Origin of the sequence: Gluconacetobacter tumulicola (assembly GCF_014174215.1) — a bacterium.
GTDB lineage: Bacteria > Pseudomonadota > Alphaproteobacteria > Acetobacterales > Acetobacteraceae > Gluconacetobacter > Gluconacetobacter tumulicola.
Map to the genome: position 1 here is coordinate 1 of NZ_JABEQL010000020.1, position 57,671 is coordinate 57,671.

Below are 57,671 nucleotides of genomic sequence, written 5' to 3' on the forward strand. Positions count from 1 at the left end.
ATACTGCGTCTTAAGACGCGGGAAAGTCGGTCGCCGCCAGGTCTTCCAGTCTACCCTACACCCACGCGGGGTGGAGCAGCCCGGTAGCTCGTCAGGCTCATAACCTGAAGGTCATAGGTTCAAATCCTATCCCCGCAACCATGGTTCAAGTCCTTGATAGGACACAACAAAACCCGCCCCACAAGGCGGGTTTTTTGTTGCCCGAAAGCCCACGCAGGAAACACGCACGCGTCTCTCGCCGGATGCTTACGCTGCAAATAGTCTTTCTCCCGGATCGCTCAGGTCACGGCGTCTCGCCGCAAACCGGGCGTCACGAGTTTTTTGCCAGCAGGTCCTTCAGCGTCGAGACGTCCATCACGTTCTCCGCCAGGAGCCGCTTCAGCTTCGCGTTCTCTTCTTCAAGAGCCTTGAGCCGCCGCGCTTCCGACACCTCCATCCCGCCGTATTTCGATCGCCACGTGTAGAATGTCGCATCGCTGATCCCGTGCTTGCGGCACAGATCGGCAGCCGTCGCGCCCGCCTGATGGTCCTTCAGGATCCCGATGATCTGGTCCTGCGTAAATCGCGCTTTCTTCATCGTCTGTCTCCAGTGGACAGACCTTACTTCAAATCGAGGGCATTCCAGGGGGCAAGGTCAGGGGCAAGGTCACGCCCCGCCAACAGACGGGACGCCCTCTATTTTCTGGTTCTAGCCGCCGATAGGCGGAGCAATGGCGATCATTCGGCCTTGTCGGCGGCGAACTGAAGCCCGGCGGTCCCGCCTGTCTTAATGAACAGGTCCATGAAGGCTGGCACGGTCTCGGCGCGCTTCCAGTCGCGCTGCAGCTCGCAGAACAGCTGGACCGTGCTGATTAGCTTGGCGCCGGCCTGCTCGACGCGGCGTAGCGCCGCCTCATGCGCTGCGACCGAGGTGCCGCCGACTGCATCGACGGGCACATAGACCTCATAGCCTTCGGCAAGCGCGTCGAGCGCCGGGAAGGTCAGGCACGCCTCGGTCCACAGCGCGGTCATGATGAGCTTCTTTCGGCCGGCGTCTTCCACCGCCTTCTTGAACTCGATATCCTCCCACGAGTTGATCGTGGTGCGGTCATAGGTCGGATAGCCGTCGAGCGCCTTGCGGACCTGGGGCACGGGCGGCTTGTTGAGGCCGGTCTCGACGTTCACGGTCGAATGGATCACCGGCAGCCCGTAGGCGACCGCCGCCTTGGCGCAGCCGACGATGTTGTTGACCAGGAGCTGGCGGTCCATCGAGGCGATGGAGTTCACCTGGACCGGCTGATAGTCGATGATGATGAAAGCTGCGTTCTGTGGGGTAAGCAGATGATCGGCCTTGGGATCGCGGATCGGTTCGCTGGACATGGTGGCATTCCTTCCTTGGTATTTAAGCGCCCGCTTAGGTTGCGCACGGGGGCTTGCCCGGCGGTGAGGGACGGAAGCGAGCGGCGCCGTCCCGTTCTCAGTGCATGATGGATCCGCCGCACGACGGCGGCGGGTCCATCCGCTCAGGCAGCGATCCGGCGAACCGGCCGCTGTTGTAGTCGTCGACTGCTGCGCGGATTTCCGCCTCGCTGTTCATCACGAAAGGGCCATGGCCGACGATCGGCTCGCCGGTCAAGACCAACAGCTTGGCATCGCCGTCGGCATGAACGCTCGCGCTGCTGCCTTCACGGCCGAGCAGAATCATCTCAGCCTCGCCCGCGCCCTGTGCGCTGTTCACCGTGACATGGCCGGTCAGTACGACCTGCATGGCGGTATGGCCTTTGGGCAGGTCGAGCGAGACATTGGCGTCGCGGTTGAGCGCCACGTCCCAGACGTTGATCGGCGTGAAGGTCCGTGCCGGCCCCGTCACCCCGCCGAAATGGCCGGCGACGATCCGCGCTTTGCCGTCGCTGTCGGGCAGATCGACCACAGGTATGTCGGCATCAAGGATGCCCTGATAACCACCCGGCGCCATCTTGTCCTTGGCCGGCAGGTTTACCCAGAGCTGGATCATGCGGAACGGCCCGCCCGTTTTGGCAAAGGCCGGCGAATGATACTCCTCGTGGATGATCCCGCCCGCTGCCGTCATCCATTGCACGTCGCCGGGGCCGATGACGCCGCCGTTGCCGGCGGAATCGCGATGCTCGACCTCGCCGTCATAGACGATGGTGACGGTCTCGAAGCCGCGATGCGGGTGCTGGCCGACGCCGCGCCGTTCGCTGGTCGGCTCGAAATAATGCGGACCTGCATAGTCGAGCAACAAGAACGGGCTGATGTGTGCACCCAGTGAATTGTAGGAGAAGAGCGAGCGGACGGGGAAGCCGTCGCCCACCCAATGGCCGCGATTGTTGCCGTAGCGGCCGAGGATCTGCTTGGTCATGGTTGATCTCCGATGCGAGGGCATTCTCTGGCTTTCTTGCTGTTGCAGTGGAGATAGCTCCGCGACGCCGAGGCCGGAAGATTGTGAATCCTGCCGCTGCGTCCTATACATAGGACGATGCAAGACCTCAACGACCTCTATTACTTCGTCCAGACGGTCGATCATGGCGGCTTCGCGGCGGCTGGCCGTGCTCTCGGCGTCCAAAAATCCAAGCTCAGCCGCCGTATCCTGCTGCTGGAGGAGCGCTTGGGCGTCCGCTTGCTCAACCGCTCCTCGCGCCACTTCTCCGTCACCGAGATCGGCCGCGAGTTCTACGATCGCTGTCTCGCCATGCTGATCGAGGCGGAAGCCGCCGAGCAAGTGATCGCGCAGGTCCGCGCCGAGCCGCGCGGCGTCATCAAGATGAGCTGCCCGGTAGCGCTCGCCAACTTCCAGTTCGGTGCGCTGATCGCGCGGTTCATGCTGGAGAACCCTGCTGTCGATATCCATCTTGAAAGCACCAACCGGCGCGTCGACGTAATCGCCGAGGGTTTCGACATCGCGATACGGGTGCGCTTCCCGCCGCTGGAGTCCACCGATCTGGTGATGCGCCGACTTGACGAGAGCACGCAGTGTTTGGTCGCCAGTCGAGCGCTCGTCGCTACCGCACTGTCATCGCCCGGCGATCTTGCTGGGCTGCCCAGCCTCGATTTCGGGCCGCCGCATCGCGACCATCAATGGCGGCTCGATCATGCCGATGGCCAGGAGGCCGTGATTTCACACCGGCCGCGTCTCGTCACAGACGACATGGCGGCACTGCGCGAAGCGGCGATCTCTGGCGTCGGCATCGTCCAGCTTCCAACGCGAATGATCTGGGACGACATCCTGACCCGTAGGCTCATTCATGTGCTGCCCGACTGGCGTCCGCGTGCCGGCATCGTCCACGCGGTATTTCCATCGAGGCGTGGCTTGCTGCCGTCCATTCGAGCCTTGCTCGATTTCCTGGCAGCCGAGTGCGCGGCGCAGCGTCAGGAGATGGGCGACATTCCTGCATTGGATTAAGGAGGCGGCCAGCCGAGTCCTTAAGCTGCCGCACGGAATAGCAATTTGAGATGGTTGCGTGTACCCGCAACCACTTACAGTTTCTGAAACCCCGCTAAGTCCCTGACTTGGAGGGGTTTTGCTATGCGTAAACTGAGGTCATCTTCTGGGGAACTGTTTAGAGCGGAATTCGATCTGGATGAATCTTCAGGGGTACCCAAGCGGGCGTATTTGTGATTCATCATGATGGCCGGATGGGAGGCCGGCGGTCGCCTCAAGAGCCACACGCGATTTGAACTCACCCGAATACCGTTTTCTCGTAACCTGGCCCATCAGTCCCTGTCCCTCTCCAGGTCCGCGATAGCTTATCACTCTGTCCGATTTTCCTGGGCCACCTCTGGAGGTGGTGGCAGACAGGCTGTGGCCTCACAGGTGCTTGCTCGCGGCTATGGGGGCTGCGGCTGCGACATGCTCCTGCCCGCCGATGTCCCATCCGCCGCCCAGCGCGCGATAGGCGCCGACCGCCGAGCGCGCCGCCGAGGCACGGGTCGCGTCCAGCGCGTTGCGGGCAACCAGCAACTGGCGGTCGGCATCCAGCACGTCGGTCAGCGTGATCGACCCCGCCTTGAAGGCGACTTCCGACAGGGTGCGCGCCCGTTCCAGAGAGGCGACCTCTTCATTCAGCCGCTGGACGCGGATTTGCGTCTCCGCGAGCGCCGAGAGCGCGTTTTCCACATCCTCGGCGGCCCGCAGCACTGTCTGGCGGTATTGTGCCAGCGCCTCGGCGCTCGCTCCCCGCGCCTGGGTGACCTCGGCGGCGACCTTGCCGAAATCGAACAGGCGCCAGCGCAGCGCGCCGGAGCCGGCAGGCTGGAAGGCCTTGGCCGACAGGAAATGATTGGCCCGCAGGCTGTCGAAGCCGAGTGCGCCGGATAGCGAGATTTTCGGATAGTAATCGGCGATCGCCTCGCCGATCCGTTCGTTGGACGCGGCGAGGCGCCGTTCCGCCGCGATCACGTCCGGACGTCGGCGCAACATGTCGGCCGGCCGGTCGGCATCCCCGATCGCCGGGACCGACGGGATGGCACCGGGTACCGAGAGTTCGCGCGCGTAGGTGCCCGGCTGCGCGCCCATGAGTACGTCGAGCCGGTTCATCTGTGCTTCCAGCGCGATCCGCAGATCCGGCAGCGTCGCTTGCGCGTCGTGCAGCAATGCTTCGGCCTGCGCGACCTCGCGGTCCGTGCCCTGTCCCGCCGAGCGGCGGAATGCTGTGAGCCTGACCAGATGATCGTCGGTCTCGATCTGGTTCTGCGTGACGTCTATCTGGGCCTGCAAGCCCCGGATCTGGAGATAGGCGTCCGCCGCGTCGGCGGCGACGCTGACCCTCACTCCGGCATTGTCGGACTCCGCCGCTTCCTCTTCCGCCCGTGCCGCCGCCGCAGCGCGGCGCAGCCCGCCGAACAGATCGATCTCCCAGCTCGCCGCCGGGCCGACGGTGAATTCGCGCTGATCGCGATGGAAGCCCGGGAAGCCGTTCGCGTAATAGCTGAACGGACCATATTCGCTCAGGCGCTCCGCCGTGACCCCGCTATTCAAATCGAAGGTCGGCAGCAGATTCGCCCCGGCGCCGGCGGCGACTCCCCGCGCCTGGCGCACGCGGGCCAGGGCGGCCGCGAGGTCTAGATTCTGCGCCAGCGCCCGCTGGACGATGGTGACCAGCTCCGGATCGTCGAACCCGGTCCACCAATGGTCGAGAGGCGGTATGGCCCGTCCGTCCTGGGTGCGCTGGACGGCGGCGAGGCTGTGAAATGGCGCGAGCTGCGCCTGCGGGCGGTGATAGTCCGGCCCCACCGCGCAGGCGGACAGGCCCAGCGAGGCCATTGCGACGAGCGTGGCCGTCCTGCCAAGCGATGCGCGTGTCATGCGTTCTCTCCTTGCGCCGGCGCCGTTCGTTGGGTGCGCGCCTGCCCCAGGCGGGCGACAACGGTGTAGAAAACGGGCGTGAAAAGCAGGCCGAACGCCGTGACCCCCATCATCCCGAACAGGACGGCCGTGCCCAGCGAGCGGCGCATTTCCGCCCCCGCACCGGTCGCGATCGCCAGTGGCGCGACGCCGAGGATGAAGGCGAAGGACGTCATCAGGATCGGCCGCAGCCGGGTCCGGGCCGCGTGGATCGCGGCCTGGGCGGCTTCGGCCCCGCCTTCGTGGCTCTGGCGTGCGAATTCGACGATCAGGATCGCGTTCTTGGCGGCCAGACCCACGAGGACGACGAAACCGATCTGCGCGAGGATATCGATTGGCAGCCCCCGCCCGATCAGTCCGGTCACCGAGGCGAGCAGGCACATCGGCACGATCAGCACCACCGCCAGCGGCAGCTTCCAGCTTTCGTACTGCGCCACCAGCACCAGGAACACCAGCAGCGCTGCCGCCCCGAACACCAGGAGGGTCGGTGTGCCGCGTTGCTCCTGCTGGAATGCGATATCGGTCCATTCGAACGTGATGCCGCGCGGCAGAACCTGGGCGGCGAGTTCTTCCATCCGATGCAGCGCCGTGCCGGATGCCACCCCTGGTGCTGCATTGCCTTGCACTTCCGCCGCCGGGTAGAGATTGTAGCGCGGCACGCGGTAGGGAACGGTCATGTCGCGGAAATCGGCTACCGTGCCGATAGGAACCATCTGGCCGGCGCTGTTGCGCGTCTTCAGGCGGCCGATATCGTCCGGCGTCTGGCGGAAGGCGCCGTCAGCCTGTGCGATGACCTCGAACGTGCGACCCAGATAATTGAAATCATTGACGTATTGCGAGCCGAGATAGACCTGGAGCGTGGTGAAGACATCGGTCGGGGTCAGCCCGACCTTCTCCGCCTTCAGCCGGTCGATATCGGCGTAAATCGATGGTGCGCCCGCGTTGAACAGAGTGAAGGCACCCGCGAAAGCGGGGTCCTTGTTCGCGGCGGCGACCAGATCCTTGGCCGCCTTGACCAGCGCCTGCGGCCCCAGCCCGGCCCGGTCCTCGATCATCATCTTGAAGCCGCCGGAATTGCCAAGCCCTTGCACGGGCGGCGGCGGAATGGTCAGCACATAGGCGCCCTTGATCACCGACAGCCGCTTGCGCAGATCGGCGAGCACCGTCTCGGCGGTCACGCCATGCAGGTCATGATTGTAGAGTGAGGGCAGGCCCGAGAAGAGGGTGCCCGTGTTGGGCTGTACCGTGAGGGTTGTGCCGTCGAGCCCGGCGAAGGGTGCGACATGCTCGATTCCCCGCGTATTCAGAATGATATCGGTCGCTTCCTTCATCACTTTTTCGGTGCGGGCGAGGCTCGACCCCGGGGGAAGCTGCACCACGGTGATCAGATAACCCTGGTCCTGCTCGGGGATGAAGCCGGTCGGCGTACGGGAAAATTCCAGACCGGCCAGCGCGATCAGCCCGGCATAGATGGCCAGCATCACGCCGAGCGCGCCCACGAGCCGCGCGGTCAGCCTGCCATAGGAGGAGGAAAGCCGTTCGAAACCATGATTGAAGCGCGCGAACGCCGCCTGAAGGAATTGCCCGGCGCGGCCGGCGGGCGGGACGTGCTCGTCATGCGGCCGGAACAGAACCGCGCACAGCGCCGGGCTAAGGGTGAGCGACACGAAGCAGGAAATCACCGTGGAGGCGGCGATCGTCACGGCGAACTGGCGGAAGAACAGTCCGGTGATGCCCGAGAGGAAGGCGGAAGGGACGAAGACCGCGCATAATGTGAGCGCGATGGACAGCAGCGCGCCGCCGACCTCGTCCATGGTCTCATGCGCCGCCTGGACTGGCGACAATCCCTCCCGCAGGTTGCGCTCGACATTCTCCACAACCACGATCGCGTCGTCCACGACGATCCCGACGGCGAGGACGAGCCCGAACAGGGAGAGGTTGTTGATCGAGATCCCGAGAAGTTCGAGGATCGCGAAGGTGCCCACCAGCGAGACGGGAATGGCGATCACGGGCACGATCGTCGCGCGCCAAGTCTGCAGGAAGAGGAACACGACGCCCACGACGAGGGCGATGGCCACGAAGATCGTGACGATCACCTCGTTGACGGATTTCGAGATGAACACCGTCGGATCGTAGACGATCTTGTAGGCAACGCCCGAGGGGAAGTCGCGCGCCAGCCCCTTCATCGCCGCCGTGACCTCGTGATCCACCGTCAGCGAATTCGCGCCGGGCTGGGCGTAGATCAGCAGGACAGCGGCGTCGTCGCGATCGACATAGGCGGTATTGCCGTAATCGACCGCTCCTACCTCGACATGTCCGATATCGCGCACGCGCGTGACCCGGCCGCGCCCGTCATTCTTGAGGACGATATCGCCGAATTCCTCTGGCGTCGTCAGACGGCCCAGGGTTTCGACATTGATCTGATAGGCTGCATCGCCCGGAACGGGCGGCCGGTTGAGCATGCCGGCGGACACCTGCAGATTCTGCGCGCGCAGGGCGGCGAGGACCTCGCTGGCCGTCATGTCGTAGGCGGCCACCTTGTCCGGATCGAGCCAGATCCGCATCGCATACTGGCGCTCGCCCTGCGGCTGCACGTCGCCGACGCCCTGGAGGCGTGCGAGTACGTCCTTTACGTGAAGGGTGAGATAGTTCGAAAGATAGAGCGAATCGCGCGAATGGTCGGGCGAGAAGACATGCACGGCGAGCAGGATGCTCGGCGTCGTCTTCCGCACATTCACGCCCAGATGCTGCACGTCGTCCGGCAGGCGGGGGAGCGCGTCCTCCACCCTGTTCTGGGTGAGCATCTGCGCGACGTTGAGGTCGGTGCCGATCCGGAAGGTGACCGTGATGGTCAGATTGCCGTCGCCCGTAGCCTGGCTCGACAGATACAGCATGTTCTCCACGCCGTTGATCTGCTGCTCGAGCGGCGTGGCGACCGTTCGCGCGACGGTTTCGGCAGACGCGCCGGGATAGGAGGCCGTCACCTGCACCGTCGGCGGAACGACCTCGGGATATTGTGCGATCGGCAGCACCGCGAGCGCGCCGAGGCCGAGCAGCATAATGAAGCAGCTCAGGACAATGGCAAAGCGTGGCCGGTCGATGAAGAAATGACTGAGGCGCATGGTATCAGTTCCCCGCCTGATCCGGGTGGTCGGGGAAGGTGCCGTCCTTGACGGCGACCTTCGCGCCCGGCGTCGCGTAGACCAAGCCGTCGATGACGACCCGGTCGTCGGGCGACAGGCCAGAGCGGATGATGCGCATCGCGCCGCGCGCGTCCCCCGGAACGACCAGCTTGGGCACCACGACGCCGTCTTTGCTGACGGTCAGCACGATATGATGGGACTGGTCGGGCAGGACCGCCGCGTCAGGCACCAGCAGCGCGAGGCTGGGCGGAGAGGACTCGACGCGCAGCCGCGCGAAAGCACCGGGCACGAGGTCGAGCGCCTGGTTGGGCACCGTTGCCCGCGCGTGGATCACGCCGCTGGACCGATCGATCGCGTTATCGACGAAATCGAGCGTGCCGGCGCGCGTGTATTCCCGCGTACCGTTGAGCGCGATCTGGATGGGTTCCGATAGCGGCCCCGTCGTCGACAGGCGATTGCGGGAAAAATTATCCCAGTCCGACTCGCTCATGTCGAAGTTCAGCCAGATGGGATCGAGCGATACGAGTGTCGTGAGCAGCGTGGTCGGACTGCTGGCGGTCCGGCTGCCGGCGACGAGGTTGCCTACCGACACCAGATGGGTTCCGATCCGCCCGGTCACCGGGGCGGTGATGCGGCAATGGTCGAGGTCGAATTGCGCGTCCCTGATCTCGGCTTGAGCCGCGTCGATCGCGGCCTGAGCGGCCTGGCGTTCGGACAGCCGCTGATCCACGTTCTCGACCGAGCCGGCGTCGCCATGCACCAATGTCTGCGCGCGCTTGAATTCGCGCGTGGCGAGCATCTCCCGCGCCTGGGCGCTCTCAAGCTGCGCCTTGGCGGCGGCAAGACGGATCTCGTAAGGGACCGGATCGATGGTGAAGAGCAGATCGCCCTTGTGAACGATGTCGCCGTCGCGGAAATGCACGCCGGTCAGCACACCACCCACCTGGGCGCGGACCTCGATTGCATCGATCGCGGCGAACTGGCCCAGAAAGCCAAGTCGCTCGGGAATGCTGCGCTGTTCCGGTCGGGCCGCGATCACCTGGGGGGCAGCCTGATCGGCGGGTGCCGCCTGTGCACGATCGGTCAGATAGGCACTTTCGCGCCAGACGCCGCCCGACGTGGCAGCGACCCCAGCCAGAATTGCAAGAACCCGCACCGACGGCCGGCGGAAAGAGCCTTTCCCACCCGTGCTCTTTGCGTCGCTCGACATCGTTCCTCACTTTCGGCACGCGAAATCGCCGCCGTTGCGCTATATAAAAGGTGAGCAGTCTCTATATCCATTTAGATGATGATCGTCATCATAAATTCGGGAGCAGGGTGCCATTTGGGGCCCCTTCACGTTATCAGGCCGCTTTGTCATATTTTCAGGCCTGATTGGGAGGGTAGAGAGGGAGGTCATGAGGAAATCGAAGGCCGAGACGGCCAGGACCAGAAACCGCATCGTCGAGACTGCAAGCGACGCCCTGCGGCGCAACGGGATCAGCGGCACGTCGTTGCATGAGTTGATGTCCGAGGCGGGTATGACCCATGGCGGCTTCTACCGGCACTTCGATTCCAAGGAGCAGCTGATCGCCGAGGCCTGTAGCCGTGGCTGCGACGCCCTGCTCGACACCATACGGGCCGCCGGATCACGCTCGCCCGACGCGTGTCCGGCGGGCACGTCGCCCGGTCTGGCTGCGATCGCCGACACGTTCCTGACGCCCGAATACCGGGACGAGGACGCCGCGTGCTGCCCGTTCGTGTCCTTCGGCAGCGAACTGGCCCGTGCCGACGCGGCGACGCGCCATGCCGCGACAGAAGGGATGCGACGCGCCATCGGATTGCTGGAACAGGAGTTTCATGACGGCGACATGGCCCGCATGCGCGCAATCGCGGTCTTCGCGGCCCTGATCGGGGGCGGGACCCTCGCCCGTATTGTCGACGATCCCGCCTTTTCCGACGAGATCCTCCAGGCCGCCAAGATGTTGATCTGCCGGATTTCGCGTGACGCCACCGAAGGCGGGTGAACACGCCGTTTTGTCGGGAGCATTCACCGTTCGGCAGTGTGTCCTATCTCAGGACGCAATTTTGGGTGGTCGAACCTGCCAGACTGTCTTCGACAGCATGGCGACACCGCAGATCGGCGCGAAGATGACGTAGGAAGCGGCCACGATCATGGACAGGCCCGTCATTCCGGCATGGAAGACATGGACCGCCACGATGCCGCCGCCCGCGGCAAGCAGCGTGCGGATCGTGTAGGCGAGGAAAGGCCAGAATGCATGGCCGGCTCCTTGGGCGGCAAAGGCGAACACGAATCCCGTTGCCATGAAACCGTAAGTCGGCGCGACGATGGCCAGATAGGTGGTGGCAAAATCGGAGACTGCGGCCTGGGTGGTGAACATCCCGGCCCAGAGTGCTGGTGCCAGTGCGATGCCCAGCCCGACGATTTCGGCGAAACCCGCGCCGATATAGGTCCCGACCCAGGCCATTTTTCTGGCACGCGCGGTCTGGCCGGCACCCATGGCAATGCCCACCATCGTCAGCACGGCCGAGGACAGCCCGAACAGGATCGGGATCATCACGTAATCCAGCCGCGAGGCAATGCCATAGCCCGCGATGGCATCGACACCGAAGCGCCCGACCGCGCCGGTGACGAGGATGACGGTCAGGTTGGTCTGCACCGTGTTCAGCGCGGTGGGGATGCCCACCTTCAGGATATCGGCAAAAAGCCGCCATTCCAGCCGGACCCACCGCAATTTCAGACCCGACCGGCCCGAATTCATGTAGCGCAGCAGTACGACCAGCGCGCACGCGTAATAGAGGACGAACGCCAGGCCGGCTCCGGCGACGCCCAGGCGCGGGATCGGCCCAAAACCGAAGATCAGCGCTGGGGAGGCGGGGATCATCACCAGCGCGCCCACCAATGTCACCAGCGCCGGGATCTTCACATTGCCGGATCCGCGCAGGGCGGCCGCGACAAGGTTGACGATCCAGATCGCCACCGCGCCACCGAAGACCGTGTCGGAATAGGCGAGCGCCGCCGTCAGCGACGCGCCGTTTCCACCCAGTGCGGCGTATAATGCGGGGCCGCCCCAGAGCAGTCCGACGGTGAAGGCCGCACCGACGACGGCGGCCAGCACGATGGCATGGAGCACCAGAGCGTCCGCGTCATGCTGGCGACGGGCGCCAATCGCGCGTGCGACGGACGAGGCCACACCGCTGCCCAGCCCGCCGTTCGACATGGTGATCATCAGCATGTACACGGGGAACACCAGCGCCACGCCGGCCAGCGCATCGGTGCCGAGATAACCGACATAATAGGTCTCGGCCACGCCGACTGCCGTCTGGGCCAGCAGGACCGCGATGGTTGGCAGCGCCAGCCGCGTCAGGGTTGCCATAATCGGCCCGTTCAGGATCGCGGCGCGCGCCTGCGCCTTGCGGTCCGCGACGCGGCTTTCGCTGACGGGCGTGATCTCCACCAGGTTGGCGATTGTCTCGCCTGCGGCCTCCGACATGACTTACGCCTTACGCCGCGGGACGAAAGATGGGCGCGCCGGCCGGGGCGCCGATCGTGCCGCCATCGACGACGATCTCGGCGGCCGTGATGTGCTTCGCCTCGTCGGACGCCAGGAACAGCACCGCATTGGCGATATCCACGGCGGCGCCCAGATGGCCCAGTGGAATGGCCAGGGAATAGGCGGCTTCAAGCTGTTCCATCGCCTCCGGCGTCGATGCCCGCGACTCCCAGATCGGCGTACGGGTGGCGCCCGGCACCACGCTGTTCACGCGAATACCGCGCGGCGCGAGTTCGGCGGCCAGCACCCGGTTCATAGCCCCGATTCCGCCCTTGCTGGCGGCGTAGGCGGACGCGCCGGGAATGCCGAGCACCTGATGTACCGACCCGTTCAGGATGATGGAGGCGCCGGCCGCGAGGTGCGGCGACGCCGCCTGCACGGTGAAGAAGACGGCGGTCAGGTTCGTGGCGATGACCCGCTCGAACTGTGCCCGATCGGTGCCGCCAACCGGGGTCGCGCCCGGAATGCCGGCATTGGCGAACACGATATCGAGCGTGCCGAACCGTTCGATCGCGGCCGCGACCGCCCGTTCGGCGGCGTCGTCTTCCGTCAGGTCGGCCCGCACGACCAGCGCATTCGGACCGAGCTTTTCGGCCGCCGCGTCGAGCGTCCGCTGGTTGCGGCCGGTGATGACCACGCGTGCGCCTTCCTCGATGAACCGCTCGGCAGTCGCCAGCCCGATGCCGCTATTGCCACCGGTGATCAGGGCGGTCTTGTTCTGGAGTCTCATGGTCCGTATCTCCAATTGGATTACGATCATAATGCACCATGACGATTGTAATGCAATGGGGGTGGCCCTAAATTTCGCAATGGAGAGCAAGGAAGGCGGCACATGCGGTATGGGAAGGGTCATAGGGAAGAGACGCGGCGGCACATCATCGACGTGGCCGCGCGGCGTTTCCGTGAGGATGGCGTGGCTGCGGCGGGCATCGCGGGGCTGATGGCCGATGCTGGCCTGACCAATGGCGCGTTCTATACCCACTTCACCTCCAAGGAGGATCTGGTCCGGCAGGCCCTGCAGGCAGTGCAGGAGAACACCCAAGGTACTACCGTGCAGGCACTCAAGGACGGTGCGCCGCCGGAGGTGTGGCTGCGGCGTTATCTCAGCCCGCAGCATCGAGACAATCCGGGCGCCGGCTGTGTCGCGGCGGCGCTGTCGGCCGAGATCGCGCGTCATCCCGAGGAGACGCGCGACATTTTTCGCGCGGGCTACGAAAAATTTGTCGGACTGATCGCGGCGACCCTTCCCATCGGAACGCCGGCCGAGCGACGGGCGAAAGCACAGGCTCTCTACGGGTTGATGATCGGTACGCTCCAACTGGCGCGCGCGGTAGGGAAGGGCCCTGAATCCGACGAGATTCTTGATAATGGGGTCAAAGCCGGCCTCGTATTCATCAGCAGCGTACCAGAGCTACGCTGTGTCACCGCTCCCTGAAGGGCGGCGATCCGGGGGAACCGCGCGGCGCCTCACTGGGCGTGCACACTGGCCGAGCCCTCTGGCCAATCCTTGCTGCTCCGGCCTATGCCAACCGGAACGCATGGCGATCAGTCGTGCCAATGTGATCCACGGATGACACTGCAGAAATTCCCGCGATGGAAGTGGGATTTTTGTCGGCGATGACATCCGCCTTGACGTTCCCGAACGTCGTCTCCGGCTTGTGCTTGATGCCGTCGTAGAAGGCCTGGATGATATCCTCCTTGAAATGCGGCGTGCGCGGAAACGCCTGCACGACCGCTTCACGCTCGGCGTCTGAATAGTCGCCGTACGTCAAGCCGAGCACGTCCATCTCGACACCGGCCGTTACCAGGGCAATCACAGGATGCATGTGTTTCGGAATGCCGGGCGTCGTATGCAGGGCGATCGCCGTCCAAAGGGGCAAGCTGGGCTGGATCTCCATGCTATGCTCGATCGGGAGGTATCGTACGGACTGATCATCGGTGATGGTCCTTGATGCAGCGGACTGGAGCGAGAGACAGCGGCAATCGCTCGCAGTCACGGAATGAGTCCCGTCCTCCGGTACGTTCGGATCGTTCGGTCGTAGATGGCGATGTCCTGGCCGCCACGCGCGACGAGCTGAGCCCCCTCGATGGCCGCGAAGATCGCCATTGCGTGCTCCTGCAATTGCAGCGCGCTCACCGCAGGCTTGGCCAGTTCCAGAACCTTGATGATCCAGCGGACATTCGTTTCGGTGAATTTGTCGATTTCGGTGCGTACTTCCGTGGGAAGGTCATCGAATTCCGCGCTCATGATGCCGCAGAGGCACATGCGATTGTCGTCGGCCAGGGCGGAGCGAAAGATCTCCATATATCTGTCCATGCACCACGTCGCGTCGTTGGAGGTGGCCAGCAGATCCGCCAGATAGGCTTCCCCATCCTCGGTATAGCGACGTGCCAGGGCGGCTCCGAGATCGCCCTTGGTGGGGAAGTGATAGTGCATGCTGGCGTTTTTGATCCCCACCGCCTTTGCGATTTCGCGAAAGCTCAGGACGTTGTAGCTTCTTGCTGCTCCGCTTCTGCCGTCATTCACTCGAAGCATTTCACGAGGGATCTGGTCGTTCCTTGAAGGGCCCCGGGAAACAGGTTTGGGATGCCGAGGGATTGACTGAGTGGCAGCATCACTGACCATCATTCGTGCGTCGCGCAAAAGGTGAGCCTGACGAGAGATGTTGCTATCACGCGCCTACTCCCCCATCCACGGCTATCACGGAGCCCGTTATGTAGCTCGCCGCCGGAGAGGCAAGGAATGCGACCACCGCGGCAATCTCCTCGGGTTGTGCATAGCGGCCGAGCGCGGTGACCGACTTCAGCCAATTAGCGAATGGGCCGCTGTCCGGGTTCATCTCGGTTTCGACCGGACCGATCGCAAGCGCGTTGACAGTGATCCGCTTCGGCCCAAGGTCGCGCGCAGCCCCTTTGACGTAACCCGCAATCGCAGCTTTGGTGGACGAATAGTCGGCTAGTCCCGGTGCGCCGACGCGTACTGCCGAGGTGGACGACATCGTGATAATGCGCCCGCCTTCGTCTATGACCTGAGAGGCCGCTCGGATTGCTGCGATGACGCCGGTGACGTTCACAGCATGCATGCGGTCAAGTGCGGCGGTGTCACTGATGTCGATCGCACCCGCTTCGAACACACCCGCGTTTGCAACGAGAATATCGAGCCGACCGAATTCTCGGTAGACGTCGGCGACAAGCGCCGCCACCTGCGCCGAATCTGCCTGATCGGCCTTGAACGCCTTTGCGCGAACGGTCTTCCGCTCCATATCGGACACAACGGACATGGCCCTGTCTTCACTCGCGGAGTAGCTGATCGCCACGTCCGCGCCTAGATCGGCGAGAGCCAGCGCCGAAGCCGTCCCGATGCCGCGCGAACCGCCCGTCACGAGCGCGACCTTGCCGGAAAGTAATTTGGTCATTGTTGATTTCTCCACATTGGGTGCAGTTCGCACCTATTTGATCTCTGTGTTCGCAATCGGCAGGATCGCCGCCACACGCCATCCAGCGGTGCTACGGACAAGCGTCTGGCTGATGAGGAATGTATTGTCCTGCGCGGGCTTGCCGCGAAGGCCGCGGGTGGTGGAGCGACACATTCCAGGGTCCGATCATCTTGCCGTCCGGCTGTTGGGTCTTGAATGCATTGAAGCCGGTAGCGATGCCCGCGCGCATGTCGTCGTAAAGCGTCTTCTGGAGCGGATCGAAATCGGCCGGATCGATGAGAGGAAGCCGCATCGTCATGGCCCCGGGAAGGGCGGCGGGATGAGCTTGCCTTCGAGGCGCCGCGCCAGTTCTGCCACGGCATGGTCGTCGACCTCGTTGCGTTGTGCCGGTGTCAGTTCCGCCGGCGCCAGGTGGGCTACGATCTGATGACCGTAAAAATCGAAATCGACCCAGTCGGGCGCGCTTCTGCCCTCCGGGCATCCCAGAAGCTCCCCGTAGAATGCGCGGGCCTCCGCAATGTCGCGGACGGGAAAGGCGAGATGGAAGGGCGGGATGGTGCCGGTGCCTGTCGCGATGGTGTTCATGTCGATCTATCCTTGGAGGCTTTTGAAACAGTCTCTTATTCACGGCTGACCCGCCACTAACGGTAACGCTGTGCCGTATAGGATGGAAAACGATATATTTCGTTTGTGAGAAATCAAATATTCGATCTGTCGGCCGCGCCTCATGTACCTGCCGCCACGCCGGCCATCCCTGTCTCCTGCGCGGGAACGTGAGGGCGGGAGGCGTTTTGCATCGCCTCCGTCCAGATCGGACACATCATGGAACATGATCGTCCGGTCGACGAACTTTCCTGCCCGCTTCTTTTCCGATCCGCTTCCTGCCCCCATGTGATGGGAAATGGGAGGGCGGAATGTCATCCAGCGTTCCGCCGACGCCACGTGACAGCAGCACATCGCACCCGACGCGCGGCCCCGGAACCGGGACCGGGCATGATCTCGGCCCGGCCGGACAGGGTTCACTTGCCGGCCCGGACTGGCCGCTTGGCGCGCGATGCGTCTGTTTCGGCGCCGCCTGTATCCCTGGAGCGCAAGGTCCGGTTTCTGTCCCGGCCGCAAACCTATGGTGGTGCCGTCAACACGGTCATTGCGCGCGAGACGCATATGTCCTGGGTCTTCCTGGCCGGGGAGCGGGTCTACAAGCTCAAGAAGCCGGTGCGCTTTCCCTATCTGGATTTCTCCACCCTGGAGCGCCGGGCCGATGCCTGCCGTGCCGAAGACCGCCTGAACCGCCGGCTGGCGCCGGATGTCTATCTTGGGGTTGTCCCGCTGGTCGAGGGCGCGGCGGGCCTGGCCATCGGCGGGGCGGGGCGGGTCGTGGACTGGCTGGTCGTCATGCGGCGCCTCGACGATGGCGGGTTTCTGCAGTCGGCCTTGCTGGCGCATGCGGTGCGGCCGTTGCAGCTCGACCGGCTGGCGGCCGTACTGGCGTCGTTCTACGCGCATGCGCACCCGCTTGCGGTCCGCAGGTCCGCGGACACTCTGCGGATGAGGTGGCAGAGGGCGTTGTCCGGCAACCGGCGCGTGTTGCAGGACCCGCGCTTTCATCTGCCGCGCGGCATGGTGGCGCGTGTGGACGCGATCCTGACGCGCTTTGTGGACCGGCGGTTCGGGGTGATCCTGGCGCGTGCGCGTGCCGGCCGCATCGTCGACGCGCACGGGGATTTGCGTCCGGAACATATCTGGATGGACGGGCGCGTGAGCATCATCGATTGCCTGGAATTCGACCCGGCCTTGCGGGCGCTCGATCCGCTGGATGAGATCGCCTTCCTGCAACTGGAATGCGCGCGTCTGGGTGTGGCCTGGGCGGGGGAGAGGATCGGCCGGCGTCTGCGGCCTGTCCTGCACGGGGGGCGTGTCGGCGGGTTGCTGCTGTTCTATCGCAGCTATCGCGCCATGCTGCGGGCCCGGCTGGCGATCATGCATCTGTGCGACGCCCAGCCGCGCACGCCTGAAAAATGGCCGCGCCAGGCGCGCGCCTATCTGCGTCTGGCCCTGGCGGATGCGCTGCGGCTGGAGAGGCTTGAGCATGCCGCCCTGGCCGGCACCGGACCTTAGAAGACCAGGAGGTCCGACAGCGGTGCGTTGCGATGCAGCCGGCGGATGGCTTCGGCAAGCAATGGCGCGGCGGAGAGGATCTGCAGCTTGCGCCGGGCCGGGCCGTCCGGCAGCCGGATGGGCTGGACCGTGTCGGTTGTCAGGATACGGTCGATGGCCGGTTCAGCCAGGATGCTGTCCGCGCCGGCCGTGAACAGGCCATGGGTGACGCAGGCCACGACCTGCCGTGCGCCGGCGCCGCGTGCGGCGCGTGCCGCGCGGGCGAGCGTGCCGCCGGTGCTGACCAGATCGTCGATGACGATACAGGTCGCCCCCGCGACATCGCCCACGAACAGGTCGCCGGAGACCTGCCCGCCGCTGCGGTGCTTCTCGGCGAAGGCCGCCCCGACCGGGTGTCCGGTGGCTGCTTCCAGCGCCCCGCGCAGGCGTTCGGCCCGCTTGCCGCCGCCAAGGTCCGGCGACACGACGCACAGGCGGGCTGGATCGGCCCCCAACTCGGCGGTCAGGCCGCGAAGGGATTCTACCAACAGGGGGACGGCCGTCAGCGCCACCGTCTGCCGGCGGAAGGCGTTTTCGAACGCCGCCTCGTCATGCACGTCCATCGTGACCAGACGGTCGGTTCCGACGGCTTCGAACAGTGTCGCGACATAGCGTGTCGTCACCGGGTCGTTCGGCTTCGTCCGCCGGTCCTTGCGCCCGTAGCACAGATAGGGCGCGATGGCGGTCACGCGTGCGGCCCCGGCGTCCTTGCAGGCGCCGATAAAGAACAGCAGCCGGCACAGCCGGTCATTGGCGCTGCCCGTCGCGCCGCCGTGCAGGCTGTGCAGCAGATAGACATCCGCGCCGCATACCGGGTCCAGCGCGCGGGTCTTGTGTTCGCCATCCTCGAAATCGCGTTCCTCGTGCCGGCCCGGCGTCAGGCCCAGGTGTCGGGCAATGGCCTGCCCAAGCCCGTCGGTGCCGGCCAGGGCGAACAGGCGGATGGCGCCCTCGGCCTGCTGGTCAGCCTGCCAGACGGGTTGTGTCTGTCGTGGGTCCACCGGTCGGGTCCTCCGCGCTGGATTTGGTGCCGGCCCTGATCTGCCGGAACAGGGATTCGACCGTCTCGCGCCGGGCCCGGGCCGTGCCATAGCGTTCGACGCTTGCGGAACCGGCGGCGACGCCCAGGGCCAGTGCCTCGTCGGGGGGCATGCCGCGTGTCAGGCCCAGCACCAGGCCCGCCATGAGACTGTCGCCCGCGCCGACGGCGCCGCGCGCCTGCACCGGCGGGGCGGGCACGTATGCCAGGCCGGCGGCGGATCCCAGCCATGCTCCGTCCGGCCCGAGGCTGACGGCGATCATCCGGGCCGCGCCGGCACGCAGCACCCGCCCGATCTCGGCCGCCAGGGCGTCCTGTCCCTGGACCGGGTGGCCGACCAGGGATTCGAATTCCCCATGGTCGAGTTTCAGCAGGTCCACCCCGTGGCCGACGACCGCGCGCAGGGCACCGCCGGATGTATCGACGGCGAGGCGCCAGCTCCGCCGTGCCCCGATGGCGGCCACCCGCGCATAGAAATCCTCGGGCACCCCGCGCGGCAGGCTGCCGCTTGCGACGACCCAGGCGGCGTCCAGCTCTTCGAGGAGCGCCAGGCTGTTCAGCCATTCCATGGCCTCGATCAGCGGGCCCTCGGACACGAAACGATATTCCAGATGGCTCGCGCGCTCCTGCACGTTCAGGCAGATGCGGGTCCGGCCCACGATCGGCAGGCTCTTCCAAGGCACGCCGGCCTGGTCGAGCAATTCCTCGACCAGGCGCCCGGTCACGCCGCCGGCCATGATGACGGCCAGGGTCTCGCCGCCCAGCTCGTGGACGACGTGGGCGACGTTGATGCCCCCGCCGCCGGGGTCCAGCCGCTCGTTCGTCGTGCGGATCTTCTGTGTCGGATGCACCTCCGCCGCGACGCAGGCGACGTCTATGGCGGGATTGAGCGTCAAGGTCGCAATGGTCTGGGACATGTCGGGTGATCCCGCGCAAGGGGGGAGTGGCGCGCCGTTCAGGCCAGGGCGTCTTCGGCCTGGCGGACGATATCCATGGTGCGCAGCAGGCTGGACGGATTGACGCTGATCGAATCGATGCCGATGGCGACCAGGTAGCGGGCGATCTCGGGGTCGTTCGCCGGGGCCTCGCCGCAGATTCCGATCCTGCGTCCGTTGCGGCGGGCGCCGGTGACGGCCAGGCGCAGCATTTCCAGCATGCCGGGGTCGCGCTCGTCGAAATCGAATGCGACGATGTCGGAATCGCGGTCCACGCCCAGCGTGAGCTGGGTCAGATCGTTCGATCCGATCGAGAATCCGTCGAATTCGGCGGCAAAGGAATCGATCTGGATGACGTTGTTGGGGATTTCGCACATCATGTAGACGGCCAGCCCGTCCTTGCCGCGCGCCAGGCCGTTGCGGCCCATCGCGGCCAGGACCTGCTCGGCTTCCGCCACCCGGCGGCAGAACGGCACCATGACGATCAGGTTGGTCAGCCCCATGGCCCCGCGCACCCGCGACAGGGCAGCGCATTCCAGCGCGAAGCCGTCGGCATAGGCCGGGTGGGCGTAGCGCGACGCCCCGCGAAAGCCGAGCATGGGGTTTGCCTCCCGCGGCTCGAACGTCGTGCCGCCGATCAGGGCCGCATATTCGTTGGTCTTGAAATCCGACAGCCGCACGATCACCGGCCGGGGATGGAAGGCGGCGGCGATCGTGCCGATCCCTTCCGACAGGGTGCGGATGAAATAATCGCCGGGTGAGGAACTGCCCGCCGTGCGTTCGGCGACCCGCTGCCGGTCGTCGGGCGTCAGGCGTTCGGGGTGCGCCAGTGCCATCGGGTGGATGCCGATGGATTCGCTGATGATGAATTCCATGCGTGCCAGGCCCACCCCCGCGCAGGGCATCATCGCCGTGCGGAAGGCCAGTTCGGGATTGCCCAGATTGACCATGATCGGCGTGCGCGGGCGCGGCAGGCTGCCGGCATCGGTGCGGGTGACCGTGAAGGGAATCTCGCCGTCGTAGATCTCTCCGCTCTCGCCCCCCGCGCATGAGACCGTGACGCGCTGGCCCGCGTGCAGGACCCGGGTCGCATCGCCGGTTCCGACGACCGCCGGAACGCCCAGTTCGCGCGCGATGATGGCGGCATGGCAGGTACGGCCGCCATGGTCGGTCACGATGGCGGACGCGGTCTTCATGACCGCCTCCCAGTCGGGATTGGTCGAGGGCGCGACCAGCACGTCGCCGGGCTGGAAGGAGGCGAGTTCGTCACGGGTGGAAATCACGCGGACCGGGCCGCCCCCGATCTTCTCGCCTACGGCCCGGCCGCGCGCCAGCACGGGGCCGCTTCCCGTCAGGGCATAGGTTTCCAGCATGGCGGCGCCCCGGCGCGAGGCCACGGTCTCGGGCCGCGCCTGGACGATATAGAGCCGGCCGTCATCGGCGTCCTTGGCCCATTCGATGTCCATCGGCACCGGGTGGCCGGCCTGTCGGGAATAATGATCCTCGATCAGCAGTGCCTGGCCGGCCAGGGACAGGGCTTCGGTATCGCTGATGCAGAATTGGCGCTGCCGGTCCGGCGGGGTCGGCACGTTTTGGGTGCGCGATCCGCCGGGGGCCGGCTCCAGGCCCATCGTCAGTTGCTTCCGTCCCAGGACATGCCGCAGCACGGTGCGGTGTCCTTCGCGAAAGGTCGGTTTGTGGACATAGAATTCGTCCGGGTCGATGGTGCCCTGGACGATGTTCTCGCCCAGCCCGTAGGCCCCGGTTATCAGGACGATGTCGCGGAAGCCGGATTCGGTATCGAGGGTAAAGATGACGCCGCTGGAGGCGCGGTCGGCATGGACCAGCTTCATGACCCCCACGGACAGGCTGACCTTGAAATGGTCGAAGCCGTTATTGGCGCGATACACGATGGCGCGGTCGGTGAAGAGCGAGGCGAAACAGTGGCGGCAGGCCTCGAAGATCGCCTCGGCCCCGCTGATATTCAGGTAGGATTCGTGCTGGCCCGCGAAGCTGGCCGTGGGAAGATCTTCCGCCGTGGCGGAACTGCGGACCGCGACGGCGACATCCGGACCATATTGCGCTTCGAGGCGACGATAGGCGTCGGCGACGAGCCGGCGTAGCGTTTCCGTGCCGGCGGCGGCGTAGACCAGCTCGCGCGCCTGGGCCGCGTGGCGGGCCAGCAGGGCGATGTCGGTCGGGTCCAGAGGGTCCAGCAGGGCATGCAGGGCCGGCCAGGCGTCCGCCGCGTTCAGCGCGTCGCGATAGGCGCGTGCCGTCAGGACGAACCCGTTGGGCACCAGGATGCCCTGTGTTGCCAGCCCCCGGTACATCTCGCCCAGCGAGGCGTTCTTGCCGCCGACCAGGGGAACATCGCCAAGCCCGATATCTTCGAACCATCGCAGGGAGTCTGAAGGCTCCGCCATCGCGTCGCTCCTGCTTTTCTGGCCGCGAAACAGTCTCTTACGGCAGGGAAGGTGGGGGAATGGTGACGCCCGCGAACGGGTCGATGCAGGTGATGTGGTCCACGACGGAGACGACCCCCTTCACGTTTTCCGCCGCCACGCGGGCGGCGGTGCGCAACCGTTCGTCTGTGACGGTACCGTCAAGGTCCACCACCCCGTTCCTGACATCGACGTTGATGGTGTTGCGGCCGCCCAGATGCAATACCGCCTGGTATTCCTTCAGGATGGACTGCCTGATGCTCTGGTCGTCGGATAGGGCAGGCGCGCCGGACATCAGTGGCAGCAAGGCGCGCAGCACGTCGCCGCGCGAGACCACGCCCACAAGCTGATCGTTCTTCATGACCGGCAGGCGCCTGATGTGGTGCAGCATCAATGTGGCGATGGCATCGCGCAACGGTGTCTCGGGCCCGACGGATACGGGCCGCTGCGACATGATATCGGCAACCTTGCGGCCATGAGTGTGAACATAGTCCTCGGCCTTGTGCCCTGGCGATCGGAACAGGTCGCCGAGCCATGAATGCCCGGCGGTTTCCAGTTCGCTCCGGCGCATGAGGTCGCCTTCGGTGAGGATGCCGACCAGTTGCCCCTTTTCGGTGATGACCGGCAACCCGCTGATCTTGTGCGCCACCATCAGCCGGATGGCGTCCATGATGGATTGCGTTGGCGCGACACAGATTGCCGGCGAGGTCATGACGTCCTTGACCTGCATGACACGCGGTCCCCGCTGCGGAGCGGCCTGTCGGATATCGGCGGGCCACTGCATGAATGTTTTGGGTGCCCCCTGCGGAATGCACCCGATGACCCTAGATGCGCGTGTGCCGGCGCCCCTTCAATCGCACGCCGGGATTCGTGATGACGGGCGGCATATCGCATGCAACCGGACACCATGACGGCGTTTAGGGACCATGTTTCCCCGCGACCGACATGGTCAACGGCCCGGCCGGCCTTCTGGGGAGGGAAGACGGAATGACCATTCAGAAGGAGGGTGTGGTTGCCGAGCTTGCGCCGGGCGCGCTGCTTCTGCCCAACCTGATTGCGGACGGGCTGGGCGCGAATGGCCGCATAAAATTCGCGCTGAGCTGGCTGCAGGCCGTCGAGGCGTCGGACCGGGACGATCGTGGGCCTTTTGCCGGTCTGGCGGCCGAGCGGACGATGGCTGGGCTGGACCGTGACCCGCTTTATGATGCGCCCGCCCTGCTGGAGCGAACCGGCGACGGTGTCCGGGTGCCGGAGATCGGCGGGGTGATGGCGCGCCTGCGGGACGATCTGTCGCGCATGTGTGCGGCGGTGGAGGCGGGCGCGGGTGCGCGCCTGTTCGACCGTGCGGCGGCCGCTGCATTCCGCGGGCGCGAGGAGGCGCTTCGCGCAAGCCTTCATCTGGACGGCGACGTGTTGCCGGCGGGCCTGGTCTCGCGGCTGTCGCGCGTTTCGGGCGAGGATGAGGTGTCGTTCCATCTTCTGGTGATGGAGATGCACAAGGCCATCAACGACATCGCCGCCGGCCTGGCGGAGGCGGATGTTGCCGGCGCCCGCGCCTATCTGCTGGGCCCGGCGGACAGGGAGCGCCTGGTCGCCTTCATGCGTGGGCTGAATCGAACGGCGCCGCTGAAGTTCAACCATCCGGGGCTGGCCACCAACGCGATGCGCGACGGCAGTCATATGACCATCCAGAACGATCTGGGCACGACCGACGCGCATGTGCTGATCGCCCAGATCGAAGAGCGCCGCCTGACCATTATCCATAGTGATATTCACAAGCAGCGTCTGGATTTTTTCCAGAGTCGCCTGCCCAGGTTTTCGTGGACGGTCTCCAACCGGCGCGCGCGGGGCGTGGAGGACGATGTTTTCCTGGTCACGGTGGGAACGTTCGAGGCCCCCGACCTGGCCACGCTCGATACCGCGCTGGAGGAGCTGGGAGCGTCACTGGTCTTTCTCATCGACTGGAACAAGGCACGAAAAAGCCTGGGCCGTTTCGTCACGCGACGGGAGGCGGTCGCCATTCTGGACTGGGCCGCCGATCATGAATATGGCCACCGCGCCTATCTGGAAATCGGCGGTGAGGTGGTGATCGAGGATCTGCTGGAAACCGTGTCGCGGATCAGCGGTGTCTCCTATACCTCCCTGGAGCGTGCGCTCGGCAGGGACGAGGCGACGGCATTCCTGCGGGAGACGTTGCGCATCGCCAGCGAGTCCCTGCGCGATGGCCGGTCGCCCTTCGTGATCCGCGATCTGTTGCAGGCGGAATTGATGATGCGCGTGGGCTCCGTGGCCGACCGCATTCTTGATGAGGCCGTGGACCATGCCGCGCTGATCCTTGACCTGGGCAACCTGGTGCATGCCACGCTGCTGGACATTGTTGCGGACCCCGCTGGAGCTGCCACGCGGGCCAAGGTCTGGGAAGCCCTTGCCGATCGGCAGGTGGGGCGCATATGCGACCTGTCCCGCGACGGCAAGGTGCGCGCCTGGCGCATGGTCGCCTCGGAGGCCGATGATGCGGCCGACACATTCGAGGAGGTGGCGTTTCTTCTGCAATTTCTGCCCCGCGACCTGCCTGTCGGGTTGCGCGAGCGGTTCCTGCTTCTGGTCGAGGGCGCCATCATGGCGGTCAGGGATTATGTCCGTCTGCTGTGCGCGCTGCGCAATGGGCACCGGACCGTCGCGCGGGGGGACATGCGCGCGTTCATGGGGTTGCTCGACCGGCTGCACGAGCATGAGCATGCAACGGACGACATCCAGCGCGACCTGTTCACCCATCTGATGCAGGCGGATGTCGACGCCCGGCTGTTCCATGTCGCGACCGCCGTGGGCGGCGGGCTGGAGGAGGTGGCGGATGCGTTGCTGAATGCGGGTCGCCTCGTCTCCGATCATGCCGTGGGAGAGTGGTTTGCAACCTGACCCCATCCAGATCATCGAAGCGGGCATATTGCCGCCCCCGGCGGAGGCGCTGTCCCTGCTTGGCGGGAAGGCCTTCAATCTTGTGGTTCTGGCCGCGATGGGTCTGCCTGTACCGCCCGGGTTCGTCCTGCCGACTTCGCTCTGCGCCCAATGGATCGCCGATGGGCCGCCGCCGATGGACGAATTCCGGGCGCGGGTCGCCGGCCCGCTGAGCCGTCTGGAGCAGGCGACCGGCCTGGCGTTCGGCGACGCGCGGCGGCCATTGCTGGTTTCGGTCCGCTCGGGTCCCCCCATCTCGATGCCCGGCATGCTCGATACGATCCTGAATGTGGGACTGACGCGCGCGACCCTGCCGGGGATGATGGCGCTGACGGGCGATCCCCGCCTTGTCTGGGATTGTTATGCGCGACTGGTCCGCTCGTACGGGCAGGTCGTGCACGGCCTGGACCCGGCGCCCTTCGAGGATGCATCGGCACGTGCCCTGCTGGCCGGGCAGGCGGGAGGCCAGTCCGATCTCGATACCTTGTCCCTGCGCGGCCTTGCATTGCGGTATCTGGATATTTTTGAGGACCTGTCCGGACGGGCCTTTCCCGACACGCCCATGGAGCAGCTTCTGCTGTCGGTGGATGCGGTGTTCCGGTCATGGGAGTCGGAGCGCGCGAAAACCTACCGGCGGATCAGGTCCCTGACGGACCTGCCAGGGACGGCGGTGACCGTGCAGCGCATGGTCTATGGCAATTCGGGACCGAAATCGGGATCGGGCGTGGGATTCACGCGTGATCCTGCGACGGGCGAGAAGCGGCTTTATCTGGATTTTTCCTTCAACGCCCAGGGCGATGACGTGGTGTCCGGCCGCAGGCGGGTGACCCCCGCCAGCATGCTGTCCCGCATCATGCCGCAGGTCGCACAGGGTCTGGAGCATGTCGCCCGGCAGATGGAAGACAGATTCCACGATATGCAGGATTTCGAATTCACTGTGGAAGACGGGCGGCTTTTCCTGTTGCAGACCCGCGCCGGCAAGCGATCCGCCTGGGCGCGGCTGAAGATCGCCGTCGATATGGTGCGCGAGGGCCTGATCGGCGTCGAGGAGGGGCTGCGGCAACTGGAAGGGCTGGATTACGCCGCCATCACGCGCCGGCGCGTGGTGGGCGCGCATGGCGATGCGATTGCCAAAGGAACGCCGGCCGGGATAGGTGCCGCGACGGGCGCCATTGTCATGAGCGCGGACGTCGCCCGGCAGTTTGCCCGGCAGGGGCGGCCGGCCATCCTGGTTAGCAATGACCTGTTGACCGAGGATATCGAAGGGATCGCCAGTGCCGAGGGGCTGCTTGCGGCGCATGGCGGCCGTACCAGCCATGCGGCGGTCGTGGCGCGCGAGCTCGGCAAGGTCGCCATTGTCGGATGCGCCGACCTGGTGGTTGCGCCCGACCGGAAAAACTGTGTGATCGCGGGAAGGCGTTTCGACAGCGGGGCGGAGATCACGCTCGATGGGGAAAGCGGCTGCATCTATGAGGGACGTATCACAATCGACGAAGAGCGCCCATATGATGAACTGGCGACAGTGGAAAGCTGGATGCTGGCGGGACCCGGCATGATGCCCGGGATCGCGTTCCCGTCAGGTTAAAACGTCCCAATGCTGAAAATGCGGGCCTGGGTCGATCATGTGAATGAATATCGCTGAGCCGGTTGGGAAGATTTTAGGGTTCATGTGCTGGACGCACAATATTTCGGGACGGACATTCCCTGTCGGAAGACGATGATCACCACCCTGGGATGCGCCGCACCCTGCTGTCTACCCGGTGGAATCCAGAGTATGCGCGATGTTTCTGACGACTGTCTTTATCCGCCGGCCTGTGGCGACCACATTACTGAGTGTGGCCTGCATTCTGTGCGGCATCGTCGGCTATATCGCGCTGCCCGTCGCGGACCTGCCGAATATCGATTTTCCCGTCATCCAGGTTCAGGCGCAGCAGCCGGGGGGCTCGCCCGAGCAGATTGCCAGCTCCATCGCCGAACCGCTGGAGCGGCATCTGGGCAGTATTGCCGACCTGACCGAAATGACATCCCAGTCCAGCCAGGGGCAGTTGCGCGTCACGCTGCAATTCGCGCTCTCGCGCGACATCAATGGCGCGGCGCGTGATGTGGAAGCCGCGATCCAGGCGGCACGGGCGGATCTGCCGACCACGCTTCGCCAGAACCCGAGCTATTCGAAGGCCAACCCCAACGGGCCGCCATCGCTGATCCTGGCGCTGACGTCGGATACCTACACGCTGCCCCAGCTCTATGATCAGGCGTCCAATCTCATCCTTCCGCGCCTGGCACAGGTGAAGGGGGTCGGTCAGGTACAGGTCAGCGGCAGTGCCCTGCCTGCCGTGCGCGTCGAGATGGACCCTTTGCCACTGTACAAATTCGGCATCGGGTTCGAGGATATCCGCGCGGCCCTGGCTTCGGCGAATGCCCATACGCCCAAGGGCTTCATCGATCAGGGGGACAGGCGCTTCACGCTGGAGACAAACGATCAGGCCCGGAGCGCGCAGGCCTATCGTGACCTCGTCGTCGCCTGGCGAAACAGCCGGCCGGTACGGCTGACGGATATCGCGCAGGTGGAGGATGGTGTCGAAGATGTGCGCAATGCCGGCTATTTCGACCGCAAGCCCGCCATTGTCGTGCAGGTGTTCATGCAGGCAGGGGCGAATATCGTACAGGCCCTCGATCAGATCAACATGACGCTGCCGCGTCTCCAGGCTTCCCTTCCGCCGGGGATCGACCTGCAGACGGTCATGGACCGTTCGCTGACGATCCGGGCCTCATTGGCCGACACGCGCATGACGCTTGTCCTGTCCGTCCTGCTCGTCGTGCTGACGGTTCTGCTGTTTCTCGGGACATGGCGGACGACATGCGTGCCCGCGCTGGTCATTCCCACGTCCATCATGGGCACGCTGGGGGTGATCAGCATGCTGGGCTATTCGCTCGACAACATGTCCCTGATGGCGCTGACCATCTCGACCGGATTCGTGGTCGATGACGCCATCGTGGTCATGGAGAATATCAGTCGCCATGTCGAGAAGGGTACCACGCCTTTCGAGGCCGCTATCCGGAGGGCTGGTGAAGTCGCCTTTACCGTCCTGTCGATTACCCTTTCGCTGATTGCGGTCTTTCTGCCGATTCTTCTGATGGGGGGGATTGCCGGCCGCCTGTTCCACGAATTCGCCATGACGGTTTCGGTCAGTCTTCTCGTTTCCCTGTCATTGTCCCTCAGTCTCACGCCCATGCTCTGTGCGCGGATCGTGCGGGCCGGTCCGCAGGCTCCGGGGCGGTTCGCGACCCGTCTGGAACAGGTTCATGACAGGGTCTTGCGTGCCTATGCAGGCAGTCTTGAATGGTCCCTGCGTCACAGGCGCATCATGGTGCTGACATTGCCCGCAACGGTCGGGTTGACGATCGTGGTCTATGCGCAGATGCCCAAGAGCCTCTTTCCCGACGAGGATACCGGCATGCTGCTGGGTCGGGTGATGGGGGACCAGGCCATTTCGTTCCAGGCGATGACCCGCAAGATGGACGAGGCGCAGGCTGCGCTTCTGAAGGACCCGGATGTGGCGGCCGTGGCCGGCTTTCTGGGCGGTCGCGGATCTTCGAACCAGGGGAACATCTTCATTCGCCTGACCGACAAGTCCCGGCGCCCCTATCCGCCCTCGACGACCATCGCCCATTTGAACCGGCGGCTGGCGAGTATGACGGGCGCCCGCTTCTTCGCCCTGCAGCGCGGTGCCATCCGCATCGGCGCGCGGCCCAGCAACGCCGCCTATCAATATACGCTGGAGGGCGACAATCCGGCGGAGCTTTATGACTGGACCCAGAGGCTGACGACCGCGCTGACCCATCAGGCGGCCCTTATGGATGTGTCGTCCGACGTGCTGCTGGGCGGACAGGCGGTGAACGTTGCCATCGACCGGGATCTGGCAGCCAGGATGCAGCTGACGCCGCAGCTTGTCTCCAATATGCTGTTCGACGCCTATGGGCAGCGGGCGGCGTCCGTCATCTATAACAGCCTGAACCAATATCGCGTGGTCATGGAGGTCGACCCCCGTTTCTGGCAGGACCCGTCTTCCCTGCGGCAGGCGTGGATCAGCACTTCCGGCGGCAGTCCGCCTGGCGGCACGCAATCCAATACCGTGCGCGTGCGCATAGCCGCGGCGATGAGTGCCGCGAGCGCGCAGGGCGCACAATCCTTCCTCAACCAGATCGCCAACACGCTGGCGGGCGGTCGCTCGGCCTCGACCGGATCAGCCGTATCGACCGGCGCGGAAACGATGGTGCCACTGACCTTCGTCACCCGCACCATTGCGGGTCTGACGCCGCTTGCCATCAACCATCAGGGGCAGGAAGTCGCGACCACCATATCCTTCAACCTGCCGACGGGCGTCCCCCTCGGCCGGGCCATGCAGGTTGTGGAGGCGCAGGTTCTGGCCCTGCATCTGCCCCCTTCGATCCATGGTGCGTTTGTCGGGAATGCCGCGCAGTTGCAGAGCTCCTCCAGCAGCGAGCCGTTGCTGATCGTCGCCGCGCTGGCGGCGGTCTATATGGTGCTGGGCATTCTGTATGAAAGCTACGTCCATCCGCTGACGATCCTGTCGACCCTGCCCTCCGCCGGGGTGGGTGCGCTGGTGGCCCTGTGGGTGTTCGGGGAGGATTTTTCGCTGATGGCCATGATCGGCGTGATCCTACTGATCGGCATTGTCAAAAAGAACGCCATCATGCTGGTGGATTTTGCCCTGGATGCCGAGCGCGAACGTGGCGTCCCGCCCGAGCAGGCGATGCGTGAGGCCTGCCTGCTCCGGTTCCGTCCGATCATGATGACGACATTCGCCGCCGCGCTGGGGGCGCTGCCGCTTATCCTGGGGCATGGCTATGGCGCGGAACTGCGGCGGCCGCTTGGCATCGCGATCATCGGGGGGCTGGCTGTCAGCCAGGCACTCACACTTTATACCACGCCGGTCATCTACCTCTATCTGGGCCGGGTGGCGCTATATTGTTCATCCCTCCGTCGGGCCCGGAGGAAATTGTCCCCGGTAAATATGATGCGATAATCGCCATGGCGTGCCGCCTAGAGGGTGTTATGCATCGTGAGCGAGTATAGCGGCGCTTCTGAGCATGAAGCATGCGAAAGCGACGACATGGAGACTTGCGAGCGTTGAAGCGTAGCGCTCGTAATCCTTGACGAGTCTGCGGCATCGTGTGGCCCATGCGAAAGACCGTTCTACGACCCATCGGCGCGGCAGCAGGACAAAGCCGCGCTTGGCCTCGGGCAATTTGACGACCTCAAGGGCGATACCGTGGGCCCGCGCTGCCTCGGCCGGCTTCTGGCCCGTGTATCCCTGATCGACATAGGCCAGTTCGACACTCTCGTCCGTCACTTCCTGAATGGCAGCGGCGAGGCGTCCGACTTCGGCGCGATCGTCCCGGTTGGCTGGCGTGACGTGCAGGGCCAGCAGATGGCCAAACGTGTCCACGGCCATATGCAGTTTCGAGCCCTTTTTGCGTTTCGCCCCATCATATCCGGCGCGCGGTCCGCTCTCCGGCGTCGAACGCAAGGTTCGGCTGTCGAGGATGGCTGCCGTGGGCTCCGCTTTACGGCCGGAGGCCATGCGCAGCACAGCCCGCAGGTCAGACGCCAGTGCTTCGAAACAGCCTGCTTCCATCCAGCGACGGGATTGCTGATAGACCGCCGACCACGGCGGAAGGTCATTCGGCATGGCGCGCCAGGCAATTCCGTAGCGGATCACGTAGCGCAGACCGTTGAACAGTTCGCGCAAATCATGCCGCCGCTGTTCCGCGTCCTCTCGCATCAGAACCAGATACGGGACAACCAACGACCATTCTTCGTCTGATACGTCAGAGGGATACGGCTTCCGAACTTGCGTCATTCAGCATTACTGAACCAATCACGCACGAAAGTACATAACACCCTCTAGAACGCACCGTACCAGACAACGAGGACCACGCCGGTCAAGACAGCATAAAAAAGAGACGCCAGAGAGGCGGCGAGACGGACGTCCATTGTCGTTTCCGATGGCATAAACCTGTCGGCATCTTCTTCCAAAGCGTTGCAATCGAAAAATTAACAAATGCCAACCAGGGCCGCTCAGGCCATGACTGGTGCTTTCTCCGCGGGTTCTGCTGCTACTATGCCGCGCGTTTCGTCTGGCTGGCGGCCTGACGGACAACAGCAAGGAGGAGAGACAAGCCAGATGATCTTTCTGTTTCGATGGCCCTGACCGCGCGCGCGCGCCTGCTTCTGGTCGAGGACGACCCGGCGACGGCGGCGTATCTGCGGGAAGGCCTGGCGGAGCATGATATCGATGTCTTTGCTGTCGCGAATGGGCCGGACGGATTACGGCGCGCGCTTTCGGAGCGATGGGACATCGTGATTCTCGACCGGATGCTTCCGGGGCTGGGCGGGCTGGAGATCCTGACCCAGATGCGCGAACGCGATATCATGACGCCCGTGTTGTTTCTGACGACGATGGACGGGGTATCCAGTCGCGTCCGTGGTCTTCGCCATGGCGCCGATGATTATATGATCAAGCCGTTTGCGCTGCGGGAGCTTGTCGCGCGGGTGCAGGTATTGCTGCGCAGGTTCACGCCGAGCCAGCACGTGACAATGCTGTGCGTCGCCGATGTCGCGCTTGACCTGCTGAGCCGGGAGGTCACGAGGCGCGGAGAAAAGATCCATCTGCAGCCACAGGAGCTGAAGCTTCTTGAATATTTCATGCGCAATCCCGGAACGATCATTTCGCGCCGGATGTTGCTGAAGGATGTGTGGAACATGGATTTTCCGGTTCGCACGAATATCGTCGAAACGCATCTCTCCCGGTTGCGGGAGAAGCTGGGACGACATGACAGGCCGCTGATCCATACCATCAAGGGAGCCGGCTATGTGATGAAAGAGTCCGATCTTGAGCCCTAGGCGTGGGATCGCCGCGATCAGGCAGATTGCCGGCACATCCTCTTTCCGGATCGTGACCAGCTTCGTCGGTTTCTTCCTGCTCTCCGGCATGCTGATCACCATCCTGACGGGATTTCATAACCAGCATCTGTTCGAGCGCCAGATCCGCCGGGCGATCACCAACGAAGGCGAAGAGACCTTTGCCGCGGCGGGACAGCCCGATGTCAGCCATTTTCTGCCCGTGGTGAAAGCCCTTGTCCGGAACGAACCGGGATTCTTCTATCTTTTGCAGGACAGGGCACAGATTGTTGTCGCGGGCAACATGCTGCATCTGCGGCCGGTCACCGGACCGCGATGGCTGTCCTGGGCGCATCGGCTGCCCCAGGACGCGCATCAGGTCGCGGTCTATGGCGAGGGATATCGACTTTCTGACGGCGGCTATTACTTTGTCGGGATCGATGCGTCGCAGTTGACACGGCTGAGACATGATCTGTGGAACACGGTCGCCTGGAGTTCCCTCGGCTTCATGACCCTGGGCCTGGCCGGCGGCATGCTGCTGAGCAATGCGGTCCTGAAACGGATCGAGAGCATCAGCATGACGGCGCGCAGCATCATGCGCGGCAATATCGCGCGCCGTATACCGCTGCGCGGGACGGGCGACGAATTCGACCATCTGTCGCAGAGCCTCAATGCGATGTTGGGGCAGAATGAAACCCTGATCGTCAGCCTGCGCCAGGTGTCGAATGATATCGCCCATGACATGCGCAGCCCCCTTTCACGCCTGCGGCACAGGCTGGAGAGGGCAAAGGATCGTGAAGAGACGGTCGATGGGCTGAAAGACCAGATCGATCTTTCGATAGATGAACTCGACAGGGCGCTGGAGATTTTCGGCTCGCTCCTCGACCTGGCCCAGATCGAGGCCCGGACACAGAGTGACGAGTTCAGCGCGGTGGATCTTGTCGTCCTGATCAGCGAAATGGTGGAGATCTATCTGCCGATCATTGAAGACCATCGGCAGACTCTTCGCGTGACGCACCCGCCTGAGGCGATCGTGACGGGTCAGCCGGTTCTGCTGCGCCAGATGCTCGCGAATCTTCTGGAAAACGCGATTCATCACACACCGTCGGGCAGCACGATCGTGCTCGAGGTCTCGATCGGGGAAGGCGGGGTGCAGCTTGTCATTTCCGACAATGGCGGCGGCATTCCCGCATGCGATCTTGAGCGGGTGTTCGACCGTTTCGTCAGGCTCGATAACAGTCGTTCGGAAGCGGGGAATGGATTGGGGCTCAGCATGGTCCGTGCGATCGTCCATCTGCATGCCGGCACCATCACATTGAGTGATAACGGGCCTGGATTGCGCTGCCTGATCGCCCTTCCATGCGAGAACAGGGCACGCATCCAGGCCGGCCAGTCCGCCGGACCATGATCGACGGGAGCGCGACATTCTGCAGAATCGCCTGGAATCCGCCTCCGTCCTCTTTCGGGCCGTTCTCGCTTACGCGCATTTCAAAAAAATGTTCAGAACTGTTCGATCTGGTTCCGGAAATCGTTCAGGCGGTCCAATGTTGCCATTGTATGATCGCGACGGGCGACCGACAGGCCGAAGGCAATGGCTTCCAGAACGGCCACTGTCGCTGAATGCAGGGCGATATGTTCCTCCTTGCCGCGCATTGCCGACACGATGACGGTGCCGGGCGGCACATCGGCCGCCGCGATCCGGTCAGTGACCAGCACGGCCGGCAGGACCATTCGCCGGGTTTCGCGAAACAGGAGCGCGATTTCGCGATACAGCGTCCCGTAGGCCATGATGATGACGCCGTCGCCCGGACGCAGCGCCACGAGATCGTCGGCGAAGGCGCGGCCGGTGGTGCCGATCGGCAGGCTGGTGAGGCCGTTTCGGTTCAGGACCCGGCAGATATAGTCGGCCAGTCCCCTGGAGGGACCGATGCCGAAGACCACAATGCGCGGACAGGGATGCAACGCCCGCACGGCATCGGCGATATGCCGGCGCGTGGCCGGATGTTGCAGGGCGGCCGCCATGTCCGCATGGGTCTGCAGGATGCCGCCGACTGCGTCGTCGAGGTCCGAACCGATATCTTCGATCGTCCTGGATAATGCCGATGCCGGGTCGCGCGCATGGGTCAGGCTGGCGATCAATGCGGCACGCAGGGCCGCCAGACTGTCGAATCCCATGGCCTGCACCGAGCGGATCACGGTTGCATCGGAGGTGCCGATCCGTTCGGCCAATTCGGCCGCCGAACTGGCCAGGGCCAGCGGACGGTTGGCGTGGATGAACTGCGCGACCCGACGCGCCATCGGGGTCAGTCCCGAATCGGGACGCAGGCTCTCGGCGATCGGGTCGGGTTTCAAGACGTTTCGGGCCTCCGGATTCGTCACGAACGCGCCGGCATAGCAGGCAGGGCAGGTTGGGACACCAAGTTCATCAAACCTTCATTCCGTAGTGTTTGCGACAATTATATAGGGATCACGTTGCATCGGCTACGGAGTGCGGATCAGGATGACGGGACCGTCATGACGGGCGTGCGAGCGGCCGCCGTCGCGCTGCTGCTGCTGGTTCTGTGGTGTCTGGCCAGCCTGACGGGCGGGCGTGGGCCGGGGCTGGTCATCTACAGTTCGGTCGGCGTGGCGCCTGCCATCGTCGCGGCCTACGCCCGCGAAACCGGTCGGCCGGCAACCGTGCTGACGATGCCAGGCGGGATGCTATTGGCACGCGTGTCGGCCGAGGCGCATCATCCGCGTTGGGACGCCGTGTGGTTCGAGGGCGATGACGGTGCCGTGGCCCTGGATCGGGCGCGCCTGCTGGCGCATGGCGTGGTGCCGGAGCTGGATTGGACGCCGACCGGTCGGGACCTGCAGCCGGCCGACAGATCCTATGAGGTGACCGGGTTCACGCTGGCGGGTGTTTTCCTGTCGCGCCGCGATCAGGGCCACGCGCCACGGAACTGGCGCGATGTCATGGGGGCCGCGCGCGTGGGGATGGCCAATCCGGCCTTGTCCGGCCCAGCCTATCCGCTTCTGGCCGGGATGTTGGTACTGAATGGCGGCTGGCCGGCGGGACAGGCGGCATTGCGGCGAATGGTCGCGGGTGGGCTGCTGGTCGGGCCTTCCAACCCATCGGTCCTGGTGGCCCTGCGCGTGGGGCGGATCGGGACCGCGATCGTGCAGAGTGCGGCGGCGATTGCCCTGGCGCGCGCCAATCCCGACTATGTCGTCGATATTCCCTCTCCGGCCTTCGTCCTGCCTGCCGTCGCGGCGGTGGCGGCGGACCGGCCAGCGGCCCGCCAGCAGGAGGCCGCGTCTTTCCTGCGTTTCATCATGCGCCCCGATATCCAGTCCTTGCGCATGCGCCAGCCTGGTGCCGAGCGGTTGTTCTGGCCCGTGACCGCCCGGCCTGCCCAACCCGACCTGCCGGATGCGGGCGGGATCGTCCTGTCGCATCCGGACCCCGATATCTGGGGACCGCGCCAGGCTGAGGTGACCGGCTGGTTCCAGCAGGAGATCATGCGGTGAGTGGTGCGCGGCGTTGGATCGGGTTTATGGGAATTTGCGGGCCTGCGGTGCTGTTCGGTGCCGTCGTCGCAGTCAGTTTCCTCTATCCGCTGACGCGCTTCATGATGCTGCCGCTGATGCCGGACTGGGCGCCGCTACCCGGCCTGGGGGCGGCGTCCGGCCTTGGCCTGTCATCCGGTGCGTTGTGGAACACGGTGCGCCTCAGCACCGAAGCCGGGCTGCTGGTCATTCCGCCAGGGCTTCTGGCCGGTTTCCTGCTGGAACGTCGGCGGTGGCGTGGGGCCGGGCTGCTGTCCGCGGTGCTGTGGGGTATCTTCCTGATGCCAAGCTATCTGCTGACCATGGGCTGGCAGATCGTGGTTGCCGCGCCGTTCCTGGCCGATGGTGCGGCCGGCCGCCTGTTGTATGGCGAGGCAGGGATCGTTGCGCTGCTGACGCTCAAGGGGCTGGCCTTTTCGTCGGTGGCGGCGCGCGCGGGATGGCACGCGGTCGGTGCGGACATGGATGCGGCATCGCGGGTGCATGTGCCTGCGGCGTGGCGGCGCGCATGGTTGACGCTGCGGCTTCTTCTGCCGGTATCCGGCAGCATATTCACGATACAGGTGGTGGCTGCATCACAGGATTTCGGCATCGCGGCGACCCTGGGCGCGCAGGCGCACATGCCGCTGGTCATCTATGCCATATATCAGGATCTCTCGACCGTTCCGCTTGATTTCACCCGGGCCGCCCGGCTGAGCTGGGTTCTGGTACTGCTGGCCCTGGCGGCCCTGGTGGTGCAGGCCGTGCTGGCGCGGCGCAGCGTGATGGCGGGCGGAGGGCATCGGCACCGTCCCGGTGTCGCGCCCTGCGGCCGGGGGATGACCGTGCTGGCGTGGTCTCTGACCGTGGGCATCCTGCTGGCGGGGGGGGGGGTGCCGCTGCTGGCCCTGGCGGCGCAGGCCATGGGCGACACCGGTACCGGCGATGCGCTGTTGATCGACGGGGAAGGGTGGCGCGGGATCGGCCTGTCGCTGCGCTATGCCTTCGTTTCGGCGGTCTTCGCCGTTATGCTGGCTGCTCTGATCCTGGGCGGGCGCATGCGTGCCGGCGGTTCGGGGCGTGTGGTGGCGCGCATGCTGCTGTGGCTGACATCGGCCAATATGGCGGTGCCGGGCGTCATACTTGGTGCCGCCTATGTGATCGCGTTCAACGGTCGTGTCCTGTCCCTTTACGGTACGCCAGCTTTGCTGATCCTGGCTTATACCGCCAGCCATCTTCCGATCGCCATCCGCTTTCTCGACGCGCCGTTCGCGCACCTGCATCGCGGGCTGGGCGAGGCCGCGCGCGTGCACGGGGTGTCGCTGGTGCGGCGGGTGGAACGGATCTACCTGCCGCTGCTGCTCCGGCGGCTGACCTGGGCGTGGGGCATGGTGTTCGTGACTCTGTTTTTTGAACTGCCCCTGTCGGAAATCCTGTATCCCGCGGGCAGCGCGCCCCTGGGTGTCAAGCTGCTGTCTCTGGATGATACACTGCATTACGGTGCCGAGGCCCGGTTGGCGCTGGTCGCGATGGGGATTTGTCTGGCGGTGACGGCGGCCGCGATTATCCTGGTGCCTCGCCTGGTGGTTGGTTCCGGACCGGAACGGATGGGAGGGGCCGGAAATGCCCGGACAGCCCCGTCCCTGGAGCAAGAGAATGCCTGAAAACATCCTGTCTCTGGATGGAATCGTGAAATCCCATGGTCGGACAAGGGTTCTGCGCGGCATTACCCTCGATGTTCCGCGCGGGCAGTTCGTGCTGCTGATGGGTGGCTCCGGGTCCGGCAAGACAACCATGATCCGCCTGGTCGCGGGGTTGGAACGGCCCGATGCGGGGTGCGTGACACTGCGCGGCAGGCGGGTCGACAGTCATGCCGATGGTATTTTCGTGCCGCCGGAACGGCGCGGCCTGGGCATGGTCTTTCAGGATTATGCGTTGTGGCCGCATCTGACCTGTCTGGACAATATCGTGACAGCCATGCCCGGCCGCGGGCGTGACCGGGGGGAGCGGGCCCGCGCGCTGTTGCGTGACGTGTCCATGGCGGGGCTGGAGGGGCGCTATCCCGCGCAATTGTCGGGCGGCCAGCAGCAGCGGGTCGGCCTGGCACGGGCGCTTGCGGCGCGGCCGGACCTGCTGCTGCTGGACGAACCCCTGTCGGGGCTGGATGTCGAAGTGCGCGGCCGCATGCGCGACCAGATCCGCCGCCTGGTGCGCGAGACGGGATGTTCCGCATTGTTCGTGACCCATGATCCGGTCGATGTCTGGCGCCTGGCCGACCGTGTCCTGATGCTGGAGGGCGGGCAGATCGTGCAGGATGCCGCGCCGGACGGGCTGTACCGCCGCCCGCTTTCGCCGCGCATCGCGCGCATGACCGGCGCCGAGGGCGCGTTGCCGGTCATGCTGCGCCGCCGTGACAGGCAATGGGGGTTCGACGGTGCCGGCGGGTTTCAGGACGTGACGCCGGTCGGTGTGGACAATGAGGGACCGGCTTGTGCCTATCTGCGTCCCGAAGGTGTGCGGCGGGGCGCGCGCGGTCATGTCGCGATGCGGATGGACATGACATTCGAGGCGGGGCGCTGGCGCACCCTGTGGCATCTGCCGTCCCTGGACTGGTCGGTGCATAGTCTGGAGGCCGAGAGTCCACCCGAGCAGGCTTTTCTGACGTTCGACGGTCAGCATCTCTTCGCCTATCCGGCGTCCTGAGCCGTGTCGAAGCGAACGGATGGTATCAGCGTGATCGAAGGTGTTTCCGCGCCGCAGGCCGGCGATGTCCTGTCGCGGGGTCTTTCCGTGCGCGCCTTGCACAATGCCCATGCCGGGCCATTCGCATTCGACGTGCCGGCGGGAGCGTGCCTGGTCATTACCGGCGTGTCCGGCGCCGGCAAATCCGTGCTGCTGCGCATGATGGCGGATCTCGACCCCCATCAGGGCGACGTGGCGCTGGACGGGCGGTTCTGTTCCGGCATGCCGGCCCATCGCTGGCGGCGGCAGGTCGTGTACCTGCCGGCCGAGTCGGGCTGGTGGTCGGATTCGGTCCTGGACCACATGCCCGACGATGCGCTGACCCGCGAGCTGATGGCGAAGGCCGGTCTGCGCGCCGGGGTGCTGAACGACCCGGTGCATCGCCTGTCCACCGGCGAACGGCAGCGCCTGGCGCTGGTGCGGGGCCTGCGCCAGGCGCCGCGCGCGTTGCTGATGGACGAACCCTGTTCCGCTCTGGACGGCGGGACGACATTGATGGTGGAGGCGATGATGCGTGAGGCCATGGCCGGAGGGACCGCGATCGTCCTGGTGTCGCACGATGCGGCGCAGGCCACGCGGATGGCCGACCTGCGCCGCGAACTGGCGCAGGGGCATTTTGTCGGAGCGGATTCATGACGCCGATTCTGCTGGATACCGGCGACATGATCCTGGCGGGGGGGCTGATCGTCGGCTGCGTGGCGCTGTCGCTGGTGCTGTCGCTGGGCATTCACCGCACGCTGATCGTCGCCGCCATACGCATGGCGGTCCAACTGGTGCTGACGGGAAGCGTGCTGCTGTTCGTCTTCGGCCGGTCGTCGGTCTGGCTGACCCTGCTGGTGCTGGCCTTCATGTTCTCAGCGGCGACATTCGAGGTCGGGTCGCGCCAGGTCACGCGACTGACGCGGGCGTGGCATTTCGGAATCGGCGGGTTCAGCACGGCGACGGGCACGGTCATCGTGGTGCTGGTCGGGTTGCTGACCGCTTTGCAGCCGCATCCCTGGTACCAGGCGCGCACCGCCATTCCGATGACGGGCCTGTTGCTGGGCAATGTGATGAACGCGACCAGCCTGTCGATGAACACGCTTCTGTCCATGGTTGCGCGCGAGCGTGCCGCGATCGAGGCGCGGCTGATTCTGGGGGCGACACGCGCCGAGGCGATGAACAGCCTGATCCGCCAGTCGATCCGTACCGCGCTGATCCCGACCCTGAACCAGATGGCCGCAGCGGGGGTCATCACCCTGCCGGGGATCATGACGGGCCAGATCCTGGCCGGGATGAATCCGCTCGACGCGTCGAAATACCAGATCGTGCTGATGAGCCTGATCGTCAGCGGGAACATGATCGGCGCCACCATGTCCGCCGTCCTGACGTCGGCGCGGCTCAGCGACGCGCGGGGACGATTGCGGCTGGACCATCTGGCGCGGTGAGCCGTGTCAGAAGGAGGGTTGTAGTTCAAGCTACATTTCTAATCTTTTAGACATCAGACGTTTTATTTTAATTCCCCGTGATATTTTTGCAATTTTATTTGAGAATGCGAAGCAAAATAGAGACAAAAAAATATTTTCTTCATAAAACTGGAATATCAATTTCACAAAAATGATTTGAGTCGCGTGATAGAAGGCCGGTCATGTCGTGATCGCTACGGGGGGTCCGAGGCGGCGGCGACTATTCCGAGGATCAAATGTTACAACCTGTTCTTTTTCGTCAGCGATCGTCACACCGTCTGGTGGGGCGCAAGGCACGCGGTCTGGCTTCTACCGCGCTGGTCTGCATGGGCATGATGTCTGGCGTATCCGTCGCCCACGCCGCGCCGACCGCCGATGAGTCCCGCGACACCATGCAGAAGAAAGGCCGGGTGACGTCGGGGGCGGCGAGGAAGAACGGTACGGTGGTGGCCGTCGCCGCAGCGCCGAAGGGCGAGCAGATCGAGACGATCGGCCGCACGAAAGTCGATTCCGCAGCCTATCAGGCTCCGACCAAGGCGCCGCTGACAGCCTTCCAGCCGACATCGGTCATCAGCCAGCACTTTATCGAGAACAACATCCCGCCGTCGGGCAGTTACGACACCATGGTGGCGCTCTCGCCCAGCGTCATGACCATCGGATCGAACGGGCCCGGCCTGGCAGAAAACAAGGTGTCGGTCCGCGGATTTTCGGACGGTCAGTATAATGTTCTGTTCGATGGCATACCATTCGCCGACGGCAACAACTTCACGCATCACACCACCGGTTATTATACCGCGCACGACCTGGGCGAGATCAGCGTCGATCGCGGCCCGGGCGATGCCAGTACGATGGGCTATGCGACGTTCGGCGGCACCATTGCGGTCAACGGCAAGGCACCGACCGACCGGCGCGCGGTCGAAGCCTATGGCAGCATGGGGGCCTGGAATACCTATACTTATGGCGGCGAATTCAATAGCGGCCGGATGAAGAAACTGAACAACGCATCTTTCGTCTTTGACGCCGGTGGTGTGCAGAGCGATGGCTACCAGACCTATGCGGGGCAGCAGCGTTACAATTTCTACGGAAAATGGGTCCAGCCGATCAACGACCACACCACGCTGACGTTCATGGGGATGTACAACAACCTCGTCCAGTACACGCCGCCCGGCGTGACGACAGGCGAAATCGCCGCTTACGGTTCCGATTACGGCCTGTCGAACAACCCGAATTCGCAGAACTACTTCAAATACAATGTCGACACCATCCAGACCGACATGGCTTATATCGGCCTGAATTCCGATATCGGCGGTGGATGGAGCATCGACAACAAGGCCTATACTTACGCTTATTACCATCACGGTCATAACGAAAATGACGTGAACGGTACCACGCAGGCGCAGTATCTCAATGCCGCACCGGTCTGGAAGGGGCACGTCGTTGCATGCGGCGGAACGTACGGTGCCAACAAGATGACCTATAATTCCGGCCCAGGTTGCGAATACGGCCAGGCGATGCGGCAGGATTATCGTGCCTGGGGCGATACGTTCGCCGTCAAGCGCGATTTTGGTCTGGCGAAGCTGAATCTCGGCTTCTGGCTGGAACATCAGGGCGACACCCGCCAGCAGGGCAACATCAACTGGGCGACCGGTGCATTCACCAACCAGGCGGCTCCCCTCAACCGGCTCATGACGCTGGACAATTTCAGTGCGCAGCCTTACGTGCAGCTGACGTTCCGGCCCTTGCCGAACCTTGAGATTTCGCCGGGATTCAAATACGCGCTCATGGTTCGCCAGATCAACGCGCCGGTCAATCAGAAGACTGGTACGCCGCTCAATTATGACCAGACCTACGGCGCGCCCATGCCGTCGCTGAATGTGCATTACATGGTCAACCCGAACTGGTCGGCCTATCTGCAGATCGCGCGCGGCTTCCTGGCGCCCGATGCCGCCTACTTCTACACACCCGATCCGGCGGCCAACAAGGTCAGTCCGGAAAACACCATGAACTACCAGATCGGCACGGCCTGGCAGAGCCGGCGCTTCACCCTGTCGGGCGATGTGTATTACATCAACTTCAGTAATTTCGTGACAAGCGCCAATCAGAACGTCCCGGGCTACGGTCCGATGACGGTCTATTACAACCAGGGGGGCGTCGATTATTACGGAATCGAAGGCGAAGCGTCCTATCATCTGGGTGCGGGCTTCACGCTGTTCGCCAATGGCAGCCTCAACCAGTCCAAGACCCAGGGTACCGGCGCGCCGATCGCCAACGCGCCGGACTCCACGGCGGCGGGAGGGCTGATCTATGAACGTGACGGGCTCTATGCCTCGGTGATCGATAAATGGGTCGGCGCGCGGGCCGGCGTGATCAGTTCGGCGGGCAAGGCCATGAACGGGCTGGATCCGTTCAACCAGCTCGACGTCTCGATCGGCTACACGGTCCACGGCAAGGACCATTCCGTGCCGCCGATCAAGTTTCAGCTCAGCGTGACAAACCTGGCCGACAGCAAAAAGATCTTTGCCTATTCCGGGACGACGGCCGAAGGCGTGGCACTGTGGAACACCCAGCCCGGCCGCGGTTTCTTCGGATCGATCTCGGTGCCCATCGGGTTCTGATCCGCCCAATCGGTCGCGTTCTCTTATCCTGGGCCCGCCGCCTCGTGCGGCGGGCCGTTTTTTCCGGAGACATGCTTCATGGTCCCATTCAGGACAACCGGACGGGCGGCCTTTGCCCTCGCCCTAGCCGGATTCTGCGCGACGGCGCACGCCGTTCCCGTGCATGCGCAAACCATGCCCGAGGCGCCGGTCCTTTTCGCGCCACCGCCGCCGGCGCAGGGTTCGGCGATGGATGCGTATGACCGTACGGTCTTCGCGGAAACGCGCGCGCTCAAGGATACCGCGCGCTGGGCGCTGGCGCGCGCGGACGCGGACGCCAAGCCCGAGGCTCTGCTGGCGGATTTTTCCTGTGCGATCGGTCATGCTCTGACAGACAAGAGCAACCCGGCCCTGTTCAAGCTGGTTTCCGCCCTGCGCGATGCGGTTAAGGTTCAGGTCAAGATCCAGAAGAATATCGTGCGCCGGCCGCGCCCTTTTGTCGGAAACGATGCTCCTATCTGCGTTGCGCGCAATAAGGATGCGGCGGAGGATTATGCCTATCCGTCAGGTCATGCCACCACGGGCTGGTCGGCCGCATTGCTGCTGTCGTCGCTTTTTCCCACCCATACGGGGCAGATTCTGGCACGCGGGCGCGAATATGGTGAAAGCCGTGTCGTATGCGGTGTACATTGGGCGTCGGATGTCTGGGCCGGCTTTGTGACAGGCAGTGTCGTCTTCACGCAGTTTGTCAGCGACCCGGCTCATGCGGAACTGCTGGATGCCGCACGGCGGGAAATTGCGGCACAACAGGAAGCATCCGGCGGGCTGGATCAAAAGCGCTGCACAATAGAAGACCAGGGGCGAATGGTTGCGCCGCTGACCGGAAAGCCATAGGTCATGCATGCCTGCCGGGAGCGGAGCATATTGTGCAACGCGGAGAGCACCGGCAGGCTTCGGCGTTCACAGGCGCTGGGCATCATGTGGCCCTGGCGGCCGGGTAGGGGTGCCGTGCTATGTTGCCGGAATGGATGATGCCACTCTTGCCTTGAGCCGTTGCCGCTGGGCGCAGACCGACCCATTGCTTCGGGCCTATCACGATCAGGAATGGGGCGTGCCCGTGCGTGACAGCCGGATGCTCTGGGAAATGCTGTGTCTTGAGGGGTTCCAGGCGGGTTTGTCCTGGCTGGTCGTGCTGCGCAGACGCGAGGGGTTTCGTCGCGCATTTGCGGGTTTCGACCCCGAGCGCGTCGCGCGTTTCGAGGCGGGGGATGTGGAGCGCCTGATGGCGGACCCCGGCATCATCAGGGCCCGCGCCAAGATCGAGGCGACGATCGGCAATGCGCGGGCCTATCTGGCCATGCGGGAGCGTGGCGAGGATTTCGCCGCGTTCGCCTGGGGCATGGTGCCGGATGCGCCGGTCCGGAATAGCACCGGCGTGGTGCTGGCGCAGTCGCCGCTGTCGCAGGCCATGGCGAAAGCCCTCAGGGTGCGAGGATTCAGGTTTGTCGGACCGGTAATCGTGTATGCCTGGATGCAGGCTGTCGGCATGATCGATGATCATGACCCGGCATGCTTCCGTCATGACCGGCAGGACGGAAGATAGGAGAGTATCCAGAAATATAAGGGAATATTCCAAGAGCCCGTTTTGGAAATGCGCGCTGGCGGTGATCCGATGCGCGTTTCCAAACGGGCTTTAAGCTCTTCGTTCGCATTCCTCAAGGAACGGAACGAGTGCGGGATTCAGGTTTCCCGGCCGCCATGCGACGACATGATTGACGATCGGCGCATTTTCGAGGTCACGGAAAATGGTTCCGGCGACAGTCACTTTCCGGATGCCCTGGGGAACCAGGGCGATGCCGAGCCCTTCCGCAACCAGATTGACGATCGTGTGCTGGAGCTGGGTTTCCAGCCGGATGGTGGGTTCGAAGCCGCCTGACCGGCAATATTGGACGATGGCGTCGCGCAGCATCGACGAGACTTCGACCGGTGCCGCGATCAGGGGTTCGTCCTCCAGGTCTTTGGCCTCGATCAGGGGGCGGACGGCAAGCGGATGGTCCGAGGGCACCGCCAGGCATAGGGGCTCGTTCAGGATCGCGCGGGTTTCCAGCCCACGGATGAAGCCCGGATCGAACATGATCCCCGCATCGAAGCGGCCTGCCAGGAGATCGGCAGCGAGCGAGCCCGGGACGACCTCGCGCAGCCGGGTATGGACCATGGGATAATTCGCCACATAGCGGCGTACGAGGCCCGGAATGACCGTATAGGTCGCGTACATCATGAAGCCGATCGAGAGTTCCCCGAGTTGGCCGCGTTCCGCGAGTTGGGCGTTGAGGCAGGCTTGGTCGAAGGCGGCCAGGACGGCCTTGGAATCTGCCAGGAAGCGGCGTCCGGCATGGGTGAGCGTCGCGTGGCGCGAATGACGTTCGAGCAGGCGGACGCCCAATTCCTTTTCCAGGGCGGCGATCTGGCGGCTGAGGGGCGGCTGGCTCAGATGCAGGCGCTCGGCCGCGCGACCGAAATGCAGCGTTTCGGCCAGCACCACGAAATAGCGCATCTGTCGAATGTCGATCATGGCAGGTAATCCGCACGCGAGAGGCTGGGAGGCTGCGTCGGAAGCCTCGTTGGCGGCGGCCCGCAGGCCGCCGCTGTCAGCGTATCAGGCGAGGGGCGCGGTCTGGAACAGCGTTACGCGCAGGCCGCCATGCGGTATCGGCGCTGTGGGGGGAAGGAACGGCAGGCCGGTGGCGTGGGCCAGGCCGGGCTCGGTGGTGATGATCCCCACCCGCCAGCCGGCGAAATGGCTCGCCAACGTGCGGCCGAGTGCGCGGTAGAGTGGGAGAAGTGCCTTCCTGTCTCCGATGCGGGTGCCGTAGGGTGGGTTCAGGATCACCAGTCCCGGCGTTTCGCAGGGGGGGCGGATGTCGCTGATCGCTGTCTGCTGGAAGGTCGTATAGTCGGTGACGCCCGCGCGCTCGGCGTTCGCGCGGCTCATGGTGATGGCGCCGGCATCGCGGTCGCTGCCGTAATAATGGGCCGTGGGCACGCGCATGCTCCTGACGTCACGCAGCTTCTGCCAGGCGGGTTCATCGAAATTGGCCAGCAGTTCGAACGCGAAATGGCGCGAGCGGCCGGGATTGAGCCGGGCTGCGATCTCGGCGGCTTCGATCACGAACGTGCCCGAGCCGCACATCGGGTCGAACACCGGTTCGGTCCCGTCATAGCCACATTGCAGCAGGAACAGCGAGGCCATGGTCTCGCGCATCGGCGCGCGGTTGACGGCCTGCTTGTGGCCGCGCCGGTGCAGCAATTCCCCCGAACTGTCGATGCTGATCGTGCAGAGATCATGGTCGATCCGCACCCGGACGATGAGGGCGGCATCGGGCGAACAGGGCGCGCCGAGTGTCTTGCGGATCGCATTCTCGATCCGTTCGGCGGCGGCCCCGGCATGGTAGATGCGCGACCCGGTGCAGGAGGCCTCGACCCGGAAGGGAATGTCGGGGCGCAGGACGCTGGCCCATGGCACGAGCCGGGCGCGGTGGTCGAGCTGGGCGAGATGGACGACGCGGAAGGTATCGATCCGCGCCAGAATGCGATTGGCCCCGCGCACCCACAGATTCGCCCGGTAGACTTCCGGCCAGCCGCCCTTGATGACGACCCCGCCGGGGACGGCGCGCGGCTGCCTGAAGCCCTTCAGGCGTATTTCGCCACACAGCGCGTCTTCCTGGCCCGGTGCGGTGGCGAGGAAGATTTCAAAATCCCGGTCTTGCGTCATCGGGCCTGCATGGCAGGAAGCCGGCGCCACAGCAACTGTCTCGCCCGTCGGCATGCGGGCCGCATGTCTCCGGGAAGAGGAGATTTCCCGAAACGATTTCGGGTGAGGGATGAATTTTCTTTCATGAGGAGCGGATGCCATAATTTGTTAGCTGGCTTGTCATACGATCGGCCCTGATGAACAGGTTTGGACAGTCAGAAGCAGGCATGCCGCAGGAAGACGGATTTTCCGAAGATCAATACGGGTCTCTGGATCTGGTGCCGGATATGGTCTGCGTCTGCGGAAGCGACGGTCTTCATGACTATTTCAACCAGGCCTGGCGCGCATACGGGACGGCGGTCTTTGCTTCGGCGCGATGGAGGGAATGGGTTCTTCCGGCGGATCGGCACCGGGTCGATCAGGCGTTGCGGGAGGCCATGCTGTCCGGCAGCGGGTGCGAGAGCGATCTGCGGCTTGTGCATCCGGTCGACGGTGCGCGCTGGTTTCTGCTGAGAGCGCGGCCGCTGCCCGGTGGGGCGGATGGGGCGTGCCGCTGGCTCCATAGTTTGACGGACATCGATGCCCGTAAACGGCGCGAGCTGACGCTTCTGCGGGATATCAGGTTCCAGGCGGAAATGCTGAATGTCAGCGTCGATTGCATCAAGCTCCTTCGGCCGGATGGGACGCTGCTGCAGATGAACCGGGCCGGTTGCCTGGCGCTGAACGTCGGCGAGGCGTCCGGCTTCGGCATGGAATGGCTTCACCTGCTGCCCAAAGAGTCGCATCCGGCGGGACGCCAGGCGCTGCTGAAGGCGAGGCAGGGGGAGAATGCGCGTTTTCTCGGGATCAGCCAGTTGCCGGGCCAGGACCTGCGCCACTGGGACAATATGCTGACGCCGGTGAAAAACGCGGAAGGGGATGTGGAGGCCATTCTTTGCGTGTCCCGCGACATGACCGTGGAGCGCGCCAGCGAACGGCGGATTGCGTCGCTCATGCATGAACTGACCCATCGGTCCAAGAACATGCTTGCCGTGGTGCAGGCGCTGATCCGGCGGACCGTGCCGGACCCGCAGGCGCCCTTTGTCTCGGTCCTGGGCCAGCGTATCGCCGCGATCGTGCGCAACCAGGACCTGCTGATCAACGGGCAGTGGTCGGGCATCACGATCGAGACGCTGCTGGCCTCGCAGACCGCGGTGATCGGGGATGTGAACCAGAAGCGCCTGCTGCTGCACGGTGTGGACGGGCTGCGCCTGCTGCCCGAAACGGCGGAACGGATCGGGCTTGCGATCCATGAGCTGACGACCAACGCCATCAAATATGGTGCGCTCTCCAATGAGAGCGGGACGGTGACGATAGACTGGGCGATCCAGGAACAGGGTGACGACGAGCGCTTTCGCCTGGCCTGGCAGGAGAAAGGTGGCCCCCCTGTGCAGGCGCCCGCCGTCCGGGGATTCGGGACGGCGGTGATCGAGCGGAATCCGCGGGCCGTGCGTGGGGCGTCGGTCATCTATCGTTATGAGCCGGACGGCGTGACGTGGACGTTCGAGGCCCCGGTATCCAGCGTCCTGGAAGAGGGGGGCCTGGGCTAGGCATTCGTCCCTGTCGCCTTCATGGACTGAAGGGAGGGAATGTTTTATGCTTTGCGGAATATTGTCTCGCCGAGAGTAATCCTTTGAAAAGACAAGCGGGGGCCGCCGCCAACGTGCCGCGTATCGTGGATGCGAAGGTGCAATCCGAGGGGTTTCGGGCCAATCGCGCGGCCCGGCGCAATGTGCTGGTCGAGGATTATGTCGAGCTGATCGCCGATCTGCTCGATGAAGGCATGGAGGCCCGGCAGGTTGATATCGCCGCGCGGCTCGGTGTTTCCCAGCCCACGGTGGCGAAGATGCTGGCCCGGCTGGCCAATGAGGGGCTTGTCACGCAGAAGCCCTATCGCGGCGTGTTCCTGACCCCGGCCGGGGAGGCGCTGGCCACCGACGTGCGCCGGCGCCATGGGATCGTCGAATCCTTTCTGACCGCGCTGGGGATCAGCACGGAAAATGTCCGCATCGACGCCGAGGGGATCGAGCATTATGCCAGCGAAGAGACGCTTGCCGCCTTCGAGCGCGCGCTGAATGCCGGGCTTCAATCCTTCATGGCGGCGGATGGCGTGAAACGGGGCGGGTAGGATGCTGCTGCGCGAGGGGGACGCCCGGACCTTTGTCATGGACCGCCGGCTGGGCTGTTCGCTGGCGGCGGTGGCGGGTGCGGTCAATGCTGCCGGCTTTCTCGCGGTCGGCTATTATTCGGCCAATATGACGGGCAATCTTTCCAGCCTGTCGATGGATGTGCGCGCGGCCGACCTGTCGTCGGCGCTTTCCTGCCTGGGGCTGGTCGCCGCCTTTGTGGCGGGTGCGGTCCTGTCGGCCTTGCTGGTCAATGCCGGGCGGCATCGCCGGCACCGGGCCATCTATGCCTACAGTATCCTGCTGGAGGCGGGGCTTCTGGCCGTGCTGGGGGCGCTGGACATGGCGTTGCGGGCCGGTTTGCGCGGTGCGGTGCTGGCCTATGGGCTGAGTTTTCTGATGGGGTTGCAGAATGCGACGGTCACCCGCATTTCCGGTGCGCGGGTGCGGACGACGCATATGACCGGCATGCTGACCGATTTCGGGATCGAACTGGCGGACTGGCTGGATGCCGTGCGCAGGCAGGGTGACCCGGCGCGGATGGCGCAGGTGCGCCAGCTTCTGGTGCTGCATGGCGGGATCGTCCTGTCCTTTGCCGGCGGCGGTGTGGCCGGGGCCCTGGCCTATGGCTGGTGGCGGGCGGGCGCGCTGTTGGGGCTGGCGCCGGTCCTGGTCTGGCTGGCCCTGCCGGGGGCGATAGCCGATCTGCGCGACCGGTTGTCAGGTCCGCCGCTGGGGCCCGTTCCCTGACATGCCGGCGACCTTCATCCCTGACGACCATGAGGTGCTGGCCCATTATATCAGCGATCAGGGCGATATCTGGATCAGCGAGGATATCCGGACCGAGAGCCGTATCTACTGGCAGGGACGCTGCTGCCAGAGCGAGAGCGACGCCGACGGCATCAGCTACGCACCCTATGTCCATGCGCTGTTCGGCTTCCTGATGCAGACCCCGGCCGGGACCCGGCTGGACGAGCCGGTGCTGGTGATCGGCTGCGGCGGCGGGTCGCTGGCCACGATGCTGGACAGGGCGGAGCGTTCGGTCGAACTGGTGGACGTGAATCCGCTGGCCTTTTCCATTGCCCGCCAGCATTTCGGCCTGCCCCCGTGGATTGCCTGCCATCTGACGGATGGTGCTGCGTATCTGCGTGGGCTGCCTGCGACCCGGCGGTTCGGCGCGATTATCGTCGATGCGTTCCAGGGGGATGTCGTGCCCGGCCATCTGCTGGGGGCGGGGTTTCTGACCGATGCCGCCTATCGTCTGGCGGAGGATGGGTTTCTGGCCATGAATCTGTTCGAGTCGCCCGGCAGGGCGGATCTGGTCGTGCGTGCCGCCGTCACCGCCGGACGCGCCGTGGCGCCGCGGGGCGATGTGCGCCTGTTCGAGGAGGCGGAGGGGCGGGAGGGCAATGTCGTGCTGCTGGCGGGCCCGGTGGCCGGCCTGAGCGGCCCGGGCCTGCTGCTGCCGCCCCGGACGATGATCGCGGAGACGCGCGGGGCGCTGGAGCGGATGCGCTTTCGCCCGGTCGACGTGACGGTGTGACCGGGCGGAAGCCGGTCATGCCAGAAACGCGCGCCGGCTCGCCGCCAGCGCGCATTTACAGGCAGGTTTTCAGGATTTGATGGTGGAGGCGCGGTAGATCTTGTCGATCGCCGCCACCAGGGTGGCGTCGAATTCGGCGTCGGTCATGGAGACCTTCAGTTCGCCGAGCAGCGCGCGGGAGAAGCTGGCGATCATGCCGTGGTTGGCGGCCAGGCGCGTGCAGGCATCGTCCAGCGTGTAGCCGCCGGAGAGCGCCACCACGCGCTGTACGCGCGGATGGCGGACCAGGTCGAGATACAGGTCCGGGGTTTCGGGGATCGTCAGCTTCAGCATCACCTGATAGTCGCCGGGCAGCGCGTCCAGGCCGCGCGCCAGCTCGTCACGCAGGATCGCCTCGGCGGCGGCCTTCTGCGGGCTCTTGATCAGGACTTCCGGCTCCAGGATCGGCACCAGGCCGTGGGCGGCGATCTGGCGGGCGACGTCGAACTGCTGCGCGGCGATGGCGGCGATGCCCTTCGGGTTCGCCAGGTTGATGACCGAGCGCTCCTTGGTGCCGTAGATGCCCAGTTTGACGGCACGGGCCAGCAGCGGGTCCAGGCCGGGGATCGGCTTCATCAGCCGCACGCCGTCCACTTCGTCTTCCAGACCCTTGTCGACCTTCAGGAACGGGACGACGCCGCGATCTTCCCAAAGATAGGAGGGAACCGGCTTTTCACCGACCAGCCCGTCCATCGTGCGTTCGAACAGGATGGCGGCGATGACCTTGTCACCGGTGAAGGACGGTGCCGTGATGATGCGCACACGCATCTCGTGCATCAGGCGGAACATCTCGTCGTCGCCATGATAGGCGCTCTCGGGGATGCCGTAATGGCTCAGGGCGCCGGGCGTGGAGCCCCCGCTCTGGTCCAGTGCTGCGATAAAACCAGGCTTGGCAGAGAGTTGTGATTTCATGCTCTCGATCGACATGATTATGTTTCCCCCGCTTGGTGCAGATGCGTGTCCGGGCCCTCGCCCGGGACCGGCGGTTGCAAAACCGTCCCCCAGGCGATTGCCCGTTTCTGGAGATTGCCGGGTTTGCCGTCAATGGTGAAGGGGTTACCCGGCGGAATGCTCAGCTCGGATCGATATCGTCGTGCAGGCTGGGGATCGTGGCGCAGACCAGGGCACTGTAATACTGGCTGTCGCGATGCGCCCGGACATAGGCCGGCGTGATCTGTGCCACCCGCGAGCGGGTGCGGACCGATGCGTACCAATGGACCACGCACGTGCCGGGAAGCAGGATATCCTGCGCCCGTGCCCGCCGGGTGGTGCGGAAGAGATGTTCCGAGATTTCGGGCGGGACCGGATAGAACACGGATGGGTCGTGGATGGTCAGCGTGTGCGTGCCGCTATGCTCCGCCACCCGTTGCAGCAGGTGGGGGCCCAGCGCGTAGGGACGCAGCCGCTCCTCGGGCGACAGGGCCAGCATGGCGCGCAGGCAGGTGCGCAGCCAGGGTGCGCCGGGGGGCGCCCCAAGCACCGCGTTGTTCAGTCCGAGCGGGTAGAAGCGTTCGATGCGGCGGAACCCCTTCCAGCCGCCGGGCAGCGCGCGGAACGCCTGGCGCATCAGCGACAGCCCGATATGCTTTGCCCGCAGCAGGGGCGAACGCGAGGACCGGACATGGGGCGGCCAGACGATGCGCTCGGTGCCGACGAAGGGACCGGATTGCAGCAGCGGACGCAGCGACGCGGTGGTGATCGTGTCCATGTCCAGATACACGCCGCCATCGCGGTAGAGGATCGCGGTGCGCAGGATATCCGCGCGCTGGACCGGCGTGCGTACGCCTTCGTACAGCGCGACCAGGCTGCTCGCCGGCAGGTCGGCGATCTGTTCCATCGCCCGCAGGTCGCGTTGCGGGTCGACGCGGGACAGCACGACACCGGGCGCGCGTTCCAGCGCCTGTTTCTGCGGGCCGTCCTCGAGCGGATCGGTGTGGTGGAGGATGACCGAATCCATTCCGCCCGTTGCGGCGGCCGAGAGGACGGCGAAGACATAGGCCCAGGGCAGGCGCGGGCCGATCCAGCAGAAATGGATGCGGGCGGGAATGGTCATGGCAGCCGGCTTTCCGTGGTGCGGGAAGAAGGGCGGCCTGTTTCGGCCGGGGGAGCGGTGATTGCGGCGCCCGGTTTCGGAACTATCGGCATCGCCGTCAAGTCCGAGCCCTTTCGTTTTGTCGTTGCCCGACGGTAGAGTGCCGCCCGCCTCCGAGCTTGGCTGGGCATGCGCGCCGGCGGTGACCCGACGCGTGTTTCCCGTCAGCTCCTGGAGATCCTATGCGATCGAGAGAGTCCCTGCTATTGCGTGAAATCGTCATCTTCCGTCAGAATCAGTTCCGGGTTTCCGAGGTTTTCATTGCCCAGCAGGCGCAGGCCCTGCGCCGTTATGCGCCGCTCTATCTGGGGCGCATGCGCTTTGGGCACGGGCCGGATGGGGCGCGTGCGCTGCTGCTGCGGGACCTGTGGCGGCATGCCGCGTGGCCTCGCATGCTGGCGCAGATGCTGACGCGCGATCCTGCGCCCTATTTGCGGCTGCTGGCGGGGCGCCAGCCGGCGCTGGTCCATGCCCATTTCGGGATCGATGGGGTTTATGCCATGGAAGTGGCGCGCCGGCTGGATGTGCCGCTGGTCACGACGTTCCATGGTTTCGACGTCACCCTGTCCGACCGGCATTTTCTGCGTTCGCCCGCCTGGGTAAACTATCCGCTGCATCGGCGCGCGCTGGCGCGGCAGGGGCAGTTGTTTCTGTGCAATTCCAGTTTTCTGCGCGATCAGGCGCTGGCGCGCGGTTTTCCGGCCGCGCGGACGCGCGTGCATTATATCGGGGTGGATTGCAGCGCATACCAGCCACGCGAGCCGGCGGAGGAGACGCCGGTTATCCTGCATGTCGCGCGTCTGGTCGAGTTGAAGGGCACGGAATATCTGCTGCGGGCCTTCGCGCGTATGGCGGCCGGCCGCCCGGGGCTGCGCCTGACCATTATCGGGGACGGACCCCAGCGCGCGCGGCTGGAGGCGCTGGCCGGCGCGCTGGGCGTGGGGGAGCGCGTGCTGTTCCTGGGCTTGCGGCCGCATGAGGTGGTCATGGAATGGATGCGCCGGGCGATGATGCTGGTGCTGCCCAGTGTCCTGACCGCCAGCGGGCGGGCGGAAGGGCTGGGGATGGTGATGCTGGAGGCGGCGGCCTGCGGCGTGCCGGTGGTCGCTACGCGGGTCGGCGGCATCCCCGAGGGGGTGGCGGAGGGGCGCAGCGGGCTGATCGTCCCGCCCCGCGATGTCGAGGCGCTGGCCGCCGCCATGGACATTCTGGCGGCCGACCCGGCGCGGCGCACGGCGATGGGGCATGCCGGGCGGGCCTTCGTCGTCGAGCGATTCGACCTGCGGCGGCAGACGGAGATACTGGAATGCTGGTATGACGATCTGGTCCAGGCCCATGGTGGGGCGGATTCCTCCTCGGCCCGGGCTATCGCGCATGCCGGGTCGCCCCTATGATGCGCCCCCTTTTCCGGCTTTTGCCGGTTCCTCGGACGATATGGCAACGATGAACGATATTCCCCTGGCCCGCCGCATCAGTAATCTGGGTGCGGGGGTGCGGTTTGCGGCCAAGGCCATCGCCACGCGCTATACGCCGCTGCTGGCGCAGGTGGTGGTGACGCGCCGCTGCAACCTGGCCTGCGGCTATTGCAATGAATTCGACGATTTCTCCGCCCCGGTTCCGTTCGCGGAGCTCAAGGCGCGGGTGGACCATCTGGCGAAGCTCGGCACGGCCTCGATCACCTTTACCGGTGGCGAGCCGCTGCTGCATCCCGATCTGGACCGGATCGTGCGTGTGGCCCGCGACCATGGCATGATCGTGACGACCATCACCAACGGCTTCCGCCTGTCGCGCGCCTGGATCGACCGGCTGAATGCGGCGGGGCTGCAGGGGATGCAGGTCAGCATCGACAACATCACTCCCGATGATATTTCGATGAAGAGCCTGTCCTCGGTCGAAGGGAGGCTGGCGCTGCTGTCGAAGCACGCGCAGTTCAAGGTCAATGTGAATTCGGTCCTTGGTGTGACCGGTGAACGGACCCAGGATGTGGTGACGATCGCCGAGACGGCGGCACGCTATGGATTGCAGCATTCGGTGGGTGTGCTGCACGATCACCATGGCGGGCTGAAGGCGCTGAGCGACGAGCAGATGCGGGCCTATCGCCGGGTGACCGAGATCTCGCCCTCGCTGGTCCATACGCTGAATTATCGGCTGTTCCAGAAGAACCTGATGCATGGCCAGCCGAATGACTGGAAATGCCGCGCCGGGGCGCGCTACCTCTATGTGACCGAGGACGGCAAGGTGCACTGGTGTTCGCAGCAGCGCGGCTATCCGGCCATACCGCTGCTGGAATACGGTCCCGCGGATCTGAAGCGCGAATATCATACCGAGAAATCGTGCAGTCCGACCTGCACGCTGAGCTGCGTGCATCAGATGAGCATGTTCGACCGCTATCGTGGTGCCCAGCATCCGACCGACCCGGTGCCCGTTCCCGCCGAAGCCTGAGAGGCTGACCGGAAACGCGCGCTGACGGCGATCCGACGCGCGTTTCCTGTGCTTCGGTGCTCTCGGCCTCTAAGGCCGCTCCGCTCCGATGCTCGAAAACCCACGCCGGGCGCGACCCTTCGGGCCGCTCTCCCTCGCCAGCCCACATTTCCGGTCAGCCTCTGGAGAGCGGTTGCAGGAGCTGCGGCCCCTGTCGCGTTACAGGCGCCGCAGGCGCAGGAACGGGACCACGCGCGTGGAGAGGATCAGGGCTTCGGCCAGCAGGGTCGCGAGGCCGGCCCCGTTCACGCTCCACAGGCGTGCCAGCCCGTACAGCACCGGGAGGCAGAGCGTGGTGGCGGCGATGCGTCCGATGAACAGGCGGTGGGCATAGCCCAGCGAAACCAGGAACGGTTCCAGCGGCACGTCCCACAGATCCAGGATCGCCGCCGAAGTCAGCAGCATCAGCAGCGCCAGATCGTCCGTTCGGACCGCCAGCAGGGTCTGGAACACCCAGGGACCGACCGTGGCGGCCACTAGCAGCGCCACGGCGGAAAACAGGCCCAGCACCTGGAAGATGCGGACCATGATGCGCCGCATGCCCGCGCGGTCGCCCTGGTCGCGCAGGCGGATCAGTTCGGGATACAATGCCGGCGTCAGCAATTGCGCCGGCTGGGCCAGGGCGTCGCAGACATGCCAGGTGACGCTGTAGATGGCGGCGGCGGCCGGATTGGTCGCCGCCCCCACCATTAGCACCGTGACGCGGGAGGTCAGGGCCGCGAGCGCCTGGTTGCCGCTGGTCGACAGGGTGAGGCGCCAGATACCCTTGAAGCCCGTCTGCCAGATCGTGCCCGCCAGCCGGAAGCCCCGCATGCTGGGCGCATGCCGGATGGCCACCCATGCCAGGCTGCAATTGGCCAGGAAGGACATGACGGTGCCGAGATACCAGACCGTCAGGAAGCCCTCCAGATGCCAGTGCAGACCCATGCCCAGCAGGGTACCCGTCAGGCGGGTGGTGTTGATCGCCAGATCGGCCAGGGCGGATTGGCGGAAGCGATCGGTGAGGCGCAGCACGCCCAGCGCCCAGCAGCTGTTCATGAACAGGACGGAGGTCATGTAGACCAGCGCCGGCCCCTGGGCGCTGGCCGGCCAGCCCAGAATCCGGCCGAAGGCGGCTACCCCTGTCAGGGCCACCGCCGTGCCGGCCAGGGCCCCCAGCGCGTCCAGCATCATGCAGTGGCGGAGCAGGGTCTGGAAACGTGACTGCTCGCCGCGCGCGAACAGCGTGTTGCCGAAATGCAGAAGGGGCTGCCAGGACTGGAAGCGCGTGCCGACCGAGAAGGACGAGGCGCAGACATGCATCAGCAGCAGCGTGCCGTATCCCTCCAGCCCCAGCGCGCGTACGACCAGCGCGGTGGTGAGGAAGCCGAGCACGCCCGCCATCCCCTTGCCGCCCAGCAGGTAACCGGTATTGCGGAAGATCCGGGCGACCTGCCCGGGCGGTTGGGAAGACACTAGCGGTCGGTCAGGCGGAACTCGATGCGCCGGTTGCGGGCGTAGGCCGCCTGGGTATCGTGACTGTCCAGCGGCTGGAAATCGGCGAAGCCGGTGGCCGCCAGATGCTGGGGGCTGATGCCTTCCGCGATCAGCAGCTTGACCACGGTGATCGCGCGGGCCGACGACAATTCCCAGTTGCTGGCGAAGGCGCTGTGGATCGGCTGGCGGTCGGCATGGCCATCCACCCGCATGATCCAGGGGATCGCGGTGGGGATCTGCCCCGAGACCTGGTGGAAGGTGCGGGCCAGGGTGCGGATCTCGGCCACGCCCTTGGGCGACAGCTCGGCGCTGCCAGGGGGGAAGAGGACCTCGCTCTGGAACACGAAGCGGTCGCCGACGACCTGTACGCCCTCCTGATCCTTCAGAATGTCGCGCAGGCGGCCGAAGAATTCCGACCGGTAGCGCTGGAGCTGTTCGACCTTGTCGGCCAGGGCCACATTCAGCTTCAGCCCCAGATCGTCGATCTTGTGGTCGCGGTCATGGACCTGCTGCTGGGAGATATCCAGCATCGTCATCGCGGCGCCGAGCTGGTGGCGGAGTTCCTCGAGCTGCGCGCCCAGGGCCGTGACCTGCTGCTGGCTGGCCTGAGCCAGATTGTCGCGCTCGGCCGTGAGCTGGGACACCTGGGCGGTCAGGGACGAGGCCATTGCCACGTCCTTGTCATGCGCCGAGCGCAGCGAGGCGACGGAGAGCTGGAGCGTGTGGGTGCGATCATGCTCCAGCGCCAGCATGTCGTTGAGCTTGCTGACCTGCTGCGTCAGCTGCTCCATCGCCTGCTGGCGCTTGGCCAGCACCACGGACAGGAAGGCCTGCCCCAGCACGAAGACCAGCAGGACGAAGATGACGACCATCAGCAGGGTGGACAATGCGTCCACATATCCCGGCCAGGCGTCCAGGCCGGCATGGGTCTGGCGGCGGCGGCGTGCCATGCTGTTACCTCGGGGTCCGGGGGGCGATCAGGGCGCGCGCGCGCCGGCGGGTGCGGACGCGGCGATGGTGCGCGTCAGCAGGCGCAGGTCGCCGCGGAGGTCGGTGGCGATCTGCGTGCGGCTCTGTTCCATATCCGACAGGATGCGGGTCAGCTGGACCTCGATGCCGCGCAATTGCTGCTGGCCCGAATCCTCGGCCATGCGCTGCATCAGGACGTGGCTGGCGCGCATCGTCTCGGTCATGACGCCGATCCGGTCGTTCAGGCTGACCAGGAGGGCCTGCTGCTGGTGCCGCCCTTCCTCGCCGCGGGCGATCAGGGCCTGCAGCTTTTCCAGATTCTCGGCGGTCTGTTCCAGCAGGGCCTGGACGTAGACGGGAATGCCGGCGTCGGTGCCGTCGCCGGCGCTGAGGGTCGAGCCGATGCGGGTCAGGCCGGCCAGCCATTCCTCCAGCTCGTTGAAGAAGCGGTTCTGGGCCTGTCCCGCCGTCAGGTCCAGGAAGCCCAGCACCAGGGCGCTGGCCAGGCCGAACATCGACCCCGAGAAGGCGGTGCCCATGCCGTGCAGCGGCTTGGCGAGGCCGGTCTTCAACTGGTCGAACATCGCGTTCAGGTCGCCCGAGCCGACCGACAGGCTGGTGATCACGTCGGCGATCGACCAGATCGTCAGCAGCAGGCCGTAGAACGTGCCCAGCAGGCCCAGGAAGATCAGCAGGTTGGTCATGTAGCGCGACAGTTCCCGCCCCTCGTCGAGGCGCGAGGACAGGCTGTCGAGCATCGATTGCATCGCGGGGGTGGACAGGACCAGCCGGTCGGCGCGGTTGCGGGTGGCCAGCATCGAGGCCATCGGTGCCAGCAGGGTCGGCGGGGTGGGTTGGGCCAGGCCGTCGCGCGGTTGGCGCAGCGTTTCCACCCAGCGGACTTCGGGGATCA

Annotated in this window: 48 protein-coding genes, 1 tRNA gene and 1 pseudogene (1 of these 50 running past the window's edge); 24 read left to right on the forward strand and 26 right to left on the reverse strand. The window is 65.1% G+C overall.

The window, feature by feature from the left end:
* Positions 1–64: 64 nt before the first annotated feature.
* A tRNA-Met gene (locus tag HLH29_RS13715) sits at positions 65–141 on the forward strand.
* A gap of 140 nt (positions 142–281) precedes the next feature.
* On the opposite strand, the pseudogene HLH29_RS13720 reads toward HLH29_RS13715, so the two are convergent.
* The 3 genes and pseudogenes from HLH29_RS13720 to HLH29_RS13730 form a co-directional block, all read right to left on the reverse strand.
* Positions 282–577, reverse strand: a pseudogene (locus tag HLH29_RS13720) (transposase); the annotation flags it as partial.
* Between the two features lie 140 nt (positions 578–717).
* Positions 718–1,359, reverse strand: a complete 642-nt coding sequence (locus tag HLH29_RS13725; protein WP_182967766.1) for a hydrolase — start codon at positions 1,357–1,359, stop codon at positions 718–720.
* 97 nt (positions 1,360–1,456) lie between these two features.
* The gene (locus tag HLH29_RS13730; protein WP_182967768.1) at positions 1,457–2,359 is read right to left on the reverse strand and encodes a pirin family protein; all 903 of its coding nucleotides are present in this window, start codon (positions 2,357–2,359) and stop codon (positions 1,457–1,459) included.
* Between the two features lie 117 nt (positions 2,360–2,476).
* Here HLH29_RS13730 and HLH29_RS13735 point away from each other — a divergent pair, with 117 nt between their 5' ends.
* Positions 2,477–3,400 (forward strand): LysR substrate-binding domain-containing protein, encoded by a 924-nt coding sequence (locus HLH29_RS13735; protein ID WP_182967770.1) that lies wholly within the window; start codon positions 2,477–2,479, stop codon positions 3,398–3,400.
* 405 nt (positions 3,401–3,805) lie between these two features.
* On the opposite strand, the gene HLH29_RS13740 is transcribed toward HLH29_RS13735, so the two are convergent.
* From HLH29_RS13740 to HLH29_RS13750, 3 genes are read right to left on the reverse strand one after another with little or no spacing between them, the layout of a single operon-like run.
* Complete coding sequence (locus HLH29_RS13740; RefSeq protein WP_182967772.1) at positions 3,806–5,302, reverse strand: efflux transporter outer membrane subunit; 1,497 nt, start codon at positions 5,300–5,302, stop codon at positions 3,806–3,808.
* A complete protein-coding gene (locus HLH29_RS13745) occupies positions 5,299–8,463 on the reverse strand; it encodes an efflux RND transporter permease subunit (RefSeq protein ID WP_182967774.1) in 3,165 nt (1,054 codons plus the stop codon). Before HLH29_RS13745 ends, HLH29_RS13740 begins: the two co-directional genes overlap by 4 nt.
* Before the next feature lie 4 nt (positions 8,464–8,467).
* Positions 8,468–9,694 carry an efflux RND transporter periplasmic adaptor subunit gene (locus tag HLH29_RS13750; protein ID WP_182967776.1) on the reverse strand — a complete coding sequence of 409 codons (1,227 nt, stop codon included), beginning with the start codon at positions 9,692–9,694 and terminating at the stop codon, positions 8,468–8,470.
* A 187-nt stretch (positions 9,695–9,881) separates the two neighbouring features.
* Between HLH29_RS13750 and HLH29_RS13755 the strand changes: the two genes are divergently transcribed.
* Positions 9,882–10,490, forward strand: coding sequence for a TetR/AcrR family transcriptional regulator (locus HLH29_RS13755; protein ID WP_182967778.1), 609 nt, complete (start codon positions 9,882–9,884; stop codon positions 10,488–10,490).
* A gap of 48 nt (positions 10,491–10,538) precedes the next feature.
* Here the strand turns inward: HLH29_RS13755 and HLH29_RS13760 are convergent, their stop codons facing one another.
* Positions 10,539–11,978, reverse strand: a complete 1,440-nt coding sequence (locus tag HLH29_RS13760; protein WP_182967780.1) for an MATE family efflux transporter — start codon at positions 11,976–11,978, stop codon at positions 10,539–10,541.
* Between the two features lie 10 nt (positions 11,979–11,988).
* Positions 11,989–12,768: an SDR family NAD(P)-dependent oxidoreductase gene (locus HLH29_RS13765; protein ID WP_182967782.1), complete on the reverse strand. Its 780-nt coding sequence runs from the start codon at positions 12,766–12,768 to the stop codon at positions 11,989–11,991.
* 102 nt (positions 12,769–12,870) lie between these two features.
* Here HLH29_RS13765 and HLH29_RS13770 point away from each other — a divergent pair, with 102 nt between their 5' ends.
* Positions 12,871–13,473 carry a TetR/AcrR family transcriptional regulator gene (locus HLH29_RS13770; RefSeq protein WP_182967784.1) on the forward strand — a complete coding sequence of 201 codons (603 nt, stop codon included), beginning with the start codon at positions 12,871–12,873 and terminating at the stop codon, positions 13,471–13,473.
* Positions 13,474–13,558: 85 nt separating this feature from the next.
* Here HLH29_RS13770 and HLH29_RS13775 read toward each other — a convergent pair whose 3' ends face one another.
* The 5 genes from HLH29_RS13775 to HLH29_RS13795 form a co-directional block, all read right to left on the reverse strand.
* Positions 13,559–13,936: a hypothetical protein gene (locus HLH29_RS13775; RefSeq protein WP_246374253.1), complete on the reverse strand. Its 378-nt coding sequence runs from the start codon at positions 13,934–13,936 to the stop codon at positions 13,559–13,561.
* A gap of 95 nt (positions 13,937–14,031) precedes the next feature.
* Positions 14,032–14,667 carry a TetR/AcrR family transcriptional regulator gene (locus HLH29_RS13780; RefSeq protein ID WP_246374254.1) on the reverse strand — a complete coding sequence of 212 codons (636 nt, stop codon included), beginning with the start codon at positions 14,665–14,667 and terminating at the stop codon, positions 14,032–14,034.
* A 43-nt stretch (positions 14,668–14,710) separates the two neighbouring features.
* Positions 14,711–15,454 carry an SDR family NAD(P)-dependent oxidoreductase gene (locus tag HLH29_RS13785; protein ID WP_182967786.1) on the reverse strand — a complete coding sequence of 248 codons (744 nt, stop codon included), beginning with the start codon at positions 15,452–15,454 and terminating at the stop codon, positions 14,711–14,713.
* Positions 15,455–15,545: 91 nt separating this feature from the next.
* Positions 15,546–15,767: a hypothetical protein gene (locus tag HLH29_RS13790; RefSeq protein WP_182967788.1), complete on the reverse strand. Its 222-nt coding sequence runs from the start codon at positions 15,765–15,767 to the stop codon at positions 15,546–15,548.
* Between the two features lie 2 nt (positions 15,768–15,769).
* Positions 15,770–16,060 carry a VOC family protein gene (locus HLH29_RS13795; RefSeq protein WP_408871975.1) on the reverse strand — a complete coding sequence of 97 codons (291 nt, stop codon included), beginning with the start codon at positions 16,058–16,060 and terminating at the stop codon, positions 15,770–15,772.
* Between the two features lie 459 nt (positions 16,061–16,519).
* Between HLH29_RS13795 and HLH29_RS13800 the strand changes: the two genes are divergently transcribed.
* Complete coding sequence (locus tag HLH29_RS13800) at positions 16,520–17,593, forward strand: hypothetical protein (RefSeq protein WP_182967790.1); 1,074 nt, start codon at positions 16,520–16,522, stop codon at positions 17,591–17,593.
* Here the strand turns inward: HLH29_RS13800 and HLH29_RS13805 are convergent.
* The 4 genes from HLH29_RS13805 to HLH29_RS13820 are packed head-to-tail and all read right to left on the reverse strand — an operon-like array spanning position 17,590 to position 22,780.
* Entirely contained in the window at positions 17,590–18,633 is a 1,044-nt protein-coding gene (locus tag HLH29_RS13805) for a ribose-phosphate diphosphokinase (protein WP_182967883.1), read from the reverse strand. The two genes, HLH29_RS13800 and HLH29_RS13805, sit on opposite strands and share 4 nt — an antisense overlap.
* The gene (locus tag HLH29_RS13810; protein ID WP_182967792.1) at positions 18,596–19,588 is read right to left on the reverse strand and encodes a 1-phosphofructokinase family hexose kinase; all 993 of its coding nucleotides are present in this window, start codon (positions 19,586–19,588) and stop codon (positions 18,596–18,598) included. Before HLH29_RS13810 ends, HLH29_RS13805 begins: the two co-directional genes overlap by 38 nt.
* Before the next feature lie 38 nt (positions 19,589–19,626).
* Positions 19,627–22,032, reverse strand: a complete 2,406-nt coding sequence (gene ppsA, locus HLH29_RS13815; protein ID WP_182967794.1) for a phosphoenolpyruvate synthase — start codon at positions 22,030–22,032, stop codon at positions 19,627–19,629.
* 37 nt (positions 22,033–22,069) lie between these two features.
* Entirely contained in the window at positions 22,070–22,780 is a 711-nt protein-coding gene (locus tag HLH29_RS13820) for a CBS domain-containing protein (protein ID WP_182967796.1), read from the reverse strand.
* A 257-nt stretch (positions 22,781–23,037) separates the two neighbouring features.
* On the opposite strand from HLH29_RS13820, the gene HLH29_RS13825 reads away from it, so the two are divergent.
* The 3 genes from HLH29_RS13825 (at position 23,038) to HLH29_RS13835 (ending at position 30,053) form a co-directional block, all read left to right on the forward strand.
* On the forward strand, positions 23,038–24,966 hold the full coding sequence (locus HLH29_RS13825; RefSeq protein WP_182967798.1) for a DUF47 family protein: 1,929 nt from the start codon (positions 23,038–23,040) through the stop codon (positions 24,964–24,966).
* The gene (locus tag HLH29_RS13830; protein WP_182967800.1) at positions 24,956–26,590 is read left to right on the forward strand and encodes a PEP/pyruvate-binding domain-containing protein; all 1,635 of its coding nucleotides are present in this window, start codon (positions 24,956–24,958) and stop codon (positions 26,588–26,590) included. Before HLH29_RS13825 ends, HLH29_RS13830 begins: the two co-directional genes overlap by 11 nt.
* A 196-nt stretch (positions 26,591–26,786) precedes the next feature.
* Positions 26,787–30,053 carry an efflux RND transporter permease subunit gene (locus HLH29_RS13835; protein WP_182967802.1) on the forward strand — a complete coding sequence of 1,089 codons (3,267 nt, stop codon included), beginning with the start codon at positions 26,787–26,789 and terminating at the stop codon, positions 30,051–30,053.
* Between the two features lie 27 nt (positions 30,054–30,080).
* Here the strand turns inward: HLH29_RS13835 and HLH29_RS13840 are convergent, their stop codons facing one another.
* Complete coding sequence (locus HLH29_RS13840; protein ID WP_182967804.1) at positions 30,081–30,890, reverse strand: IS5 family transposase; 810 nt, start codon at positions 30,888–30,890, stop codon at positions 30,081–30,083.
* 341 nt (positions 30,891–31,231) lie between these two features.
* Here HLH29_RS13840 and HLH29_RS13845 point away from each other — a divergent pair, with 341 nt between their 5' ends.
* Together HLH29_RS13845 and HLH29_RS13850 are read left to right on the forward strand one after the other, a co-directional pair.
* Positions 31,232–31,933 (forward strand): response regulator transcription factor, encoded by a 702-nt coding sequence (locus tag HLH29_RS13845; protein ID WP_182967806.1) that lies wholly within the window; start codon positions 31,232–31,234, stop codon positions 31,931–31,933.
* Complete coding sequence (locus tag HLH29_RS13850; RefSeq protein ID WP_246374255.1) at positions 31,923–33,338, forward strand: sensor histidine kinase; 1,416 nt, start codon at positions 31,923–31,925, stop codon at positions 33,336–33,338. Before HLH29_RS13845 ends, HLH29_RS13850 begins: the two co-directional genes overlap by 11 nt.
* Positions 33,339–33,430: 92 nt before the next feature.
* Here the strand turns inward: HLH29_RS13850 and HLH29_RS13855 are convergent, their stop codons facing one another.
* Positions 33,431–34,282 (reverse strand): MurR/RpiR family transcriptional regulator, encoded by an 852-nt coding sequence (locus HLH29_RS13855; RefSeq protein WP_182967808.1) that lies wholly within the window; start codon positions 34,280–34,282, stop codon positions 33,431–33,433.
* 162 nt (positions 34,283–34,444) lie between these two features.
* Between HLH29_RS13855 and HLH29_RS13860 the strand changes: the two genes are divergently transcribed.
* The 8 genes from HLH29_RS13860 (at position 34,445) to HLH29_RS13895 (ending at position 43,845) form a co-directional block, all read left to right on the forward strand.
* Positions 34,445–35,443 carry an extracellular solute-binding protein gene (locus HLH29_RS13860; protein ID WP_182967810.1) on the forward strand — a complete coding sequence of 333 codons (999 nt, stop codon included), beginning with the start codon at positions 34,445–34,447 and terminating at the stop codon, positions 35,441–35,443.
* A 26-nt stretch (positions 35,444–35,469) separates the two neighbouring features.
* Positions 35,470–37,125: an ABC transporter permease gene (locus HLH29_RS13865; RefSeq protein ID WP_182967812.1), complete on the forward strand. Its 1,656-nt coding sequence runs from the start codon at positions 35,470–35,472 to the stop codon at positions 37,123–37,125.
* On the forward strand, positions 37,118–38,164 hold the full coding sequence (locus HLH29_RS13870; RefSeq protein ID WP_182967814.1) for an ABC transporter ATP-binding protein: 1,047 nt from the start codon (positions 37,118–37,120) through the stop codon (positions 38,162–38,164). Before HLH29_RS13865 ends, HLH29_RS13870 begins: the two co-directional genes overlap by 8 nt.
* A 3-nt stretch (positions 38,165–38,167) precedes the next feature.
* Positions 38,168–38,839, forward strand: a complete 672-nt coding sequence (locus HLH29_RS13875; protein WP_408871976.1) for an ABC transporter ATP-binding protein — start codon at positions 38,168–38,170, stop codon at positions 38,837–38,839.
* The gene (locus tag HLH29_RS13880; protein ID WP_182967816.1) at positions 38,836–39,630 is read left to right on the forward strand and encodes an ABC transporter permease; all 795 of its coding nucleotides are present in this window, start codon (positions 38,836–38,838) and stop codon (positions 39,628–39,630) included. The genes HLH29_RS13875 and HLH29_RS13880 overlap by 4 nt, the downstream gene beginning before the upstream one ends.
* 350 nt (positions 39,631–39,980) lie before the next feature.
* On the forward strand, positions 39,981–42,263 hold the full coding sequence (locus HLH29_RS13885) for a TonB-dependent receptor (RefSeq protein WP_182967818.1): 2,283 nt from the start codon (positions 39,981–39,983) through the stop codon (positions 42,261–42,263).
* 78 nt (positions 42,264–42,341) lie between these two features.
* Positions 42,342–43,136, forward strand: a complete 795-nt coding sequence (locus HLH29_RS13890) for an acid phosphatase (RefSeq protein ID WP_182967820.1) — start codon at positions 42,342–42,344, stop codon at positions 43,134–43,136.
* Positions 43,137–43,287: 151 nt separating this feature from the next.
* Positions 43,288–43,845, forward strand: a complete 558-nt coding sequence (locus tag HLH29_RS13895) for a DNA-3-methyladenine glycosylase I (RefSeq protein WP_246374256.1) — start codon at positions 43,288–43,290, stop codon at positions 43,843–43,845.
* Between the two features lie 90 nt (positions 43,846–43,935).
* On the opposite strand, the gene HLH29_RS13900 is transcribed toward HLH29_RS13895, so the two are convergent.
* On the reverse strand, positions 43,936–44,814 hold the full coding sequence (locus tag HLH29_RS13900; protein WP_182967824.1) for a LysR substrate-binding domain-containing protein: 879 nt from the start codon (positions 44,812–44,814) through the stop codon (positions 43,936–43,938).
* A gap of 84 nt (positions 44,815–44,898) precedes the next feature.
* Positions 44,899–46,014, reverse strand: a complete 1,116-nt coding sequence (locus HLH29_RS13905; RefSeq protein ID WP_182967826.1) for a THUMP domain-containing class I SAM-dependent RNA methyltransferase — start codon at positions 46,012–46,014, stop codon at positions 44,899–44,901.
* A gap of 206 nt (positions 46,015–46,220) precedes the next feature.
* Here HLH29_RS13905 and HLH29_RS13910 point away from each other — a divergent pair, with 206 nt between their 5' ends.
* The 4 genes from HLH29_RS13910 (at position 46,221) to HLH29_RS13925 (ending at position 49,701) form a co-directional block, all read left to right on the forward strand.
* Positions 46,221–47,582, forward strand: coding sequence for a sensor histidine kinase (locus HLH29_RS13910; protein ID WP_182967828.1), 1,362 nt, complete (start codon positions 46,221–46,223; stop codon positions 47,580–47,582).
* An 83-nt stretch (positions 47,583–47,665) separates the two neighbouring features.
* Positions 47,666–48,160 (forward strand): manganese-binding transcriptional regulator MntR, encoded by a 495-nt coding sequence (gene mntR, locus HLH29_RS13915; RefSeq protein ID WP_182967830.1) that lies wholly within the window; start codon positions 47,666–47,668, stop codon positions 48,158–48,160.
* 1 nt (position 48,161) lies between these two features.
* Complete coding sequence (locus HLH29_RS13920; protein ID WP_182967832.1) at positions 48,162–48,908, forward strand: YoaK family protein; 747 nt, start codon at positions 48,162–48,164, stop codon at positions 48,906–48,908.
* 1 nt (position 48,909) lies between these two features.
* Positions 48,910–49,701, forward strand: coding sequence for a spermidine synthase (locus tag HLH29_RS13925; protein ID WP_182967834.1), 792 nt, complete (start codon positions 48,910–48,912; stop codon positions 49,699–49,701).
* A gap of 69 nt (positions 49,702–49,770) precedes the next feature.
* Here HLH29_RS13925 and HLH29_RS13930 read toward each other — a convergent pair whose 3' ends face one another.
* Positions 49,771–50,667 (reverse strand): fructose bisphosphate aldolase, encoded by an 897-nt coding sequence (locus HLH29_RS13930; RefSeq protein WP_182967836.1) that lies wholly within the window; start codon positions 50,665–50,667, stop codon positions 49,771–49,773.
* A gap of 145 nt (positions 50,668–50,812) precedes the next feature.
* Positions 50,813–51,793, reverse strand: a complete 981-nt coding sequence (locus HLH29_RS13935) for a glycosyltransferase (RefSeq protein WP_182967838.1) — start codon at positions 51,791–51,793, stop codon at positions 50,813–50,815.
* A gap of 245 nt (positions 51,794–52,038) precedes the next feature.
* On the opposite strand from HLH29_RS13935, the gene HLH29_RS13940 reads away from it, so the two are divergent.
* Positions 52,039–53,226 (forward strand): glycosyltransferase, encoded by a 1,188-nt coding sequence (locus tag HLH29_RS13940; RefSeq protein WP_182967840.1) that lies wholly within the window; start codon positions 52,039–52,041, stop codon positions 53,224–53,226.
* A 49-nt stretch (positions 53,227–53,275) separates the two neighbouring features.
* Entirely contained in the window at positions 53,276–54,274 is a 999-nt protein-coding gene (locus tag HLH29_RS13945) for a radical SAM protein (RefSeq protein WP_182967842.1), read from the forward strand.
* 198 nt (positions 54,275–54,472) lie between these two features.
* Here the strand turns inward: HLH29_RS13945 and HLH29_RS13950 are convergent, their stop codons facing one another.
* The 3 genes in view from HLH29_RS13950 to HLH29_RS13960 are tightly spaced (at most 27 nt apart) and all read right to left on the reverse strand, a layout consistent with a single transcriptional unit that may run on beyond the window.
* The gene (locus HLH29_RS13950) at positions 54,473–55,768 is read right to left on the reverse strand and encodes a lipopolysaccharide biosynthesis protein (RefSeq protein WP_338030249.1); all 1,296 of its coding nucleotides are present in this window, start codon (positions 55,766–55,768) and stop codon (positions 54,473–54,475) included.
* Positions 55,768–56,739 carry a peptidoglycan -binding protein gene (locus HLH29_RS13955; RefSeq protein ID WP_182967844.1) on the reverse strand — a complete coding sequence of 324 codons (972 nt, stop codon included), beginning with the start codon at positions 56,737–56,739 and terminating at the stop codon, positions 55,768–55,770. Before HLH29_RS13955 ends, HLH29_RS13950 begins: the two co-directional genes overlap by 1 nt.
* A gap of 27 nt (positions 56,740–56,766) precedes the next feature.
* Positions 56,767–57,671 carry the 3' portion of a flagellar motor protein MotA gene (locus HLH29_RS13960; RefSeq protein WP_182967846.1) on the reverse strand. It continues 181 nt past the right edge of the window, so only the last 905 of its 1,086 coding nucleotides appear in the window; its start codon lies beyond the right edge, outside the window; its stop codon occupies positions 56,767–56,769.

What these genes read in the sequence shown, in the direction of transcription:
- HLH29_RS13890 (WP_182967820.1), top strand. Translation starts at nt 42,342, where the DNA reads ATGGTCCCATTCAGGACAACCGGACGGGCGGCCTTTGCCCTCGCCCTA.
- HLH29_RS13860 (WP_182967810.1), top strand. Translation starts at nt 34,445, where the DNA reads ATGACGGGCGTGCGAGCGGCCGCCGTCGCGCTGCTGCTGCTGGTTCTG.
- HLH29_RS13910 (WP_182967828.1), top strand. Translation starts at nt 46,221, where the DNA reads ATGCCGCAGGAAGACGGATTTTCCGAAGATCAATACGGGTCTCTGGAT.
- HLH29_RS13760 (WP_182967780.1), bottom strand. Translation starts at nt 11,978, where the DNA reads ATGTCGGAGGCCGCAGGCGAGACAATCGCCAACCTGGTGGAGATCACG.
- HLH29_RS13780 (WP_246374254.1), bottom strand. Translation starts at nt 14,667, where the DNA reads ATGATGGTCAGTGATGCTGCCACTCAGTCAATCCCTCGGCATCCCAAA.
- HLH29_RS13765 (WP_182967782.1), bottom strand. Translation starts at nt 12,768, where the DNA reads ATGAGACTCCAGAACAAGACCGCCCTGATCACCGGTGGCAATAGCGGC.
- HLH29_RS13835 (WP_182967802.1), top strand. Translation starts at nt 26,787, where the DNA reads ATGTTTCTGACGACTGTCTTTATCCGCCGGCCTGTGGCGACCACATTA.
- HLH29_RS13795 (WP_408871975.1), bottom strand. Translation starts at nt 16,060, where the DNA reads ATGAACACCATCGCGACAGGCACCGGCACCATCCCGCCCTTCCATCTC.
- HLH29_RS13770 (WP_182967784.1), top strand. Translation starts at nt 12,871, where the DNA reads ATGCGGTATGGGAAGGGTCATAGGGAAGAGACGCGGCGGCACATCATC.
- HLH29_RS13945 (WP_182967842.1), top strand. Translation starts at nt 53,276, where the DNA reads ATGAACGATATTCCCCTGGCCCGCCGCATCAGTAATCTGGGTGCGGGG.
- HLH29_RS13820 (WP_182967796.1), bottom strand. Translation starts at nt 22,780, where the DNA reads ATGCAGGTCAAGGACGTCATGACCTCGCCGGCAATCTGTGTCGCGCCA.
- HLH29_RS13905 (WP_182967826.1), bottom strand. Translation starts at nt 46,014, where the DNA reads ATGACGCAAGACCGGGATTTTGAAATCTTCCTCGCCACCGCACCGGGC.
- HLH29_RS13920 (WP_182967832.1), top strand. Translation starts at nt 48,162, where the DNA reads ATGCTGCTGCGCGAGGGGGACGCCCGGACCTTTGTCATGGACCGCCGG.
- HLH29_RS13900 (WP_182967824.1), bottom strand. Translation starts at nt 44,814, where the DNA reads ATGATCGACATTCGACAGATGCGCTATTTCGTGGTGCTGGCCGAAACG.
- HLH29_RS13725 (WP_182967766.1), bottom strand. Translation starts at nt 1,359, where the DNA reads ATGTCCAGCGAACCGATCCGCGATCCCAAGGCCGATCATCTGCTTACC.
- HLH29_RS13750 (WP_182967776.1), bottom strand. Translation starts at nt 9,694, where the DNA reads ATGTCGAGCGACGCAAAGAGCACGGGTGGGAAAGGCTCTTTCCGCCGG.
- HLH29_RS13955 (WP_182967844.1), bottom strand. Translation starts at nt 56,739, where the DNA reads ATGGCACGCCGCCGCCGCCAGACCCATGCCGGCCTGGACGCCTGGCCG.
- ppsA (WP_182967794.1), bottom strand. Translation starts at nt 22,032, where the DNA reads ATGGCGGAGCCTTCAGACTCCCTGCGATGGTTCGAAGATATCGGGCTT.
- HLH29_RS13930 (WP_182967836.1), bottom strand. Translation starts at nt 50,667, where the DNA reads ATGTCGATCGAGAGCATGAAATCACAACTCTCTGCCAAGCCTGGTTTT.
- HLH29_RS13730 (WP_182967768.1), bottom strand. Translation starts at nt 2,359, where the DNA reads ATGACCAAGCAGATCCTCGGCCGCTACGGCAACAATCGCGGCCATTGG.
- HLH29_RS13810 (WP_182967792.1), bottom strand. Translation starts at nt 19,588, where the DNA reads ATGTCCCAGACCATTGCGACCTTGACGCTCAATCCCGCCATAGACGTC.
- HLH29_RS13740 (WP_182967772.1), bottom strand. Translation starts at nt 5,302, where the DNA reads ATGACACGCGCATCGCTTGGCAGGACGGCCACGCTCGTCGCAATGGCC.
- HLH29_RS13755 (WP_182967778.1), top strand. Translation starts at nt 9,882, where the DNA reads ATGAGGAAATCGAAGGCCGAGACGGCCAGGACCAGAAACCGCATCGTC.
- HLH29_RS13925 (WP_182967834.1), top strand. Translation starts at nt 48,910, where the DNA reads ATGCCGGCGACCTTCATCCCTGACGACCATGAGGTGCTGGCCCATTAT.
- HLH29_RS13775 (WP_246374253.1), bottom strand. Translation starts at nt 13,936, where the DNA reads ATGGAGATCCAGCCCAGCTTGCCCCTTTGGACGGCGATCGCCCTGCAT.
- HLH29_RS13790 (WP_182967788.1), bottom strand. Translation starts at nt 15,767, where the DNA reads ATGCGGCTTCCTCTCATCGATCCGGCCGATTTCGATCCGCTCCAGAAG.
- HLH29_RS13935 (WP_182967838.1), bottom strand. Translation starts at nt 51,793, where the DNA reads ATGACCATTCCCGCCCGCATCCATTTCTGCTGGATCGGCCCGCGCCTG.
- HLH29_RS13845 (WP_182967806.1), top strand. Translation starts at nt 31,232, where the DNA reads ATGGCCCTGACCGCGCGCGCGCGCCTGCTTCTGGTCGAGGACGACCCG.
- HLH29_RS13885 (WP_182967818.1), top strand. Translation starts at nt 39,981, where the DNA reads ATGATGTCTGGCGTATCCGTCGCCCACGCCGCGCCGACCGCCGATGAG.
- HLH29_RS13785 (WP_182967786.1), bottom strand. Translation starts at nt 15,454, where the DNA reads ATGACCAAATTACTTTCCGGCAAGGTCGCGCTCGTGACGGGCGGTTCG.
- HLH29_RS13870 (WP_182967814.1), top strand. Translation starts at nt 37,118, where the DNA reads ATGCCTGAAAACATCCTGTCTCTGGATGGAATCGTGAAATCCCATGGT.
- HLH29_RS13880 (WP_182967816.1), top strand. Translation starts at nt 38,836, where the DNA reads ATGACGCCGATTCTGCTGGATACCGGCGACATGATCCTGGCGGGGGGG.
- HLH29_RS13840 (WP_182967804.1), bottom strand. Translation starts at nt 30,890, where the DNA reads ATGACGCAAGTTCGGAAGCCGTATCCCTCTGACGTATCAGACGAAGAA.
- HLH29_RS13825 (WP_182967798.1), top strand. Translation starts at nt 23,038, where the DNA reads ATGACCATTCAGAAGGAGGGTGTGGTTGCCGAGCTTGCGCCGGGCGCG.
- HLH29_RS13865 (WP_182967812.1), top strand. Translation starts at nt 35,470, where the DNA reads ATGGGAATTTGCGGGCCTGCGGTGCTGTTCGGTGCCGTCGTCGCAGTC.
- HLH29_RS13735 (WP_182967770.1), top strand. Translation starts at nt 2,477, where the DNA reads ATGCAAGACCTCAACGACCTCTATTACTTCGTCCAGACGGTCGATCAT.
- HLH29_RS13745 (WP_182967774.1), bottom strand. Translation starts at nt 8,463, where the DNA reads ATGCGCCTCAGTCATTTCTTCATCGACCGGCCACGCTTTGCCATTGTC.